48 protein-coding genes and 1 tRNA gene (2 of these 49 only partly in view) are annotated in these 57119 nt (G+C 64.9%); 31 read left to right on the top strand and 18 right to left on the bottom strand.

Features of this window, described 5'->3' with window-relative positions; genetic code table 11:
• From ACYQ2U_RS09865 to ACYQ2U_RS09820, 10 genes are all read left to right on the top strand, one after another.
• Positions 1-1139, top strand: the 3' portion of a protein-coding gene (locus ACYQ2U_RS09865; RefSeq protein ID WP_459950193.1) for a urate hydroxylase PuuD. It extends 46 nt beyond the left edge of the window; the window shows 1139 of its 1185 coding nt (coding positions 47-1185); its start codon lies off the left edge, out of view; the stop codon is at positions 1137-1139.
• Between the two features lie 30 nt (positions 1140-1169).
• A complete protein-coding gene (gene alc, locus ACYQ2U_RS09860; protein ID WP_459950192.1) occupies positions 1170-2183 on the top strand; it encodes an allantoicase in 1014 nt (337 codons plus the stop codon).
• Positions 2180-2698 carry an ureidoglycolate lyase gene (locus ACYQ2U_RS09855; protein ID WP_459950191.1) on the top strand — a complete coding sequence of 173 codons (519 nt, stop codon included), beginning with the start codon at positions 2180-2182 and terminating at the stop codon, positions 2696-2698. Before alc ends, ACYQ2U_RS09855 begins: the two co-directional genes overlap by 4 nt.
• 68 nt (positions 2699-2766) lie before the next feature.
• Positions 2767-3324 carry a hypoxanthine-guanine phosphoribosyltransferase gene (locus tag ACYQ2U_RS09850; protein ID WP_459950190.1) on the top strand — a complete coding sequence of 186 codons (558 nt, stop codon included), beginning with the start codon at positions 2767-2769 and terminating at the stop codon, positions 3322-3324.
• A gap of 571 nt (positions 3325-3895) precedes the next feature.
• On the top strand, positions 3896-4903 hold the full coding sequence (locus tag ACYQ2U_RS09845) for an ABC transporter substrate-binding protein (protein ID WP_459950189.1): 1008 nt from the start codon (positions 3896-3898) through the stop codon (positions 4901-4903).
• Between the two features lie 53 nt (positions 4904-4956).
• Positions 4957-5931 carry an isopenicillin N synthase family dioxygenase gene (locus tag ACYQ2U_RS09840; RefSeq protein WP_459950188.1) on the top strand — a complete coding sequence of 325 codons (975 nt, stop codon included), beginning with the start codon at positions 4957-4959 and terminating at the stop codon, positions 5929-5931.
• A 19-nt stretch (positions 5932-5950) separates the two neighbouring features.
• On the top strand, positions 5951-6973 hold the full coding sequence (locus ACYQ2U_RS09835; protein ID WP_459950187.1) for a Rieske 2Fe-2S domain-containing protein: 1023 nt from the start codon (positions 5951-5953) through the stop codon (positions 6971-6973).
• Positions 6974-6997: 24 nt separating this feature from the next.
• Positions 6998-7837, top strand: a complete 840-nt coding sequence (locus tag ACYQ2U_RS09830; protein ID WP_459950186.1) for an ABC transporter ATP-binding protein — start codon at positions 6998-7000, stop codon at positions 7835-7837.
• Entirely contained in the window at positions 7834-8631 is a 798-nt protein-coding gene (locus tag ACYQ2U_RS09825; protein WP_459950185.1) for an ABC transporter permease, read from the top strand. The genes ACYQ2U_RS09830 and ACYQ2U_RS09825 overlap by 4 nt, the downstream gene beginning before the upstream one ends.
• A 9-nt stretch (positions 8632-8640) precedes the next feature.
• Positions 8641-10065 (top strand): amidohydrolase family protein, encoded by a 1425-nt coding sequence (locus ACYQ2U_RS09820; protein WP_459950184.1) that lies wholly within the window; start codon positions 8641-8643, stop codon positions 10063-10065.
• Positions 10066-10121: 56 nt separating this feature from the next.
• Here the strand turns inward: ACYQ2U_RS09820 and ACYQ2U_RS09815 are convergent, their stop codons facing one another.
• The 7 genes from ACYQ2U_RS09815 to ACYQ2U_RS09785 all read right to left on the bottom strand — a co-directional run bounded on the left by ACYQ2U_RS09815 (position 10122) and on the right by ACYQ2U_RS09785 (position 17303).
• Complete coding sequence (locus ACYQ2U_RS09815) at positions 10122-11018, bottom strand: hypothetical protein (protein WP_459950183.1); 897 nt, start codon at positions 11016-11018, stop codon at positions 10122-10124.
• A gap of 83 nt (positions 11019-11101) precedes the next feature.
• Positions 11102-11953 carry a hypothetical protein gene (locus tag ACYQ2U_RS09810; protein ID WP_459950182.1) on the bottom strand — a complete coding sequence of 284 codons (852 nt, stop codon included), beginning with the start codon at positions 11951-11953 and terminating at the stop codon, positions 11102-11104.
• A 386-nt stretch (positions 11954-12339) separates the two neighbouring features.
• Positions 12340-13032, bottom strand: coding sequence for an urea ABC transporter ATP-binding subunit UrtE (gene urtE, locus ACYQ2U_RS09805; protein WP_459950181.1), 693 nt, complete (start codon positions 13030-13032; stop codon positions 12340-12342).
• Between the two features lie 33 nt (positions 13033-13065).
• Positions 13066-13914, bottom strand: coding sequence for an urea ABC transporter ATP-binding protein UrtD (urtD, locus tag ACYQ2U_RS09800; RefSeq protein ID WP_459950180.1), 849 nt, complete (start codon positions 13912-13914; stop codon positions 13066-13068).
• The gene (gene urtC, locus ACYQ2U_RS09795; RefSeq protein WP_459950179.1) at positions 13911-15017 is read right to left on the bottom strand and encodes an urea ABC transporter permease subunit UrtC; all 1107 of its coding nucleotides are present in this window, start codon (positions 15015-15017) and stop codon (positions 13911-13913) included. The genes urtD and urtC overlap by 4 nt, the downstream gene beginning before the upstream one ends.
• A 9-nt stretch (positions 15018-15026) precedes the next feature.
• On the bottom strand, positions 15027-16610 hold the full coding sequence (urtB, locus tag ACYQ2U_RS09790) for an urea ABC transporter permease subunit UrtB (protein ID WP_459950178.1): 1584 nt from the start codon (positions 16608-16610) through the stop codon (positions 15027-15029).
• Positions 16611-16763: 153 nt separating this feature from the next.
• Positions 16764-17303, bottom strand: coding sequence for an Mpo1 family 2-hydroxy fatty acid dioxygenase (locus ACYQ2U_RS09785; RefSeq protein ID WP_459950177.1), 540 nt, complete (start codon positions 17301-17303; stop codon positions 16764-16766).
• Between the two features lie 107 nt (positions 17304-17410).
• On the opposite strand from ACYQ2U_RS09785, the gene ACYQ2U_RS09780 reads away from it, so the two are divergent.
• Positions 17411-18109 carry a Crp/Fnr family transcriptional regulator gene (locus ACYQ2U_RS09780; protein WP_459950176.1) on the top strand — a complete coding sequence of 233 codons (699 nt, stop codon included), beginning with the start codon at positions 17411-17413 and terminating at the stop codon, positions 18107-18109.
• A 42-nt stretch (positions 18110-18151) separates the two neighbouring features.
• Here ACYQ2U_RS09780 and urtA read toward each other — a convergent pair whose 3' ends face one another.
• From urtA to ACYQ2U_RS09765, 3 genes are all read right to left on the bottom strand, one after another.
• Complete coding sequence (gene urtA, locus ACYQ2U_RS09775) at positions 18152-19423, bottom strand: urea ABC transporter substrate-binding protein (protein ID WP_459950175.1); 1272 nt, start codon at positions 19421-19423, stop codon at positions 18152-18154.
• 250 nt (positions 19424-19673) lie between these two features.
• Positions 19674-20576, bottom strand: coding sequence for a response regulator (locus ACYQ2U_RS09770; RefSeq protein WP_459950174.1), 903 nt, complete (start codon positions 20574-20576; stop codon positions 19674-19676).
• Positions 20569-23976, bottom strand: coding sequence for an ATP-binding protein (locus tag ACYQ2U_RS09765; RefSeq protein ID WP_459950173.1), 3408 nt, complete (start codon positions 23974-23976; stop codon positions 20569-20571). The genes ACYQ2U_RS09770 and ACYQ2U_RS09765 overlap by 8 nt, the downstream gene beginning before the upstream one ends.
• Positions 23977-24212: 236 nt before the next feature.
• On the opposite strand from ACYQ2U_RS09765, the gene rimO reads away from it, so the two are divergent.
• From rimO to ACYQ2U_RS09695, 14 genes are all read left to right on the top strand, one after another.
• Positions 24213-25547 (top strand): 30S ribosomal protein S12 methylthiotransferase RimO, encoded by a 1335-nt coding sequence (rimO, locus tag ACYQ2U_RS09760; protein WP_459950172.1) that lies wholly within the window; start codon positions 24213-24215, stop codon positions 25545-25547.
• Between the two features lie 2 nt (positions 25548-25549).
• Positions 25550-26956 carry an FAD-binding oxidoreductase gene (locus tag ACYQ2U_RS09755; RefSeq protein WP_459950171.1) on the top strand — a complete coding sequence of 469 codons (1407 nt, stop codon included), beginning with the start codon at positions 25550-25552 and terminating at the stop codon, positions 26954-26956.
• A gap of 62 nt (positions 26957-27018) precedes the next feature.
• Positions 27019-27094: transfer RNA gene (locus ACYQ2U_RS09750), tRNA-Ala, on the top strand.
• A gap of 163 nt (positions 27095-27257) precedes the next feature.
• Positions 27258-31241 carry a phosphoribosylformylglycinamidine synthase gene (gene purL / locus ACYQ2U_RS09745; protein WP_459950170.1) on the top strand — a complete coding sequence of 1328 codons (3984 nt, stop codon included), beginning with the start codon at positions 27258-27260 and terminating at the stop codon, positions 31239-31241.
• 134 nt (positions 31242-31375) lie between these two features.
• A complete protein-coding gene (locus ACYQ2U_RS09740; RefSeq protein ID WP_459950169.1) occupies positions 31376-32401 on the top strand; it encodes a GSU2403 family nucleotidyltransferase fold protein in 1026 nt (341 codons plus the stop codon).
• A 6-nt stretch (positions 32402-32407) separates the two neighbouring features.
• Positions 32408-34615, top strand: coding sequence for a RelA/SpoT family protein (locus ACYQ2U_RS09735; protein WP_459950168.1), 2208 nt, complete (start codon positions 32408-32410; stop codon positions 34613-34615).
• A gap of 71 nt (positions 34616-34686) precedes the next feature.
• On the top strand, positions 34687-35256 hold the full coding sequence (locus tag ACYQ2U_RS09730; protein WP_459950167.1) for a sigma-70 family RNA polymerase sigma factor: 570 nt from the start codon (positions 34687-34689) through the stop codon (positions 35254-35256).
• The gene (locus ACYQ2U_RS09725) at positions 35253-35429 is read left to right on the top strand and encodes an anti-sigma factor family protein (RefSeq protein ID WP_459950166.1); all 177 of its coding nucleotides are present in this window, start codon (positions 35253-35255) and stop codon (positions 35427-35429) included. Before ACYQ2U_RS09730 ends, ACYQ2U_RS09725 begins: the two co-directional genes overlap by 4 nt.
• A gap of 94 nt (positions 35430-35523) precedes the next feature.
• Positions 35524-35808 carry a BufA1 family periplasmic bufferin-type metallophore gene (locus ACYQ2U_RS09720; RefSeq protein ID WP_459950165.1) on the top strand — a complete coding sequence of 95 codons (285 nt, stop codon included), beginning with the start codon at positions 35524-35526 and terminating at the stop codon, positions 35806-35808.
• 5 nt (positions 35809-35813) lie between these two features.
• On the top strand, positions 35814-36728 hold the full coding sequence (bufB, locus tag ACYQ2U_RS09715; protein ID WP_459950164.1) for an MNIO family bufferin maturase: 915 nt from the start codon (positions 35814-35816) through the stop codon (positions 36726-36728).
• The gene (locus ACYQ2U_RS09710) at positions 36712-37515 is read left to right on the top strand and encodes an HvfC/BufC family peptide modification chaperone (protein WP_459950163.1); all 804 of its coding nucleotides are present in this window, start codon (positions 36712-36714) and stop codon (positions 37513-37515) included. Before bufB ends, ACYQ2U_RS09710 begins: the two co-directional genes overlap by 17 nt.
• Positions 37497-37979, top strand: a complete 483-nt coding sequence (locus ACYQ2U_RS09705; RefSeq protein WP_459950162.1) for a DoxX family protein — start codon at positions 37497-37499, stop codon at positions 37977-37979. Before ACYQ2U_RS09710 ends, ACYQ2U_RS09705 begins: the two co-directional genes overlap by 19 nt.
• A gap of 55 nt (positions 37980-38034) precedes the next feature.
• Complete coding sequence (locus ACYQ2U_RS09700) at positions 38035-38937, top strand: HD-GYP domain-containing protein (RefSeq protein WP_459950161.1); 903 nt, start codon at positions 38035-38037, stop codon at positions 38935-38937.
• A 4-nt stretch (positions 38938-38941) separates the two neighbouring features.
• Complete coding sequence (locus ACYQ2U_RS09695) at positions 38942-40597, top strand: methyl-accepting chemotaxis protein (protein WP_459950160.1); 1656 nt, start codon at positions 38942-38944, stop codon at positions 40595-40597.
• Between the two features lie 63 nt (positions 40598-40660).
• Here ACYQ2U_RS09695 and ACYQ2U_RS09690 read toward each other — a convergent pair whose 3' ends face one another.
• From ACYQ2U_RS09690 to ppk1, 4 genes are all read right to left on the bottom strand, one after another.
• Positions 40661-42346 carry a cation acetate symporter gene (locus tag ACYQ2U_RS09690; RefSeq protein ID WP_459950159.1) on the bottom strand — a complete coding sequence of 562 codons (1686 nt, stop codon included), beginning with the start codon at positions 42344-42346 and terminating at the stop codon, positions 40661-40663.
• Entirely contained in the window at positions 42346-42666 is a 321-nt protein-coding gene (locus ACYQ2U_RS09685; RefSeq protein WP_459950158.1) for a DUF485 domain-containing protein, read from the bottom strand. The genes ACYQ2U_RS09690 and ACYQ2U_RS09685 overlap by 1 nt, the downstream gene beginning before the upstream one ends.
• 286 nt (positions 42667-42952) lie before the next feature.
• Positions 42953-44980, bottom strand: a complete 2028-nt coding sequence (locus ACYQ2U_RS09680; protein WP_459950157.1) for a methyl-accepting chemotaxis protein — start codon at positions 44978-44980, stop codon at positions 42953-42955.
• A gap of 234 nt (positions 44981-45214) precedes the next feature.
• Positions 45215-47305: a polyphosphate kinase 1 gene (gene ppk1 / locus ACYQ2U_RS09675; protein ID WP_459950156.1), complete on the bottom strand. Its 2091-nt coding sequence runs from the start codon at positions 47303-47305 to the stop codon at positions 45215-45217.
• 179 nt (positions 47306-47484) lie between these two features.
• On the opposite strand from ppk1, the gene ppx reads away from it, so the two are divergent.
• From ppx to ACYQ2U_RS09650, 5 genes are read left to right on the top strand one after another with little or no spacing between them, the layout of a single operon-like run.
• Positions 47485-48984 (top strand): exopolyphosphatase, encoded by a 1500-nt coding sequence (gene ppx, locus ACYQ2U_RS09670; protein ID WP_459950155.1) that lies wholly within the window; start codon positions 47485-47487, stop codon positions 48982-48984.
• On the top strand, positions 48981-50123 hold the full coding sequence (locus ACYQ2U_RS09665) for an MlaE family ABC transporter permease (RefSeq protein WP_459950154.1): 1143 nt from the start codon (positions 48981-48983) through the stop codon (positions 50121-50123). Before ppx ends, ACYQ2U_RS09665 begins: the two co-directional genes overlap by 4 nt.
• The gene (locus ACYQ2U_RS09660) at positions 50120-50911 is read left to right on the top strand and encodes an ABC transporter ATP-binding protein (RefSeq protein WP_459950153.1); all 792 of its coding nucleotides are present in this window, start codon (positions 50120-50122) and stop codon (positions 50909-50911) included. Before ACYQ2U_RS09665 ends, ACYQ2U_RS09660 begins: the two co-directional genes overlap by 4 nt.
• A 1-nt stretch (position 50912) precedes the next feature.
• Entirely contained in the window at positions 50913-51788 is an 876-nt protein-coding gene (locus tag ACYQ2U_RS09655; RefSeq protein WP_459950152.1) for an MlaD family protein, read from the top strand.
• A complete protein-coding gene (locus tag ACYQ2U_RS09650; RefSeq protein ID WP_459950151.1) occupies positions 51785-52420 on the top strand; it encodes an ABC-type transport auxiliary lipoprotein family protein in 636 nt (211 codons plus the stop codon). Before ACYQ2U_RS09655 ends, ACYQ2U_RS09650 begins: the two co-directional genes overlap by 4 nt.
• Before the next feature lie 13 nt (positions 52421-52433).
• Here the strand turns inward: ACYQ2U_RS09650 and ACYQ2U_RS09645 are convergent, their stop codons facing one another.
• Entirely contained in the window at positions 52434-53315 is an 882-nt protein-coding gene (locus tag ACYQ2U_RS09645; RefSeq protein WP_459950150.1) for an HDOD domain-containing protein, read from the bottom strand.
• 172 nt (positions 53316-53487) lie between these two features.
• Positions 53488-54432 (bottom strand): MBL fold metallo-hydrolase, encoded by a 945-nt coding sequence (locus ACYQ2U_RS09640; protein WP_459950149.1) that lies wholly within the window; start codon positions 54430-54432, stop codon positions 53488-53490.
• A gap of 97 nt (positions 54433-54529) precedes the next feature.
• On the opposite strand from ACYQ2U_RS09640, the gene ACYQ2U_RS09635 reads away from it, so the two are divergent.
• Positions 54530-55195: an energy-coupling factor ABC transporter permease gene (locus ACYQ2U_RS09635; protein WP_459950148.1), complete on the top strand. Its 666-nt coding sequence runs from the start codon at positions 54530-54532 to the stop codon at positions 55193-55195.
• An 11-nt stretch (positions 55196-55206) separates the two neighbouring features.
• On the opposite strand, the gene ACYQ2U_RS09630 is transcribed toward ACYQ2U_RS09635, so the two are convergent.
• Positions 55207-56145, bottom strand: a complete 939-nt coding sequence (locus tag ACYQ2U_RS09630) for a nucleoside recognition domain-containing protein (protein ID WP_459950147.1) — start codon at positions 56143-56145, stop codon at positions 55207-55209.
• An 84-nt stretch (positions 56146-56229) separates the two neighbouring features.
• On the bottom strand, positions 56230-57119 hold the 3' end of the coding sequence (locus ACYQ2U_RS09625; protein ID WP_459950146.1) for an EAL domain-containing protein. Its footprint extends 2440 nt past the window's final position; the window shows 890 of its 3330 coding nt (coding positions 2441-3330); its start codon lies off the right edge, out of view — the gene reads right to left on this strand; the stop codon is at positions 56230-56232.

Raw genomic sequence — 57119 nt, 5'->3', positions numbered from 1 at the left:
TGCACCTGATCGTGGGCATCGCCTGGATCGGTTCCTCCTTTTATTTCGTCTGGCTGGACAACAGCCTGCGTCCCCCCGAGGACGAGGAACTCAAGCGCAAGGGGGTGGCCGGTGAACTCTGGGCCGTCCATGGCGGCGGTTTCTACAACCCGCAGAAATATCTGGTGGCCCCAGCCTTCCTGCCCAAGGAGCTGCACTGGTTCAAGTGGGAAGCCTATTCCACCTGGATCACCGGTTTTCTGTTGATCTCCACCCTGTACTATTTTCAGGCCGGGAGCTGGATGGTGGACCCGGCCAAGGCGGCCCTGACGCCGGCCATGGCGGTGGGTATCGGCCTGCTGACCCTGGGCGGCGGCTGGCTGGTGTACGACCAGCTTTGCCGCATCCTGATCGACCGCAGCCAGTTGCTGTTCGGCGTCATCTACTACGGTTTTGTGGTGCTGGTGGCCTGGGGCTTGAGCCATCTGATTTCGGGTCGGGCCGCCTATCTTCACGTCGGCGCCATGATCGCCACCACCATGTCGGCCAACGTGTTCTTCTGGATCATTCCCGGTCAGAAGAAAACCATCGCCCAGATGCAGCGGGGCGAACAGCCCGACCCCATCCACGGCAAGCGGGCCAAGCAGCGCAGCCTGCACAACAACTACCTGACCCTGCCCGTGCTGTTCTGCATGATCAGCAACCACTACGCCTTTACCTACGGCCATGCCCACGCCTGGGCAGTGCTGGCCCTGGTCCTGTTGGCGGCGGTGTTGATCCGCCACTTCTTCAACCTGCGGCACAAGGAGATCGTGCAATGGCGCTATCCCCTGGCCGGGGGTGCCATCCTGCTGGCGGTGGCGTTCTGGTTGGCGCCGGCGGCGGCCAAGGGCGAGGCGCCGCTGACGGCGGACGAGCAGGTCCAGGTAGCCCAGGTCATCGCCCAGCGCTGCGCCGTTTGCCATGCCGAACATCCCACCCTGATGCCAGCCGCACCGGCCGGGGTGTTGCTGGACAGCCCGGCGCGGATCGAAGTGAATAAAGCCCGTATTCTGGTCCAGGCCGTGCAGCTCAAGGCCATGCCCCTGGGCAACGTCACCGCTATGCGCGACGATGAGCGCGCGTTGCTGGCCCGCTGGGGCGCTGCCGCAAAACCCTGATAAAAATTTTTCCCTGATCCGAACGACCCTATGGAAAACACCCTGATTGCTCCTGCCGCCGATCTGCCCGAATGGGCCAAGCGCGCGGTGAACCTGGCCGATCCCCGGATCGGCGCCGAGGCCCTGGCTTGTTCCGACGATTTCTTCGCCGCCAAGGAACGCCTGCTGCAACCCCAGGCCGCCGTCTTCATCACCGGTAAATACGACGACAACGGCAAATGGATGGACGGCTGGGAAAGCCGTCGCAAGCGCGGCCCCGGTCATGACTGGTGCGTGGTCAAGCTCGGGCGTCCCGGCACGCTGGTGGGCTTTGACATCGATACCAGCTTCTTCACCGGCAACTATCCCCCCGCCGCCAGTATCGACGGCTGCCCCGAAGGCGCGGACCCAGCGCGGGATGAGAGCTGGCAGCCCCTGCTGGCGCCCACGGCTCTGGCGGGCAACAGCCATCACCTGCTGGCGGTGGACGATGCGCGCATCTTTTCCCATGTGCGCCTGAACATCTTCCCCGATGGCGGCGTGGCCCGCTTGCGGGTCTTCGGTCAACCGGCCGCCACCACCGTGAGCGCCGGTGCCGACGGCTTGGTGGATCTGGTGGCCCTGGTCCATGGCGGTCGCGCCATCGCCTGGAACGACGCCCACTTCGGCGTGTGCACCAATCTGCTGTTGCCCGGGCGTGGCATCAACATGGGCGAAGGCTGGGAAACCCGCCGCCGTCGCGAACCCGGCCACGACTGGTGCATCCTGGCCCTGGGCGTGCCCGGTCGGGTGCGTCGGGTGGAGGTGGACACGGCCCACTTCAAGGGCAACTTCCCTGACCGTTGTTCGATCCAGGGCGCCTGGCTACCCGGCGTGGCGGAAGCCTCCCTGGTGACCCAGTCCCAGTTCTGGGCGCCCCTGTTGCCGGAATCCAAACTCAGCGCCGACGCCATTCAACACTTCGATGCACTGACCGAACTGGGCCCCATCACCCACGTGCGCTTCAACCTGCACCCCGACGGTGGCGTGTCCCGTCTGCGCCTGTGGGGCGAGCCTGGGCAATGACGTCGCCCGAGCTGCCCCTGCTGCTGCCGCAAGCCCTTACGGCCGAGGCCTTCGCGCCCTATGGCGACGTGATCCAATGCGAAGGTGCCCGCCACTTTCCCATCAACGGCGGCACCACCGAACGCTTCCACGACCTGGCGCGGATCGCGCCGGGTGCGGATGGTCGGGCCATCGTCAGCATTTTTCGCGGACAAGCCCGCGACTTGCCGCTGACCCTGACCATGGTGGAACGCCATCCCCTGGGCAGCCAGGCCTTCATGCCCCTCGCTGGCCGCCCCTATCTGGTGGTGGTGGCGGACGCGGGCGAAGTGCCCGACCGGCCCGGAGCGCTCCATGCCTTCCTGGCCCGGGGCGACCAGGGCGTGAACTACGCGCCGGGGGTCTGGCACCATCCCTTGCTCGCCTTGCAAGAGGAGAGTGACTTCCTGGTGATCGACCGCCAGGGCGAAGGCAACAACTGCGACGAAGCAACCCTGGACGTTCCCGTCCGCCTGATCCTGCCCGACCATTCTTGACAGCGACTGCCGCCGCCACGGGCTGTGTTGAAGTACCGGCCCGGCGGCGATTATTTGAAGGAAGCACCATGCAAATCGATTTGAAGGAAATCAAGCAAGCCCTGGCCGAGGCCGACTGCCTGGCCACCCCTGCCCAGGTGGAGCAGGCCCTGGACACCATGGCCGCCGCCATTACCGCGCGTCTAAAAGACCGCAACCCCCTGATCTTCTGCGTCATGAACGGCGGACTGGTGGTGTCCGGTCGACTGCTGTGCAAGCTCGACTTCCCGGTGGAAGTGGCTTATCTGCACGCCACGCGCTATGGCCACCACCTCAATGGTTCATTGCTGGACTGGCGGGTACGCCCGACCCAGGACTTGAAGGGCCGCACCGTCCTCGTCCTGGACGACATTCTGGACGAGGGCAACACCCTGGCCGCCATCGTCGAACACTTGCAGGAGGAGGGCGCCGCCGAGGTGCTCACCGCCGTGCTGGTGCACAAGCTGCACGAACGCAAGGCCCATCCCGGCATGCGCGCCGACTTCACCGGCCTCGACATCGCCGATCGCTACCTGTTCGGCTGCGGCATGGACTACAAGGGATACTGGCGCAACGCGCCGGGGATCTACGCCCTCAAGGGACATTGATCGCCGCGAGACGGTCCTTCGTTCCCTGCTGCGCCGTCCTTGGCGCGATGGCAATCTCCCTCATCACGGCCCGGTTTTCCGGGCCGTTTTGCTTGGCACCAAATCAGTGTTTGTCATGACGCCCATGTGCGCTGGCGGTGCGTTTTACCGTCGCGAAAAATGGATCGTATCCAGTAACAAATGGCATCGTATACATTGTTGTGTCGTGAAGATCCGCTCCCGGCGCGGCATGGCGAGAGCTGCGGAAAAATTCCCACGGCTTTGGCACGGCTGTTGCTGAAAGGAAAAGTGAGTAGAAGCGGTTAGCGGTTCTCTTGAATCGCGGGACATTGCTCCGGCCGACGCCTGGCGTCGGTTCGATTGAAAACCTTCAATCGTGCGCCGTCATCGTGACGTCGCAAGGAGATCGCCATGAGCCAAAGTCCAGTAGTCGCCGGCCTTCCGTCATCACGGTCGATCCTCCATGGCGCGTCGGCGTCGCTCGCTCATTCCTCTCTTTTGTTTCTTTCGATCCGCCCCGGCACGTATCGCGGCGGACGCATCCCCTTTTCCCAACCCCGGAGAAATCACCATGAAACGTCCTCTACGTAGCAATGCCGTATCGCGCCTGCTCAGCGGCTTGGCCGCCGCCTTGGGCCTGACGCTCTGTTCCTGGTCCGCCCTGGCGGCGGACAAGCTGGTGCTGGGCACCAACTGGTTCGCCGAGGCTGAACACGGCGGTTTCTATCAGGCGCTCGCCGCCGGTATCTACAAGAAGTACGACTTGGACGTCACCATCAAGATGGGCGGCCCCCAGGTTAACGGCATGCAGTTGTTGGCCGCCGGCGCCATCGACCTCTGGATGGGTTACGACTTCCAGACCCTGAAGGCGGTGGAGCAGGGCGTTCCCGCGGTCACCATCGCCGCCTTTTTCCAGAAGGATCCCCAGGCCATCCTGGCCCATCCCGACGTGAAGGGTTTCGAGGACCTGAAGGGGCGCAGCATCTATCTGGCCAGCATGGCGGACACCACCTTCTGGCCCTGGCTCAAGTCCAAGTACGGCTTCAATGACGGCCAGAAGAAACCCTACGCCTTCAGCGTGGCACCCTTCCTGGCGGACAAGACCGTGGCCCAGCAGGGTTACATCACCTCCGAGCCCTACGCCATGGAACAGGGCGGGGTGAAGCCCACCTCCTTGCTGATGGCCGACTTTGGCTACCCTCCGTACTCCACCACCGTGGTGGTGCTGCAAAAGACCCTGGATGGCAAGAGCGACGCCCTGGCGCGTTTCGTCAAGGCCACGGCGGAAGGCTGGAACGCCTACTTCGCCGACCCCACCCTGGGTAACGCCGCGATCAAGAAGGACGATCCGAAGATGAGCGACGAGCAACTGGCCTTCAGCATTGCCCAGATGAAGAAGTTCGGCATCGTCACCGGTGGCGACGCGGCCAAGCTGGGCATCGGGGTCATGACCGACGCCCGCTGGAAGCAGAGCTACGACACCATGGTCAAGACCGGCTTGCTGCCCGCCTCGGTGGACTACAAGAAGGCCTACACCCTGAAGTTCGTCCAGGGCCTGCCCCTGCCTGCCGCCAAATAACGTCCCCAAGTGCCGCCCCGGCCGGGGCGGCATTCCAAGCAAAGGAGAACTCCATGGTTGACTACGTGGCACCCCGTCGCGCCCTGACCCCGGTGCTCGACATCGCGCCCTGGCGCGACGGCAGCGACAAGGCCGGCGTGGCCCAAGCCTTCGATCGCATTTGTCGCGAGATCGGTTTCTTCTACCTGGTCGGCCATGGCATACCGCCGGCACGCATGGCGCAGATGCTCCACCAGGCCAAGCGTTTCTTCGATCTGGACGAGGCGGTCAAGCGTCGCTACACCATCGGCGACCAGCGCCGCGGCTACGAGCCCTTCGGCCTGCAAAGCCTGGACTTCGACGCCCCGCCCGACATCAAGGAATCCCTGCTGGTGGGCATCGGCCAGGACGAAAGCCATCCCTACGTCCAGCGTGGGCTGGCCAACTACGGTCCCAACAAGATGCCGGAAGAAGCCCTGCTGCCGGGCTTCGCCGACTTCTGCCTGGCCTATCTGCACGACATGCTGGACCTGGGCAAGACCCTGATGGCGATTTTCGCCACGGTGGCCGACCTGCCCGAGGATTACTTCGATCCCATGCTGGTGGACCCCATGGTCACCCTGCGCCTGATCCACTATCCGCCCCAGCCCGGTCCCGTGGTGGACAACCAGATCGGCTGCGGCACCCACACCGACTGGGGGGCGGTGACCCTGCTGCTCCAGGATGATGCCGGCGGTCTCGAAGTGCAGGCCGCCAGCGGCGAATGGTTGTACGCCGAACCCTTGCCCGGCGCCTACGTGGTGAACGTGGGCGACATGATGCCGGTGTGGACCAACGGCGCCTACCACTCCAATCCCCACCGGGTGCGCAACCGCAACCCGAAGCGGGACCGCTATTCCGTGCCCTTTTTCATCGACCCAAACTATTTCGCCCGGGTGTCCTGCCTCGACGCCTTCCGCGTCCCCGGCCAGGAACCCCGTCTGGCACCGAGAACGGTGGGCGAACACATCGACCTGATGTACGCCACCTCCTACGGCAAGGCCGCCTGAAACCCCAAGGAAGATTCCCATGCTCGTCACCCAACAACCCGTATTGCGCAAGTTCTGGTACGCCTTGATGCCCATGCACCATCTGGATGCCGGCCCCCAACCCTTCACCCTGCTCGGCGAGGAGCTGGTGGTCTGGAAGCAGCCCGACGGCGCCCCCGCCGCCCTGCGCGACCGCTGCTGTCACCGCACCGCCAAGTTGTCCAAGGGCTTCGTCACCGAGGCCGGTCGCATCGCCTGCGGCTACCACGGCTGGGAATACGACTGCTCGGGCCGCTGCGTGCGCATCCCGCAAAACGAGGACGGCGCCATTCCGCCCGGCGCTGGGGTCGAGTCCTTCCGCTGCGTGGAAAAGTACGGCTATGTCTGGGTTGCCCTGGAAGAACCTCTGGCGCCCATTCCCGACTTTCCCGAGGACGGTGCCCCGGGCTATCGCCGCATCCTCCAGTTCTACGAGCACTGGCACACCAGCCCGCTGCGGGTGATGGAGAACTCCTTCGACAATTCCCACTTCAGCTTTGTGCACAAGGCCAACTTCGGCCTGTTCGACCAGCCCCAGCCAGCCAAGTACCGCATCGACGAAACCGACTACGGCTTCGAGGCGGAAACCCTGGTGCCGATCAACAATCCGCCGGAAAGCCACCGGGTCACCGGCACCACCGACCCCATCACCGACCGCCACCTGCTCAACCGCTGGTACATGCCCTTCAGTCGCCGCTTCGGCTGCACCTATCCGGCCAGTGGCCGGGCCCACATCATCTACAACTGCGCCACCCCCATCGACGACGAACGGCTGGTGCTGGCCCAGTGGCTCTACCGCAACGACAGCGAGGAGGAGTGTTCGACCCAGGAACTGATCGACTGGGACCGGGCCATCACCACCGAGGACAAGGAAATCCTCGAAGCCACCGACCCCGATGCCTGCATCGACGTCTCGCGGCGGGCCGAGTTCCACATGCCCTCGGACCGGCCCGGCCTGCTGATGCGGCGGCTGCTGATGAAGCTGCTGGAGGAACACGGCGAGAAAGAAGTGTTCCGTTCCTGACCGACCGAGCCGAAGGAGTCCGTCATGCTGATGAGCACGAAGGAAGTGAAAACCGCGTCCGTGGCAACCCCCGATGCCCGCACCGTGCTGTACGCCAATCGGGTGGAAAAGACCTACGGCAACGGCACCCATGCCCTGGACGAAGTCAGGCTGCGCATCCAGCAGGGGGAGTTCGTTTCCCTGCTGGGGCCGTCGGGCTGCGGCAAGAGCACCCTGCTGCGCATGTTCGCCGGCCTGGAACAGCCCTCCGGCGGCCATGTGCGCTGGTGGAACGAGGCCACCATGCCCGCCGCCACGGCGGGGCGCGGTTTTTCCATGGTGTTCCAGGAGGCCACCCTGATGCCCTGGGCCACGGTGGCGGCCAACGTGCGCCTGCCCCTGGACCTGGCCGGCGTCGCCAAGGCCGACAGCACGTCCCGGGTGGCGCGGGTGCTGGATCTGGTGGGCCTGGGCCGCTTTGCCAAGGCCTACCCCCGCGAGTTGTCCGGCGGCATGCAGATGCGCGCCGCCATCGCCCGTGCCCTGGTGACCGAGCCTAACCTGCTGCTGATGGACGAACCCTTCGGCGCCCTGGATGAATTCAGCCGCAACCGGCTCGATGGCGAACTGCGCAGCCTCTGGTGCCAGCGCGACCTGACGGCGGTGTTCGTCACCCACAGCATCTACGAGGCGGTGTTCCTGTCCACCCGCGTGGTGGTGATGGGGGCGCGGCCGGGGCGGGTCATCGCCGAGGTGGACATCGACGGTCCGGCGGAGCGGGACGAAGCCTTCCGCGTCTCCCCCCTGTTCATGGAAACCTGCCACCACCTGTCGGCCTTGCTGGCCCAGGCCAACGCCATGGGCGACGAAGGAGTGCCGACATGAAGCGCCAACCCCTGTTCCAGCATCCTTCGGCCTTGCGGCTGATGGCGCCGCTGCTGTTGGGCTTGGCCCTGCTCACGGCGTGGCAGGCGGCCTGCCTGTATTGGGAGGTGCCGGTCTACCTGGTGCCTGCGCCCACCGACATCGCCCACACCCTGTGGCTGGAGGCGGGCGGCCTGTTCCATGCCCTGCTGATGACCCTCAAGATCACCCTGCTGGCCTTTTTGCTGTCGGTGGTGCTGGGTGTGCTGTTCGCCTTCCTCATGGTCCAGAGCCGCATCCTGGAAGCCAGTCTGCTGCCCTATGCCATCCTGATGCAGGTGACGCCGGTGGTGGCCATCGCCCCGCTGATCATCCTCTGGGTCAAGGATCCCACCTGGGCCCTGGTGCTCTGCGCGGTGATGGTGGCGATCTTTCCCATCATCTCCAACACCGTGCTGGGCCTGCGCAGCGTGCCGGCGGGCCTGCGCAACCTGTTCGCCATCCAGCGCGCCAGCCGCTGGCAGACCCTGGTCCGGCTGCGCATCCCCGCCGCCTTGCCCTATTTCTTCGGCGGCCTGCGCATTTCCAGCGGCCTTTCCCTGATCGGCGCCGTGGTGGCCGAGTTCGTCGCCGGCACCGGCGGCAGCGGGGCAGGGCTGGCCTATCAAATCCTCCAGGCCGGCTTGCAACTCAACATCCCCCTGATGTTCGCCGCCCTGTTCCTGATCGCCCTGTTCGGGGTGTTGTTGTACCTGTGCATGATCCTGATCACCCGCTGGGCCCTCGGTGCCTGGCAAGACCCTGAAACCATCTGACCCATTGCCATGACCGATTTGCTGATCCGCAACGCCTCCGCCATCCTTACCGGCCTGCCCGGCGACCTGGCCCGCCATTCCGGCCCCGACATCCGCATCCGCCAGGGGCGCATTGAAGCCCTCGGCCACCTCAGTCCCGCGCTCGGCGAAGCCTGCCTCGACGCCAGCGACTGCGTGGTCTACCCGGCCTGGGTCAACACCCACCACCACCTGTTCCAATCCCTGTTGAAGGGCGATCCCCTGGGCATCAACGCCACCCTCACGCCCTGGCTCGGCGCCGTGCCCTATCGCTTCCGCGCCGCCTTCGACGAAGACCTGTTTCGTCTTGCCGCCCGCATCGGCCTGGTGGAATTGGCCCTGTCCGGCTGCGCCACGGTGGCCGACCACAACTACCTCTACGCGCCGGGCCTGGGCTACGACACCTCCGCCATCCTGTTCGACGAAGCCGAACAACTGGGCCTGCGTCTGGTGCTGTGCCGGGGCGGCCAGACCCGCACCCGCCAGCTGGAAGCGGACCTGCCCCAGGCCCTGCGGGCAGAGAGTTTCGACGACTACCTGGCCGACATCCAGCGCCTGGCGGCCACCTACCACGACCCCGCGGGTGACGCCCGCCGCCGCGTCGTGGTGGCGCCCACCACGCCTTTCTTTTCCATCCATCCCGAGGAACTGCGCACCTGCGCCGCCGAGGCCCGCCGCCTCGGCCTGCGCCTGCATTCCCACCTGTCCGAAACCGTCAGCTACCAGGAAACCGCCAAGCACCTGCACAACACCACCCCGGTGCGATTCTGTGCCGAGCACGATTGGGTCGGTGCCGACGTCTCCTTCGCCCACCTGGTAAAGCTGGACGCGGACGAGATTGCCCTGTTGGGCGGCACCGGCACGGGCATTGCCCATTGCCCCCAAAGCAACGGTCGCCTCGGCAGCGGCATCGCCCCGGTACGGGCCCTGGAAGCCGCCGGGGCCAAGGTGTCCATCGGCGTGGACGGCGCGGCCTCCAACGAAGCGGCGGACATGCTGGCGGAAACCCACGTGGCTTGGCTCATGCAGCGTGCCAAGGCCGGCGAGGTCACCTTGCCCGACTTTCGCGGCGGCCAGGGCGAGAACCACGCCGCCGCCGCAGCGACGGTGGAAGACGTGGTGCGCTGGGGCAGCGCCGGCGGCGCCGATATGTTCGGCCTCGATGGCCTGGGGCGGTTGGTGCCGGGCCAAGCGGCGGACATCGCCATCTACGCCCTCGACCAACCCCGCCACTTCGGCCTGCACGACCCCGCCATCGCCCCCGTCGCCTGCGGCGGCGCCCGACTCAAGGCCTTGCTAGTGGCTGGCGAAGTGAGAGTGAAGGACGGGGAAATCCCGGGGCTGGATCTGGCTGCCTTGGGTCAGGCGGCGAAGGAGGCGGTGGCGACTTTGAAGGCGCGGGCGGCTGGAGGGTGACGAGCAGCGAAACAAGTGTTGTCAAAAGTAAGAGATCTGTCGCGGGTACGGGCTATTTAGAATGGAATCCATTCAGTGCTTTGCACCACTTGATCGTCAACAGTGATATGGCACTGTACGAACTTGGGAGCATATGGATCGTCGTCGTCAGGCAGAGATAGTTCTGACCATGGTATCGAGAGCTGAATGGGGATGAGGTCAGGGCTGCGCTCAACTATCGTGCTATCGCCTACCGCAACTAGTCCATACGGGTCAGAATACTTGTCTGTATGGCTTTTTAGGTACTTCTTTTTCTCCGATGCAAAGAGGCACAAGATTCCCCCACGCCGATTAGTCATGAACGCGAAGTCAGCACGACCAACGATGCTTACCGTTGCTTTCCCGGTGTTGTCCTTGACGCGAGCCACTGCAATGGTGTGAAGGAAAGCTGAGGGCGCTGGCGGTGACGTAGGTGCCTTGCCAGGATTGCTGAAATCAAAACCCACCGATGCTTCCGGTGGCCCCCATGGGATCTCTTTCAGCTTGGCATCTTCAACTTTCATCGATCCTGCTCCAGCGTTAGTTGTGTTGCTCCCATCCGCAGTGCTAACCGTAGTGTCTGTGCCAGAAGCGATCTCAGTGAAAAGTTTTTTCGCCTCCCGGTCGATGACATCGGGTGCACAAGTCATCACATCCCCACCTGTTGCGTAGACGCAAGCGGCCTGAGCCAAGCGCTGACGAAGCTTTCCAGTTTGCAAAGTAACACCGCCGACCTTGATCATGGCCGAATCCTCTCCTAGCTTGATCTGAGTGGAACCGGATTTCACCGAGATATATGGCTTTATCTCAACTGGTCGCTGTCCCGTAATCGTAGGGAGCGCCTCCTTCTTAAACCACTTCAGCAAACTTGCTTGTGAGCCATCGCTCCACAGTGCAACGTAGAGTGTCATCAAATATAAAATTTTCTTTTTCATTGATCCCTCTTGCAAAAGTTTAGTTTGGCTTGCTGTGCTCGCCACTGAGTTGAGGTGCCTGTATGGTTTTATTGTGCAGTCTCTTATGGGGCAATGGGGTGGGCGGCATTGGGCATGAGTTTTTGAATGAAATTATCGATGGCTTGCTGTTGTTGAGCGTAGCTTTCCATCATGGCTTGACGGTAGGCGGACTCATTAAGAGGAAGTTCAAGTTCGCTACGTAGCTCAGTCAAAATTGGGATGATCATGACACCTAGTTCTTTAGTGCGCGACAAGCACTCGCGCATAAATTCGAGGTGTTTTGGTTGAAGCGAAGCAGCTAATTCACCACGATGTTCTAGGCCTTCTTTGATTCTCTTTTGTTCGAAATCGAAATTATCTTGGAGTACCTTCCACCGGCGTTGGTCAGCGATTCCCTCAATATTGTGCTGTTTGATCAGCTCAAGAATACGGTCGCGCTCTTTTTCAAATTGTGCGACTTGATCGTCGATTAGGGTGAGCGCATTTTTTTCGCGAAGTAGCTCGTACCGTCTCGCAAATAACTCCATATACATCACCCCAAGGCGACTGGTAAGTTGTGCTAGCGGTAGGATTGTTTCGGTTCGTGCAATTACATGAACCTTGGAGATGGCTGAGGCCTTTTCAACATATGGCTGCGTAACTTGGTCGTTGGGTATGTCGAAATTCGCAAATCGGCCAATGCAATTCATTCCGGCAGCTACAGCCTCGGCAGCAGAAAGAAAAACATCTTTCCGTAGTGCCATTTCTCGATCCTTGGTCTTCCATTTTCTCTCATGCTTAAACTGTGCGCGGAGGCGCTTATCGCTGGCTCGATTAGTAAGTGCTACGCCGAAAATTGAGAAGAATGAGCCAACCACAACCCCCCAAAAAGAAGCAGGGATTGCATCAAGAAATTGGATGATCGTATTCAACATGATGGTGCCGCCCAACGTTAAATGAACGTCCTTAAAGACGGAAAACTTTCCGTCAACGTGATGGGTGAGAAAACTTTTCGAAGCAGGTTTCCATAAGAATCCAATGGATTCCTTGCTTTTAGAGGTACCTAAAAGCAGTAGAAAAAAACTCTTTGGTGAAGCGAATTGCTTGGGATTAGATCATCGGCTTATCCCAATGGCAATCGGCTTGATGTCTAGTGGGAATTCGAGGCGAGCCTTGCCTGGTGTTCGGCTGTCTGCGAAGGAGGCAAGTGCTGGATATGGCCGCAGGGAGTGCGGCAAGATCTGTGGGGATGAGATAGGCGGCAGCAGGCCGCCTATTGTTGGATTTTTATTCACCCCATGCAGGCATAGGGCAGGCGCGCTCACACCGACAGCAGTTGCCGTACCCCGTCCTTTTCCATGTCGGCACCGGCGCCGCGTTGGATGATTTCTCCCCGTTCCATGACCAGGTATTGGTCGGCCAGGGCGCTGGCGAAGTCGTAGTACTGCTCCACCAGCAGGATGGCCATTTCGCCGGTGGCGGCGAGGGTGCGGATGGCTCGTTCGATGTCCTTGATGATGGAAGGCTGGATGCCTTCCGTCGGTTCGTCGAGGATCAACAGGCGGGGGCCGAAGGCTAGGGCGCGGCCGATGGCGAGTTGTTGTTGCTGGCCGCCGGAAAGGTCGCCGCCGCGCCGCTTCATCATTTGCCGCAGCACCGGGAACAGGTCGAAGATGCGTTCCGGCACGGGCGTGCCGCCGGGGCAGGAGGCGAGGCCCATGGCGAGGTTTTCCTCGACGGTGAGGCGGGGAAAGATTTCCCGGCCCTGGGGCACGTAGCCGATGCCGGCGCGCACCCGGGCATGGGCCGGGGCGTGGGTGATGTCCTGGCCGTTGAGCACGATGCTGCCTTCCCGGGCGGGCACCAGGCCCATCAGGCACTTGAGCAGGGTGGTCTTGCCCACGCCGTTGCGGCCGAGCAGGGTGGTGACCTTGCCCATGGGCACCTCGAAGCCGAGGTTGCGCAGGATGTGGCTGCCGCCGTAGAACTGGTTGAGGTTGGAAACGGTAAGCATGGTGTCGTCGGGGTGTCGGTTGGGGGCAGGGCGTCAACGGCCCAGGTAGACCTCGATCACGCGCGGGTCGTCCTGCACCTGGGCCAGGCTGCCTTCGGCCAGTACGCTGCCTTCGTGCAGCACGGTGACCTTGCCGCCCAGTTGGGCGATGAAGGCCATGTCGTGTTCCACCACGACGAGGCTGTGCTTGCCGGCCAGGGATTTGAACAGTTCGCCGGTGCGTTCGGTTTCGTCGTCGGTCATGCCGGCCACGGGTTCGTCCAGCAGCAGCAGCTTGGGTTCCTGCATCAGCAGCATGCCGATTTCCAGCCATTGCTTCTGGCCGTGGGAAAGCAGGCCGGCCTGGCGCTCGGCCTGGCTGTCGAGGCGGATCAGGCGTAGCACGTCAGCGATGCGGTCGCGGTCGTCGTCGTCGAGGGCGGAGAAAAGGCTGCGCCGCACCCGCTTGTCGGTCTTCATGGCCAGTTCCAGGTTCTCGAAGGCGCTGTGCTGTTCGAAGATGGTGGGCTTCTGGAACTTGCGGCCGATGCCGGCGTGGGCGATGTCCGCCTCGCTCATGGCGGTGAGGTCGATGGTCTGACCGAAGAAGACGCTGCCACTGTCGGGGCGGGTCTTGCCGGTGATGATGTCCATCATGGTGGTCTTGCCGGCGCCGTTGGGACCGATGATGCAGCGCAGTTCGCCGGCGTCGATGGACAGGTTGAGGTCGTTGATGGCCTTGAAGCCGTCGAAGGCCTTGTTCACGCCCTCCAGGTAGAGGATCACGCCGTGGCGGGTGTCCACCTCGCCGGGCACCACCCATTGGCTCGGGCCGCCGGGGGCGTGGCGTTGCCGGTAGTGTTCCGCCCGCTGGGTGCCGGCCCGCATCAAGTCCGGGGTCATGCGCGCTGCTCCTTTTTCAGGCGCCGGGCCAGGCCGACGATGCCCTCCGGCAGATAGAGGGTGACGAGGACGAAGAGCAGGCCGAGGAAGAACAGCCAGTACTCGGGGAAGGCCACGGTGAACAGGCTCTTGGAGAGGTTGACCACGGCGGCGCCGACGACGGGGCCGAGCAGGGTACCGCGTCCCCCCACGGCGACCCAGATGGCGATTTCGATGGAGTTGGCGACGGACATTTCGCCGGGGTTGATGATGCCCACCTGGGGCACGTAGAGGGCGCCCGCCACGGCGCACAGCACGGCCGACAGGGTCCAGATGAAGAGCTTGTAGTGGAGCGGGTTGTAGCCGATGAACATGACCCGCGACTCGGCGTCGCGGATGGCGGTGAGCACCCGGCCGAACTTGGACTGCATCAGGTAGCGGCCCAGCAGCAGGGAGAACATCAGCATCAGGGCCGAGAGGGCGAACAGCACCACCCGGGTCTGGGGCGAGGTGATGTCGTGGTCGAGGATGCGCTTGAAGTCGGTGAAGCCGTTGTTGCCGCCGAAGCCGGTTTCGTTGCGGAAGAACAGCAGCATGGCGGCGTAGGTGAGGGCCTGGGTGATGATGGAGAAATAGACGCCCTTGATGCGGGAACGGAAGGCGAAGTAGCCGAAGACGAAGGCGATCAGGGCGGGCACCACCAGCACCAGCACCAGGGCCCAGAGGAAATGGTCGGTGCCGGTCCAGTACCAGGGCAGTTCCTTCCAGTCGAGGAAGACCATGAAGTCGGGCAGGTCGGCGTGGTAGGAACCGTCGCGGCCGATTTGGCGCATCAGGTAGGTGCCGAAGGCGTAGCCGCCGAGGGCGAAGAACAGGCCGTGGCCGAGGGAGAGGATGCCGGCGTAGCCCCAGATCAGGTCCATGGCCACGGCGACGATGGCATAGCAGAGGATCTTGCCGCCCAGGGTGACCACGTAGGCGGAAACATGAAAGGGGCTGTCCTCGCCGACCGTCAGGTGCAGCAGGGGCACGACCACCAGGCTGAGCAGGGCGAAGGCGGCCAGGGCCAGCCAGCCGCCGCGGGGCGTGGCGTGGAGAAAGCGCAGGATGAAGGGGGTTCTCATGGTGCGGGCTCAGTTGTCCACGAAGCGGCCCTTGAGGGCAAAGAGGCCCTGGGGACGTTTCTGGATGAAGACGATGATGAAGACGAGGACGGCGATCTTGGCGATCACGGCGCCGGCCCAGCCTTCGAGGAACTTGGTGACGATGCCCAGGCCCAGGGCGGCCCAGACGGCGCCCGCCAACTGGCCGACGCCGCCCAGCACCACCACCATGAAGGAATCGACGATATAGCCCTGGCCCATGTCCGGGCCGACGTTGGCGATCTGGGACAGGGCCACCCCGCCGAGGCCGGCGATGCCGGCACCGAGGGCGAAGGCCAGGGTGTCGATGCGGGCCGTGGGCACGCCGACGCAACTGGCCATGGGCCGGTTCTGGGTCACGGCGCGGACGAACATGCCGAGACGGGTCTTGTTCATCAGCCCCCAGACCAGGGCCAGGACGAAAAGCGAGAAGCCGATGATGACCACCCGGTTGAGGGGCAGTTGCAGGCCGGGCCAGGGCTCGATGCCGCCGGACATCCAGCTCGGGTTGGCCAGTTCCACGTTCTGCGCGCCGAACAGCATGCGCGCCGCCTGGATCAGGATCAGGGACAGGCCCCAGGTGGCGAGCAGGGTTTCCAGGGGACGGCCGTAGAGGCGGCGGATCACCAGCCGTTCCAGCACCACGCCCACCAGGGCGGCGGCGAAGAAGGCCACGGGCACGGCGGCAACCACGTACCAGTCCAGGTGGTCCGGCAGATAGCGGCGGAACAGGTCCTGGATCAGGTAGGTGGCGTAGGCGCCCACCATCAACAGTTCGCCGTGGGCCATGTTGATCACGCCCATGACGCCGTAGGTGATGGCCAGGCCCAGGGCGGCCAGGAGCAGGATGCTGCCGAGGCTGATGCCGGTGAATACGCGCCCCAGGTTTTCCGCCAGGCTCAGGCGGGATTGCACGGTGCGCAGGGATTCGCCTGCGGCGCGGCGCACCTGCTCGCTGCTTTCGTTGGCGGCCTGGGTCAAGGGTTCCAGCAGGTTGCGGGTGTTGGCGTTGGGGCTGGCGGCCAGGGCGCGCACGGCGGCCAGCCGGGCGGCGGGATCGGGGTTGCCCAGGTCGGCCTGGGCGTGGGCGAGGGTGAGCAGGGCCTTGATCTTGGCATCGCTTTCCGCTGCCAGGGCCTTGGCCAGCAGGGGCGCCATGTCGGCCTCGACGCCGGCGCTTTGCAGTTCCTGGGCGGCGGCGAGGCGAACCTTGGCGTCGGCGTCGAAGAGCTTGAGGGCGGCCAGGGCATTGGCCAGTTCGGCCCGCACCCGGTTGTTGACGGTGACGGATTCGGGCTCGGCCGGCATCTTGACCGGCGTGCCGCTGGCGGCGTCGACCGCTGTCTCGCCACGGATGATCAGGGCCTTGCCGTTGGCGACGTAGAGCGCGTCGTCCGCCATGGCCGACAGCACGCGCTCGGCTTCCGGGTCGGCGGTCAGCAACAGGCTTCTGATGGCCGCCACCTTCTCGGTCGAATCCTCGGCGGTCAGTTGGCGAATCTTGGTCGGATCCAGGGCCCCGTGGGCGTTCAGCGCGATGGCAAAAAGCAAGGCAAAGAGTGTTTTTCCGATCATGAAACGTCCGTCCGCATTGGGGGCTGCATGGGACAAGCTTACGGACGTCGCCGACGATCAGGAATACGCCAAATTGCGTAGTGAGGGCTGCGGGGCTGGGAGCAGGACAGGCGCGGCGGCAGGCAGGACGCAGCGCCGCTCCTGGCGTGGCTTTCAGGTGGGCGGAAGGGCGGCGTTCGGCGCTTGACGCCCCTGCCGTTGCGGTCCCGCGCGCCGTTCGATTTCCCCATTGAGCGCCTTGGCCCAACCCATTTTCCCCAACACTTCCACCACCACGAAAAGCGGCCCGATGACGAGGCCGATCAGGTCGTCGACAAAGGCGGGCTTGCGTCCTTCATACATATGGCCGACCAATTGGAAAACCCAGCCGACGACAAAGGCGCCGATGCCGATGCCCAGCCAGAGCGGGGCGGGCAGGGCGGCGACGGACTGGCCCAGGGTCACCGCCAGGCCTAACAGCAGGCACATCAACGCGCCGAGGGCCGGGTGCAGGCGCAGATAGTAAAGGCCGACCACCCCGGCCAGCCCCATGGCGGGGGTGACGGTCAGGCCGGCGATGCCGACAGCCGGACGGGAGAGCAGGATGGCGACGGCGGCCACGATCAGCGGGATGCCGACGAAATGGGTGGCGATGTTGCGGCGGTCGCGGTGGTAGGCCGCATAGTTGGCCAGATGGTCCTCGATGGTTTTCATGGTCGTCTCCTTGGGGTTGTGATTGTTTTGCGTATGATGGCAAAGCCCCGACCATCCTTCAGTCGGGTAGCCGACACAAGGTTTTTCGGTTCGTCCCTACCTTCACCATGTCCTTACCCAGCGCGGAACAGCTTGCCATTGTTCGCAGCGGCCATTGGTTCGCTTCGCTGCCGCCTGCCTTGCAGGAAGCGCTGGCGTCCATGGCGGTCGTGCGTCGGATCGACGATGGGCAGCGGCTGTTTGCCCGGGGCGCGGCGGCCGATGGCCTGTACTCGGTGCTGGCCGGCGCGGTGCGTGTCAGCGTCGTCGCCGACAGCGGCAAGGAGGCCATCGTCAATCTGTTCGAGGCCCCCCACTGGTTCGGGGAAATCGCCCTGTTTGATGGCGAACGCCGTACCCACGACGCCCATGGCGTGGGCGACACCACCCTGCTGCATCTGCCCCAGGCGCCGCTGCTGGCCTTGCTGCAACGGGAGCCGGCCTATTGGCAGGACCTCGGCCGCTTGCTGACGCACAAAATCCGCCATTTGCTGACCCTGTTCGACGACGCCGTGCTGCAACCCGCCGAGGTCCGCCTTGCCCGGCGCCTGCTGGCTTTTTTCGATGGCTATGGCCATGCACCGGGTGCCGTCGCTTCCATCCGCCTCGGCCAGGAGTCCTTGGGTCAGATGATCGGCGCCACGCGGCAAACGGTGAATCTCATCCTGCGCCAGTTTGAGGCGGAAGGCATCGTCGATCTGGGGCGGGGCGATATCCGCTTGCTCGATGAGGACGCCCTGCGCCGCAAGGTTCCCAGCGTGCCATGAAAAACGGGGCCGCAGCCCCGTTTTTCATGGTGGATCTTCTGCTTACTTTCCTTCCGGTTCGTCCTTCTTCTTGTCGTTGCCGGCAATGAAGGGGGACCAGGGCTGGGCCTTGACCGGGCCGGGGGTCTTCCACACCACGTTGAACTGGCCGTCGGACTTTACTTCGCCGATGAACACGGGCTTGTGCAGATGGTGGTTCTTCTCGTCCATCTTCACCTCGAAGCCGGAGGGGGCCTTGAACTTCTGGCCGGCCATGGCGGCGATCACCTTGTCGGTGTCGGTGCTCTTGGCCTTTTCCACCGCCTGGGCCCACATGTGGATGCCGATGTAGGTGGCTTCCATGGGATCGTTGGTGACCACGGTGTCGGCCTTGGGCAGCTTGTTCTTTACCGCCCAGTCCTTGTACATCTTGATGAAGGCGGCATTCTGCGGGTTCTTCAGGGACTCGAAGTAGTTCCAGGCGGCCAGGTGGCCTACCAGGGGCTTGGTATCCACGCCGCGCAGTTCCTCCTCGCCCACGGAGAAGGCCACCACGGGCACGTCCGTGGCCTTCAGGCCGGCATTGCCCAGTTCCTTGTAGAAGGGCACGTTGGAGTCGCCGTTGATGGTGGACACCACGGCGGTCTTCTTGCCCTCGGAGGCGAACTTCTTGATCTTGGCGATGATGGTCTGGTAGTCGGAATGGCCGAAGGGGGTGTATTCCTCCATGATGTCGGCCTCGGCGACGCCCTTGCTCTTGAGGAAGGCGCGCAGGATCTTGTTGGTGGTGCGGGGATAGACGTAGTCGGTGCCCAGCAGGACGAAACGCTTGGCGCCGCCGCCGTCCTTGCTCATCAGGTATTCCACGGCGGGAATGGCTTGCTGGTTGGGGGCCGCGCCGGTGTAGAAGACGTTCTTTTCCAGCTCCTCGCCTTCGTATTGCACGGGGTAGAAGAGCAGGCCGTTGAGTTCCTTGTAGACCGGAAGCACGGACTTGCGCGACACCGAGGTCCAACAGCCGAAGGTGACGGCCACCTTGTCCTGGGTCAGCAGTTGGCGGGCCTTTTCGGCGAACAGGGGCCAGTTGGAGGCAGGGTCCACCACCACAGGTTCGAGTTTCTTGCCGAGCACGCCGCCCTTGGCGTTGATTTCGGCAATGGTCATCAGGGCGGTTTCTTTGAGGGCGGTCTCGGAAATGGCCATGGTGCCGGACAGGGAATGCAGGATGCCGACCTTGATGGTGTCGGCGGCCAGGACGGGGGCGGAAGCGAAACCGGCAGCGGCCAGGGCGGCGGCGAGGGTGGTGGCTTTGATGAAGTGACGGCGTGTGGTCATGGAGGCTCCTTCGATGGGGGAAATCCGCTGGGGACGACAATGCTGCAATGCCGTTCCAGATTAAGGAGCCTGCGCCGAGGGCGGAATACGTCAGATTGCGTAGTGGTTGCGTAGGCGGCCAAGGAAGGTCCGATCAAGTCACCTCCGTTCGGGCCGAGCCTGCCGCAGCCCAGTATCCAGGCACAATGGGGCTCGATAAGCCTGTCCCGCGCCTAAGGGCTCAAGGCGAACGGTAGGGGGCTGCGTTTTCTTAAGGCGACTTGCCCCGCAGCTTGCTCTGGGCCAGGTTGGCGGCAGCGGTGCGGGTTTCCACGCCGAGTTTTTCGAAGACGTGTTCCAGGTGCTTGTTCACCGTACGCGGGCTGCTGCCGAGGATGTCGCCGATGTCCCGGCTGGTCTTGCCCTGCACCACCCAATAGAGCACTTCGGCTTCTTTCTGGGTGAGGGCGAAGGCCTGGATCAGGGCGGCGATGGTGGCGGCGTTGTCCTCTTCCTGTAGGGCGAGCAGCCATTCCTGTTCCGGGGTGATGCGGTGCAGACTGAGGGTCAGGCGCTTGCCGTCCTGGGCCAGGGTGTAGGGCAGGCCGCGGCTGTCGCCCCGCAGCCAGTCGAGCAGGGGCGTGGGGGCCATGTCCTGGTCCTGGCCGAAATAGTCGGTGAGCAGGCGCCGCGCCAGGGGGGTGCGCCAGACGATGCGGCCTTCGGCATTGACCGCCATGACGGCCTGGCCGAAGGCATCCAGGGCGCTGGCGGCCTGGCGCATGAGGCGGGTGCTGTGGACGTGAGCCTCGATGCGGGCGATCACCTCCGGCGGCCGGATCGGCTTGGTGACGTAGTCCACGCCACCGGCCTGGAAACCGGCCACGACGTGCTCGGTGTCGGTGAGGCCAGTCATGAAGACAATGGGGATGGGCTGGGTTTCCACCTGGGCCTTGAGCCGGCGGGCGGTCTCGAAACCGTCCAGGCCCGGCATCAGGGCGTCCAGCAGGATGACGTCGGGCAGGCTTTGGCGCGCCCGGTCCAGGGCGTCTTCGCCGTTGGTGGCCACCAGCACGGTGTAGCCCGCCTCATCCAGGGCGTCGTGGAGCACGGCGAGGTTTTCCGGCACGTCGTCCACGATCAGGACGATGCGGCTCAAACTGCGGTCAAACATGGGGTGGTTCTCCTTGGCGGAGGATTTCCTTCATGGCATTGAATTGGAAGCCCCGCACCAGTCTTTCCATCAGGTGGGCGAATTCCCGGTACTCGTCGTCCAGGTCAGCCAAGGCTTCCAGCACGCCGCGCACATAGCCCCGGTCCACCAGGGCCGCCAATTGTTGGCGCTGGGCCGGGGGTGGCAGGGGCGGCAGCGGCGCGTGGCTGTCGAGGCGGCGGGGTTCCACAGGCGTGGTCGCGGGGCGCGGCGCGGTGATCCATTCCAGTTGCAGGCGGCGGCCGATCCAGTCGAGCAGGGCGGCCACCTGGACCGGTTTGGTGATGAAGTCGCTGGCGGGCAGGGCCACGTCGTTATCCAGACCCTTGTCGAAGGCGTTGGCGGAAATGATGGCGATGTGGGGATCCCCCAGTCCGCCCGCGCGGATGCGGCGGATGGTTTCCCAGCCGTCGATGCCCGGCATGGCCAGATCGAGGAAGACCAGGTCGGGGCGGAAGGGCGGCAGCAGGGCTAGGCACTCCTCCCCCGAGGCGGCTTCGGCCAGGATGAAACCGAGGGGGGCGAGCACGTTTTGCAGCAGCTCCCGGTCCACCTTTTCGTTGTCCACGATGAGGATGCGCCTGCGCGCGCCCAGGTAGCCGATGGGGGCCAGATCGGGCAGTTCCCGGGCCAACTGGTGTTCGGGCACCTGGGGCAGGAACAGCCGGACGCGGAACAGGCTGCCCTGGCCCGGCGTGCTTTCCACCTGGAGTTCGCCCCCCATCAGGCCGGTGAGCATGTGACTGATGGTCAGCCCCATGCCGGTGCCGCTGGTGCCGCTGTTATGCACCGCGCTGCCCCGGGTGAAGGGTTCGAAGATGCGCTCGATTTCGGCAGCGTCAATGCCGGGGCCGCTGTCTTGCACCTCGAACAGGGCGATTTCGCGCTGGTAACGCAGGCGCAGCACCACGGCGCCGCGCAGGGTGAATTTGACGGCGTTGCCGAGGATGTTGATGAGGATCTGGCGCAGCCGCCGCTGGTCGGCCCGCACCGCCTTGGGCAGTTCGCCCAGGGGTTCGAAATGGAAGGCGATGCCCTTGTTGCGGGCTTGCAGTTCGAACATGGAGACGATCTGGTCGATGAAGGCGGGGAAGGCCAGGGGGCGGATGTCCAGGGTCAGCTTGCCGCTTTCGATGCGGGCTACGTCCAGGGTGTCTTCGATCAGGGAGAGCAGGTGGTCGCCGCTGCGACGGATCACCCCCACGGCTTGGCGGCGATGGGGCGGAATGCTGTCGTCGCCGTCGAGAATCTGGGCGTAGCCGAGAATGCTGTTCAAGGGGGTGCGCAATTCGTGGCTGATGGCGGTGATGTAGCGGCTCTTGGCCTGGTTGGCGAGGTCGGCGGCATGCTTGGCTTTTTGCAGTTGCTCGTCGGTGCGCTTGTGGGATTCGATTTCCGCCATCAACAGCGCGGTCTGGCGGTTGGATTCCTCCTGGGCCACCTGTCGGCTCTTGTGGGTGAGCACCAGCCACCAGGCCGCCACGCCGCCCACCAGCAGCAGGGTGAAGAAAATTTTCAGGTAGATGCCGTTTAGGGCCGCGCGGGCGGCCGTGTCCACGGTCAGCGTGTCCTGGTAATAGAGCAGGCCCAGTAGCAGGGCCAGACCGGGGATCAGGACGATCATCAACAGCAGGTAGTGGGGCAGGCCGGTGTCGGCCAGATGGCGGGCGGTGTCCGGCAGCCAACGGGCCAAGAGGCGGCGGCCCTGGGCGGAGAGGCTGGCCTGGGGCTTGCACAGGTCGTGACAGCGGGCGTCCAGGGAGCAGCAGAGGGAGCAGATGGGGCCCTGGTAGGCCGGGCAGTGGGCCATGTCGTCGGCTTCGTAGGGCCGTTCGCAGATGCAGCAGACCTGGGGGCCGCTGGCGGCGGTGGGCGGTCGCGCCAGGTAATAGCGGCCCCCCGTGGCCCAGGCCAGCAGGGGGGCGGCGGTGAAGGCGGTGGCCAGGGCGATGAAGGAGGCGAAGGGCTGCACACCTGCGCCGAGCAGACCCAGATAGGCACTGACGGACAGCAGGGAGGCAATGCCCATGGCGCCCACGCCGACGGGATTGACGTCGTAGAGATGGGCCCGCTTGAATTCAATGCCCTTGGGGGAGAGACCCAGGGGTTTGTTGATGACCAGATCGGCCACCACCGCCGCCATCCATGAAATGGCAATGTTCGAGTAGAGCCCGAGCACCCGGCCCAGGGCCTGGAACACGTCGAGTTCCATGAGCATCAGGGCGATCAGGGTGTTGAACACCATCCACACCACCCGGCCGGGATGGCTGTGGGTGAGGCGGGAAAAGAAATTGGACCAGGCCAGGGAGCCGGCATAGGCATTGGTGACGTTGATCTTGAGCTGGGAAATGACCACGAACAGGGCCGTCACCCAGAGCGCCAGATCGGCATGGCCGAACACCCCGGTAAACCCGAGCAGGTACATCTGATTGGGGTCCACGGCCTTGTCCCCGGCCAGCCCGCTGCGCAGTACCAGCCAGGCCAGGAAGGCGCCGCCGAGCATTTTGGCGATACCCAGCAAGACCCAGCCGGGGCCGCCCACCACCACGCCCAGCCACCAGCGGCGGCGGTTGGCGGCGGTCTGTTCCGGCATGAAACGCAGGTAGTCGGCCTGTTCCCCCATTTGCGTCACCAGGGCGATGCCCACGGTCAGGGCGGCGCCGAACAGGGCCATGTCGAAGCCCGGCCCGTACTGGCGCAAACCGCTCAGGGCGTCGGGCTCCTTGATCAGCAGGAAAACGTAGGGCAGCACCAGCAGCACCAGCCAGAGGGGCTGGGTGAGGGTTTGCAGGCGGCTGATGGCGGTGACGCCGTGGGTGACGAGGGGAATCACCACCAGGGCGCAGAGCAGATAGCCCAGGGCCGGGGGAATATGGAAGGCCAGTTCCAGGGCGTAGGCCATGATGGCCGCTTCCAGGGCAAAGAAGATGAAGGTGAAGCTGGCGTAGATCAGGGAAGTGAGGGTGGAACCCAGGTAGCCGAAGCCCGCGCCCCGGGTCAGCAGATCCATGTCCACCCCATAGCGGGCCGCGTAGACGCTGATGGGCAGGCCGAGCAGGAAGATCAGCAGGCCGGTGGCGAGGATGGCCCAGAAGGCATTGGCGAAACCGTATTGCACCAGCAGGGTAGCGCCCACCGCTTCCAGCACCAGGAAGGAGGCGGCGCCAAAGGCGGTGTTGGCCACCTGGCCCTCGGTCCATTTGCGAAAACCGTGGGGGGTGAAGCGCAGGGCGTAGTCCTCCAGGGTTTCCCGGGCCACCCAGTTGTTGTAGTCGCGGCGGATTTTCACCACCCGTTGCCGGGCCTCGCCGCCGTTGGCGGTGGAAGGGCTGGGGACGGACGGGGACTCGGCGCTGGCCATGGCTGCAAGGGGAAAGGAGGACGGGCAATCATACTGTGATTGCCCCCGCTTCCATGATTGCCCCCGGTCCCACCGCGCCGGCTGGGTTGGGTGAGGGCCTTGCCTGGGAATATCCCTGGTGGGCAAAGGGCCGCCAGGACTGCTTGTGCTGGCGGGGATTGCCTTGGCCGGATCAACTGAAGCAAATGTTGGCATCGGGTAAACTCCCGACCCTTTCCCTTCCAGGTTGTCCCGCCATGACTGTTGTTCGCCAGAATGCCTCGGTGCCCACCGTGGGTTTCGTTTCCCTGGGCTGTCCCAAGGCTTCGTCGGATGCCGAGCAGATCCTGACCCGGCTGCGGGCCGAGGGCTACGAGATCAGCGGCAGTTATGAAGGGGCGGATCTGGTGGTGGTGAATACCTGCGGCTTCATCGACGCCGCGGTGGAGGAATCCCTGGAGGCCATCGGCGAGGCCCTGGCCGAGAACGGCAAGGTGATCGTCACCGGCTGTCTGGGCGCCAAGGGCGACATCGTCAAGCAGACCCACCCCAGCGTGCTGGCGGTGACCGGCCCCCACGCCGCCCAGGAAGTAATGGAGGCGGTGCATGCCCATCTGCCGCCGGAGCACGACCCCTACGTGGATCTGGTGCCGCCCCAGGGCATCCGCCTGACGCCGGACCATTTTGCCTATTTGAAGATTTCTGAGGGCTGCAACCACCGCTGCACCTTCTGCATCATTCCCTCCCTGCGCGGTGATCTGGTCAGTCGGCCCATCGGCGACGTGATGAAGGAAGCCGAAGCCCTGCGCGACGCCGGGGTCAAGGAGTTGCTGGTGATCTCCCAGGACACCAGCGCCTATGGGGTGGACGTCAAGTACCGCACCGGTTTCTGGGGCGGCAAGCCGGTCAAGACCAAGCTCTACGACCTCTGCAATGCCTTGGGCGATCTGGGCATGTGGGTGCGGCTGCACTACGTCTATCCCTATCCCAACGTGGATGACCTGATCCCTCTGATGAAGGAAGGCAAGATCCTGCCTTACCTGGACATCCCCTTCCAGCATGCATCCGAGCGCATCCTCAAGCTGATGAAGCGTCCCGCCAGCGCAGAGAAAGTGCTGGACCGCATCCAGGCCTGGCGCCGGGAAGTGCCGGACCTGACCATCCGTTCCACCTTCATCACCGGCTTCCCCGGCGAGACCGAGCGGGAATTCAACGAGCTGCTCGACTTCCTCGACGAGGCGCAGATCGACCGGGTCGGTGCCTTCGCCTATTCCGACGTGGAAGGCGCCGCCGCCAACGAGCTGCCCAGCCAATTGCCCTTCGAGTTGCGGGAAGAGCGCCGCATGCGCCTGATGCAGCACCAGGAGGACATCAGCACCCAGCGCTTGGAGCGCAAGATCGGCCGTCGCATCCAGGTCTTGGTGGACGACATCGACGAGGAGGGCGCCATCGCCCGCAGCGAAGGCGATGCGCCGGAGATCGACGGCGTGGTCTATGTCACCGACGGTCACGACCTGGAGGTCGGCGAGTTCGCCGAAGTGACCGTCACCGATTGCGACGTGCACGACCTTTACGCCACGGTGGCGGAATAAGCATGGACGCCCTGATCGCCGCGTTGCGGGACGTAGTCGGGGCGGGCCATGTATTGCGCGACGGGCCGGAGACGGCCCCCTATTGCAGCGACTGGCGCGGTCGCTACCGGGGCGATGCCCTGTGCGTGGTGCGCCCGGCCAGTGCCGAGGAAGCGGCCGCCGTGGTGCGGCTGTGCGCCGAGGCCGGCGTCGCCATGGTGCCCCAGGGCGGCAATACCGGCTTGTGCGGCGGTGCCACGCCTACCGGGCAGCGTCCCGAGGTGGTGGTCCATCTTGGTCGGCTGAACAAAATCCGCGCCGTGGATGCCGACAACAATACCGTCACGGTGGAGGCCGGTTGCACCCTCCATGACGTGCAGCAGGCCGCCGCCGCCGTGGACCGCCTGTTCCCCCTTTCCCTCGCCTCCGAAGGCAGCGCCACCATCGGCGGCAATCTGTCCACCAACGCCGGCGGCGTGCAGGTGCTGCGCTACGGCAATGCCCGCGACCTGGTGCTGGGCATCGAGGCGGTGTTGCCCGACGGACGGCTGTGGAACGGCCTGCGCGGCCTGCGCAAGGACAACACCGGCTACGACCTGAAGCACTTGTTCATCGGCGCCGAAGGCACCCTGGGCCTGATCACCGCCGCCGTGCTCAAGCTGTTTCCCCAGCCCCGGGTCAAAGCCACCGGCTGGGCGGCGGTGGCCGATCCGGCGGCGGCGGTGGCCCTGCTGTCCCGTCTGCGGGCGGCGATGGGCGATCGGGTCACGGCCTTCGAAATCGTCGGCCGGCCCGCGCTGGACCTAGTGCTCAAACACATTCCCGGCAGCCGCGAACCTTTTGCCGGCGCCGGCCATGAGTGGCAGGTGCTGGTGGAACTGTCCGACACCCTGGCCGGCGATCTGACGACCGCCCTGGAAGAGGCCCTGGCCTCGGCCTGCGAGGCGGGCCTGGTACGGGATGCCACGGTGGCCCGCAACGAGACCCAGGTCCGCGCCCTGTGGGCCTTGCGCGAAAACGTCTCCGAGGCCCAGCGCATCGAGGGTGTTTCCATCAAACACGACATCGCCGTGCCGGTGTCGCGCATCGCCGAGTTCATCCGCCGGGCCGACGCCTGTCTGGCCGAGGCCTTTCCCGGATTGCGCATCGTCTGCTTCGGTCACATTGGCGACGGCAACCTGCATTACAACCAGTCCAAGCCGGTCGCCCAGGACAACGCCGCGTTCATCGCCCAATCCGACGCCGTCAATCGGCTGGTGCATGACCTGGTGCACGAACTGGGCGGTTCCATTTCCGCTGAGCATGGCCTGGGGCAGCTCAAGCGGGAAGAGGTGGTGCGCTACAAGAGCACGGTGGAAATGGACATGATGCGGGCCGTGAAAAGCGCCTTCGATCCCAAGGGCTTAATGAATCCGGGCAAGGTGCTCTGAAAAATTTTGCGCAAAAGTCTTTACAAAAAGAAATCCATCTCTATAATGCGCGTCTCTGTTTCGGGGGTATAGCTCAGCTGGGAGAGCGCTTGCATGGCATGCAAGAGGTCCGCGGTTCGATCCCGCGTACCTCCACCAAAACAAAAAAAGGCCCGTCATTGCGACGGGCCTTTTTGCTTTTCCGGGCCCGGATTTTCATGGTCCTGGCCGACGGGGCGGAACGGGTGGGCAGGTATAATTCGGCCCCGGCGCTTGCCGCCACTTGCCTGCTTTTTTCAGCTTCCGCTCCGGCGCTCCTACCATGCCCCAAATCCTCAAGCTGCGCGGCACCGCCGCCTTTTCCGCTTCCCGTCTTTCCCGTCTCCTTGAACAGGCCCGCAGCGCGGCATCCGCCCTGGCCGGTCTGCATGCCGAGCACTGGTATTTCATCGAGACGGAAGGCGCTCTGGCCGACGGCGAGGTGGCGCGGCTGAAGGATCTGCTGGGCATTCCCGCCACGCTGCCGGCCGAGGCCGACGGCGAGCTGTTGTTGGTGACGCCGCGCATCGGCACCATTTCGCCCTGGGCTTCCAAGGCCACCGACATCGCCAACAATTGCGGCTTCGTCGGCATCAAGCGCATCGAGCGCGGCATCGCCTACCGCCTGGCCGGCAAGGGCGTGGACAAGGCAGTCGTGGCTGCCAAGCTCCATGACCGCATGACCGAATCGGTGCTCGCCACCATCGACGAAGCCGAGCAACTCTTCCGCCATTTCGCTCCCCAGCCTTTGACGACGGTGGACGTGGTGGGTGGTGGCCGCGCGGCCCTGGAACAGGCCAACGGCGAACTGGGCCTGGCCCTGTCCGAGGACGAAATCGATTACCTGGTGAGCAACTTCACCAAGCTGGGCCGTAACCCCACCGACGTGGAGTTGATGATGTTCGCCCAGGCCAACTCCGAACATTGCCGCCACAAGATTTTCAACGCCAGCTGGACCGTGGATGGTCAGGACCAGTCCCACTCTCTCTTCGGCATGATCCGCGAGACCCACAAGGCCCATCCCGAGGGCACGGTGGTGGCTTACTCCGACAACGCCGCCGTGGTGGAAGGGGCCGAGATCCAGCGCTTCTTCCCCCGTGCGGATGGCAGCTACGCCTACTCCACGGAAAAGACCCACATCCTGGCCAAGGTGGAAACCCACAACCACCCCACCGCCATCGCTCCCTTCGCCGGTGCCGCCACTGGTTCCGGCGGTGAAATTCGCGATGAAGGTGCCACCGGCCGGGGCTCCAAGCCCAAGGCCGGCCTTTGCGGTTTCTCCGTGTCCGATCTGAAGATTCCCGGCTATGTGCAGCCCTGGGAGTCTGGCTACGGCAAGCCCGAACGCATCGCCTCGGCGCTGGACATCATGATCGACGGCCCTCTGGGGGCCGCTGCCTTCAACAACGAATTCGGCCGTCCCAACCTGACCGGCTACTTCCGTACCTTCGAGCAGGAATTCAACGGCGAGATGCGGGGCTATCACAAGCCCATCATGATCGCCGGCGGCGTGGGCAACATCGCCGACCGGGATTCCTTCAAGATCAAGTTCGGCCCCGGCTCCCTGCTGATCCAACTCGGTGGCCCCGGCATGCTGATCGGCCTCGGCGGTGGTGCCGCTTCCTCCATGGCCACCGGCACCAACACCGCCGACCTGGACTTCGCTTCCGTGCAACGGGGCAACCCGGAAATCCAGCGCCGCGCCCAGGAAGTGATCGACCGCTGCTGGCAGATGGGTGAGAACAATCCCATCCTCGCCATCCACGACGTGGGCGCCGGCGGTATCTCCAACGCCATGCCCGAACTGGCCCACGATGCCGGTTGCGGTGCCAAGTTCGACCTGCGGGCGCTGCCCTCCGAAGAACCCGGCATGTCCCCCCGGGAAATCTGGAGCAATGAATCCCAGGAGCGTTACGTCCTCGCCATCGCGCCGGAGCGCCTCGACGAATTCCGCGCCCTGTGCGAGCGGGAACGCTGCCCCTTCGCCGTGCTCGGCGTCGCCACCGACGACGACCATCTGGAAGTGAAGGACGATGTCTTCGGCAACAAGCCCGTCGATATGCCCATGGAAGTGCTGCTGGGCAAACCGCCCAAAATGCACCGCAACGCCAGCCACGGTACCGTGACTCCCGCCGGTTTCGACACCACCGGCCTTGATCTCAAGGAAGCCGCCGAGCGCGTGCTGCGCCTGCCGTCCGTGGCTTCCAAGAGCTTCCTCATCACCATTGGTGACCGTACCGTGGGCGGCTTTACCGCCCGCGACCAGTTCGTTGGTCCCTGGCAGGTGCCCGTGGCCGATGTGGCCGTCACCGCCATGGGTTATGACACCACGCTGGGCGAATGTTTCGCCATGGGTGAGCGCACCCCCATCGCCCTGGTGGACGCCGCTGCCTCCGGCCGCATGGCCGTGGGCGAGGCCATCACCAATCTGGCCGCCGCCTCCGTCAAGGACCTGGGCGACATCAAGCTCTCCGCCAACTGGATGGCCGCCGCCGGCCACGGCTGTGAAGATGCCGCCTTGTTCGACACGGTGAAAGCCGTGGGCCTGGAATTCTGTCCCCAACTGGGCGTCTCCATTCCTGTGGGCAAGGACTCCCTGTCCATGCGCACCCGCTGGGAAGACCAGGGCGAGGCCAAGCAAGTAGCTGCGCCCCTGTCCCTGATCGTGACCTCCTTTGCCCCCTGCACCGACGTGCGCAAGACCCTGACGCCCCAACTGCGGGCCGATGCCGAGGTGGGTGAAACTGAACTGCTGTTGATCGACCTGGGGCAGGGCAAGAACCGCCTGGGTGGCTCCGCCCTGGCGCAAGTCTTCGGCGAAGGCGGCAAGATGATCGGCGCCGCGGTGCCCGATGCCGAAGTGGAAAGCCTCAAGGCCTTCTTCAATGTCATCCAGAAACTCAACAACGAAGGCAAGCTGCTGGCCTATCACGACCGTTCCGACGGCGGCCTGTTCGCCACGGTCTGCGAAATGGCCTTCGCCTCGCGCGTCGGCGTTTCCCTGAACATGGACGCCCTTTGCTACGACGACCTGATGAACGACGTGGACGGCATCGAGCGCGGTCCTCGCGTCATTGAAGGTCGCTTCAACGACAAGCTGATTTCCGCCCTGTTCAACGAAGAACTGGGCGCCGTGGTACAAATCCGTCACGCTGACCGCAGTGCCGTCATGCAGGCCCTGCGCGATGCGGGCTTGGGCAAGTGCAGCCACCTGATCGGCAACACCAATACCGCCGATGAAGTGCGTGTCTGGCGTAACGCCAAGCAGGCCTTCAAGGCCACTCGTGCTGAACTTCAAAAGATCTGGAGCGAAGTCAGCTTCCAGATCGCCAGCCTGCGGGATGACCCCGCCTGCGCCAAGGAGGAGTTCGACGCCATCGCCGACGTGAATCCCGGCCTCACTGTGCAACTGACCTTTGATCCCACCCGTTTGGCGGGTGGCCAGCTAGAAGCCCCCGCCCGGGCGGGGGATGGGGGGCGGGGGGCTAATGGGCCTGCAATTTTGGGCCAGCGGCCCAAGATTGCGATTCTGCGGGAGCAGGGTGTGAACGGTCAGGTGGAAATGGCAGCTGCCTTCGACCGCGCCGGCTTCGCCAGCGTGGATGTGCACATGTCTGATCTGCAATCTGGCCGCGTCAAGCTGGCCGATTTCGCGGGCCTCGCCGCCTGCGGCGGCTTCTCTTACGGTGACGTGCTGGGGGCCGGTCAGGGTTGGGCCAAGTCCATCCTCTTCAATAGCCGCCTCAAGGACGAGTTCGCCGCCTTCTTCAACCGCGCTGACACCTTCGCGCTGGGCGTCTGCAACGGCTGCCAGATGATGAGCAACCTGGCGTCCATCATCCCCGGCGCCGAAGCCTGGCCTACTTTCCACCGCAACCGCAGCGAGCAGTTCGAGGCCCGCTTCGTCATGGTGGAAATCCCCGAGTCGCCCTCCGTCTTTTTCAAGGGCATGGGCGGCAGCAAGGTGCCTGTGGTGGTGTCCCACGGCGAAGGCCGTGCCGTGTTCGCCGGCGATCCCGCCAAGGCGATCACCGCCCTGCGCTATGTGGACAACAAGGGTGCGGTGGCCACCAGCTACCCCTACAACCCCAATGGCTCCCCCGACGGCATCACCGGTGTCACCACGGCCGACGGTCGTTTCACCATCATGATGCCCCACCCCGAGCGGGTCTTCCGCAGCGTGCAGATGTCCTGGCACCCCGAGGGCCTGGGCGAGGACAGCCCCTGGATGACCATGTTCCGCAACGCGCGGCACTGGGTGGGCTGAGGCGGGTTTTAAGCCCTGCGGGTCGGGTGGCGGTGAGGCATACCCCATGATTTTCAAATTTATGGGGTATGCCTGGGTTTGGTGTTAGAGTCGTATCCCCTCAACCGTGGGGGAACCTCCAGGGGGCGAATGTCGTGAGTTCACCGCTCTACCACTTGCATGAATTGGCTTTTCGTACCCAGTACGGCGAGTTGAAGGAGCGCACCCTGGCAGCCGGGGAGTTGCTGCCGGGAACGCCGGGCTCCTTGGCCCTGCGCAGTGGCAGTGGGCGGGGTTATTGGTACCGCGTGTTCTACAGCGTACCCCGCAAGGTCAGCGAAACCCTGGTGGCCAAAGAGGGAGACGAAGTCGCCTTGGGCGAGATGCGAGACCGTATCGCCTTCGCCGAATGGGCGGCCGATCAGGTTTCGGCCCTGCGCAAGCTGGGCTTCCAGGTGGCGGACAAAGCCACCGCAAGGGTGCTGGTGGAGTTGCATAACCGGGGCGCATTCGACGCGGGCTTGGTGTTGGTCGGTACCCTGGGTTACATGGCGTGGCTGAACGAACTGGGCGTCATGGCCGTTTCCGCGCGTACCCTTGACGTGGATTTGGCCCGGCGCCAAGCCTTGAAGCTGGCGACGCCCTTGTCTTTTCTTGACACCATGAAAGCGACAGGTCTGCCCTTTGTTGCCGTACCGGGTCTGCCTTCCACGGCGCCGTCCACTTCGGTCAAGTTGCCGGGGGTGGAAGGCTTGCGGGTAGACGTGCTGGCACCGGGGCCGCAACTGGGGGCGGCCATCGCCGTGCCCGAACTGGAATGGACCGCCCAAGCCATTCCTCATTACGACTATCTGCTGGCCGATGCCGAGTCCGGCCACCTGTTGGCCGGGGGGCATTGCATCCCCGTGCGCCTGCCTCAGGCGGCCCGGCTGGTATGGCACAAGCTCTATGCCGCCAGCCAGCGGCAAGGGGCGGCGGAAAAGGCGGCCAAGGACCAACATCAAGCCCTGGTGCTGGGGGCTGTGCTGGCTGACGAAGAGCCCCATCTTTTGGCCAGGGCCTTTGCCGAGGCCCCGGCTGCCATGACCCACCCGATTCATGCCTTGAAGGCACGCCTCTGCACCAAGGCGGCTGCCCATCCCGCCTTGGTGGACATCCTGGGCCAATATTTGAAAGATTGATTCGCCATGGTTTCCGTCGTTCACGCCGTTTCAGGAAGCGCCCAGGCCGCCGATGCCTTGTATCTGGCCGAGGTGGGCCTCGATGCCGCCGAGCAGGCACGGCTGCGGGCGGCCTTTGCCTTTGCCCGCGACACCTACGGCGAGCGCACCCTGGGCACCGGCGAGCCGGTATTGCTCCATGCCCTGGCGACCGCCGTGATCCTGGCCGGCCAGGGGCATGACCTGGACACCCGCATCGCGGCCTTGCTGTTCGATGTTTACGTCGACCTGCCGGACGGCGACGAGCGGATTGGCGCCGAGTTCGGCGCCGCCGTGGCCCATATGCTCAAGGGCCTGCAACGGCTCGCCCCCCTGCGCCTGCTGACCCGCGCCGACGACAGCAACCCGGTCAAGGAACAGACTGAGGTGTTGCGCAAGATGCTGTTGGCCATGGTGGAGGACATCCGCGTGGTCATGCTGCGTCTGGCCTCCCGCACCCAGACCCTGCGCTGGCTGTCGGAGCAGAAGGACGAACGCTACGAATCCGTCCGCCGCGAATTCGCCCGGGAAAGTCTCGACATCTACGCCCCCCTGGCCAACCGGCTCGGGGTGTGGAACTTCAAGTGGGAACTGGAGGATCTGTCCTTCCGCTTCCTCGAACCCGAGACCTATAAGCGCATCGCCAAGATGCTGGACGAGAAGCGCCTGGAGCGCGAGGCCTTCATCAACAACGCGGTCAAGCGCATCCGCGACGAGCTGGCGGCCCTTGGCATCAAGGCCGAGGTCTATGGCCGGCCCAAGCATATCTACAGCATCTGGAACAAGATGCGGGCCAAGCACCTGGACTTTTCCCAGGTGTATGACATTCGCGCCCTGCGGGTGATCGTGGACGAGGTCAAGGACTGCTACGCCGCCCTGGGCCTGGTGCACCAGCTGTGGCAGCCGGTGCACGGCGAGTTCGACGACTACATCGTGCAGCCCAAGGGCAACAACTACCGCTCCCTGCACACCGCCGTCATGGCCGAGGATGGCCGTTCCCTGGAGGTGCAGATCCGAACCCGGGAAATGCACCAGCACGCCGAGCTGGGTGTGGCCGCCCACTGGCGCTACAAGGAGTCCGGCGCGCCGACGGTGGCCGATTCCGACTACGACGAAAAGATCGCCCTGCTGCGCAGTCTGCTGTCGTGGCGCGATGAAGTGACCGATTCCAGCCAATGGCTGGAACGCTTCAAGCAAGCCTCCCTCGACGACACCATCTACGTGCTGACGCCCCAGGGCCAGGTGATCGACCTGCCCCGGGGCGCCACGCCCCTGGACTTCGCCTATCGTCTGCACACCGACCTGGGCCACCGCTGCCGGGGCGCCAAGGTGGACGGCCAACTGGTGTCCCTCAACCGGCCCCTGCTCAACGGCCAGCGGGTCGAGGTGGTGGCCGCCAAGAGCGGCGGGCCTTCCCGTGACTGGCTCAACCCCACCCAGGGCTACCTCGCCACCCCGGGCGCCAAGCGCAAGGTGAAGCAATGGTTCACCGCCCAGGACGAGGCGGAAGCCCTGGCCCAGGGGCGAACCTTTGTGCAGAAGGAGTTGCAACGGGAGGGGGTAGGTGGCAAATCCAGCCAGATCAATCTGGAAGAGTTGGCCCACAAGCTGGGGTTCAAGGATGCGGAGACCATGTTCCGCGTCGCCGGCCACGGCGAACTGGGGCAACGGGCCCTGCAAGTGGCCCTGCGCGGCGAATCCGCCGAGAGTCAGGAACTGCCCGAAATCGTCACCCGCCGCAGCAAGGCCGGCGACTCCAAGGTGCTCATCGTCGGCGTGGACAAGCTGCTCACCCAGTTGGGCCGCTGCTGCAAGCCGGCGCCGCCGGACGTGATCTCGGGCTTCGTCACCCGGGGCAAGGGTGTTTCCATCCATCGCCCGACCTGCGCCAACTTCCTCAACATGGCCAAGCAGAACCCCGAACGGGTGATCACCGCCGAATGGGGCCAGGGCCAGTTGGACGCCCTCTACGCGGTGGACATCATCGTCGAGTCCGGCGACCGCCAGGGCCTGCTGCGGGACATCTCGGAAGTCTTCTCGAAAGAGAAGCTCAACGTCACCGCCGTGAACACCCTGTCCAAGGGAAACACCGCCCGCATGTGCTTCACCGTGGAAATGCCGGGCACGGCCTCGCTCCAGCGGATTTTCGCCCTGCTCGGCGAAGTGCCGGGCGTGCTGGGCGTGACGCGGGGCTAGGCGATGAGGGGGAGCGCAAGGAAGGCTTCCTCTACAATCCGCCCGCACCCCTTCATTGCGTCAAGGCAACCATGACCGCTGCCGCTGATCTCCACGCCATCATCGCTGCGCTGCGCCCCCGCTTGCTCGGCTTTGCCCGCTTGCAACTGCGTTCGGCTGCGGCGGCCGAGGACGTGGTGCAGGATGCCCTGTTGGCGGCGATGGAGGGGGCTGCTCAGTTCAAGGGCGAGGCGGCTTTTTCCACCTGGGTGTTCGCCATCCTCAAGAACAAGATCATTGATGAATTACGCCGGGCCAGCCGCAACCGGGACGACGTGGATGCGGAGGCGGCCCTGGACGACGCCCTGGCGGGATTGTTCGATGAGCGCAACCATTGGATCGAGATGCCCTTCGCCTGGGGCGATCCGGAAGCCAGCCTGGAGCAGAAGCGGTTTTGGGAAACCATGGACGCCTGCCTGACCCAGCTCCCTGCATCGCCGGCCCGGGTATTCACCATGCGGGAATTCCTCGGCCTGGAGACGGACGAAATCTGTAAGGAATTGGCCATCAGTTCGTCCAACTGCTGGGTGCTGTTGCATCGGGCGCGCCTGGCGCTGCGGGAATGCCTGAGCCTGCGCTGGTTTGGAGAAATCGCATCGTGATCAGTTGCAAACACGCCACCGAACTCATTTCCCAGGGGCTGGATCGCCGCCTGACCCTGGCGGAACGCCTTCACCTGCGCCTGCACCTGCTGATTTGCAGCGGTTGCCGCAATACCCGCAAGCATTTCCGCTTTTTGCGCAAGGCCTTGTCGCAGCATCCCTGGCGGCTGTAAAAAAAATTCCATCCGGGTGTAAGGAATCCGGCAGGTCTCCGACTGAAGGGCAGAAGGTCAATCCGGCCTTCCCATTCCTTCAAGGAGAAATGCCATGCAAAACACCCGTACCCTGATCCAGACCACCGCTGCCGCCCTGCTGGCCGCCGGCTTCCTTTCCACCGCCGTGACCGCCCAGGCCGCCGACGAAGCCAAGGAAAAGTGCTTCGGCATCGCCAAGGCCGGGCAGAACGACTGCGGCAGCAAGACCAGCAAGCATTCCTGCGCCGGTCAGTCCAAGATGGACAACGACCCCAACGACTTCAAGCTGGTGCCCAAGGGCAGCTGCCTCAAGATGGGCGGCAAGATGACGCCCGCCGACGACGGCATGAAGAAGTAATCGTCATGGTCGCCGATTTGGTTCCTGCTCCGACGGATATTCCAGCCCCGGCGTCACGGGGCAAGGCGGCCCAGTCCCTGGCCGCCTTGCCCCTGGCGGCGGGGATCGGGCTGCGCTCTCCCCATCTGGCGCTGGTCCGGGAGCAAGGCCCCGCCTGTACCTGGTTTGAGGTGCACAGTGAAAACTGGTTTTCCGCTGGTGGGCCAGCCTTGGCGGTGCTGGACCGGATTCGCCGCGACTATCCCCTCAGCCTGCACGGCGTCGGCCTCTCCCTGGGCGGGGCCGACGACCCTTGCCCGCGCCACCTGGGCCAACTCAAGGCCCTGGTGGATCGGGTCCAACCGGCGGCGGTGTCGGAACACCTGTGCTGGTCGGCCATCGGCGGGCGCTGGCTCAACGATCTGCTGCCCTTGCCCTATAGCCGCGAAGCCCTGGACCGTGTCTGCGACCACGTGGACCAGGTGCAGGAAACCCTGGGCCGGCCGATCCTGGTGGAAAACGTCTCCAGCTATTTGCGGCTGCTGCCCGAGGACATGCCGGAATGGGTGTTCGTGGCTGAAGTGGCCCGCCGTACCGGCTGCGGTTTGCTGCTGGATGTGAACAACATTTACGTCAGCGCCTGCAACCACGGCTTCAGCGCCGATGAGTTCCTGGCCGGCATTCCCTTGGCGGCGGTGGCGGAAATCCACCTGGCCGGCTACGAGGAGACGGATGGCCTGCTGGTGGATACCCACTCGCGCCCGGTCTGGCCTGCGGTCTGGGACCTCTACGCCAGGGCCTTGGACCGGTTCGGCCCCGTGCCGACCTTGATCGAATGGGACCAGGACATTCCCGTGTTTTCCGTGCTGCAAGCCGAGGCGGCCGAAGCCCAGCGCCTGTTGAACCTGGCCGGGGAGGTGCGTCATGCCTACGCTGCGTGACATGCAGGCCGCCTTTGCCGCGGCGACGTTTGGTGACGGGGCCGACCATCGGTATTTTCTTGGCCGTTTTGTGCATCCGGCGTGCCAGCGCGCAGCACAGGGGCTGGCGGCGTATCGGACCAGCATTCTGGCCAATCTGTCGGCAGCCCTGACGGCCACCTATCCCTTGGTACAGGCCATCGTCGGGCCGGATTTCTTCGCGGCGGCGGCCCGCGCCTACGCCATGCAAGTGCCCAGCCGCAGCGGCGACTTGAATGACTATGGCGACGATTTCGACCGCCTCCTCGCGGCTTACGCGCCGGCAGCTTCCTTGGCCTATTTGCCCGACGTGGCGCGACTGGAATGGTGCATCCAACAAGTGCACACGGCCCCTGCTGCGCCCAAGCAGGACCTGGCGGCCCTCGCCACCATGGATGGCACCGACTGGGGCGGCGTGTGTTTTCGCCTGGACCCCGGCCACCGTTTGCTCGCATCCGCTTGGCCCTTGGCCCGCATCTGGGCAGTGAACCAGCCGGGCTATGCGGGTGACTTCACCGTGGACTTCACCCAGGGGCAGCCGGTGCTGCTCCAACGCCACGCCGAGGGCGTGCGGGTCGCTGCCCTGACCAGGAGCGAATACCGTTTCCTTGAGGTGCTGGGCCAGGGCAGGGTACTGGCCGATGCCGTCGCGGCCGCGCTCGAACACGACCCCGGTTTCGACCTGGGCGAAGTGCTGCACCGGCATCTGCGCAGCGGTCTCATCCTCGGCATCGCCGGCTTGCCACCCTTATGCGAGGTGTCACCATAAACCGTTCCCTGTCTCTTTTCTGCCGCCACAGCTACGCCCTGGCCTGCCGCTTGGTGGATCGGCTCCAGCACTACCTGACGCCCCTGTTCGACCTGGCCCTGCGACTCTACGTGGCGGAAGTATTTTTCCGTTCCGGCGTGCTCAAGATCAGCGATTGGTCGGGCACCCTGAATCTGTTCGACTACGTTTACGCAGTGCCCGTGCTGCCACCCCACCTGGCTGCAGTCATGGGCACAGCGGGCGAGTTGTGCCTGCCCGTGCTGCTCGTATTGGGCCTGGCCGGACGCTTCGCCGCCGCTGGCCTGTTCGTCACCAACCTGATGGCGGCCATTTCCTTTCCCGACATTTCCGACCTCGGCCTGCAAGACCATGTGCTGTGGGGCGCCTTGCTCTTGGTCACCCTATTCCACGGCCCAGGTCGCTGGTCCTTGGATGCCTGGTGCCGCCGTCGTTGGCCGGTGTAAGGAATGGACCACAGCCACGACTCAAGGTCATGCCCTGTCCTTTCCGGAGTCCGTCATGAGCTTCTTTGATTTCTTTCGCCACCGTCCCGCCGCCCGGGGCTCGCTAGATAGTCAGGACGAAAAGGTATTGGCCAGCTTGCTGGTCATGGCCTGGGTGGTGGAGGCTCGGGACCCCTACACCGGCGGCCACCTCTGGCGCGTTTCTCGTTTTTCCCGCCTGCTGGCGGACAAGGCTGGCCTGCCGGAGGAAGAGGCAGCCCGCATTGCCGTGGGGGGCTTTCTCCATGACCTGGGCAAGGTGGGCATTCCCGATGCCATCCTGAACAAGAAAGACAAACTCAGTGATGAGGAATACGCCGTGATCAAGACCCATCCCGACGTGGGGCGACGCATGCTGGCGGGCCATCCTTTTTCTGCGCTGGTCATGGATGCCGTCTTCGCCCACCATGAAACGCCCGACGGGCAGGGTTATCCCAGGGGGCTGCAGGGTGGGGCAATTCCTCCCGTGGCCCGCATCGTGGGCATTTGCGATGCTTTCGACGCCATGACCAGCAGCCGTCCCTACCGGCGCGGCATGACGGTGGAAAAGGCCCTGGGTATCCTGCGTGACAATCTGGGCCGTCAGTTCGATGGCGACTTCGGCGAATGCTTCATCGCGCTGGGCGAGGCTGGTGCCCTCGATCACATCGTCGGCCATAGTGACGAGGGAATTCCCCTGCGCGAGTGCCTTATGTGCGGCCCTACCGTGGTGGTACAGCGGGGCGCCCGGCCCGGCGACACCGTGCACTGCCCGGCCTGCTGCGGCGAGTACCGGCTCGAAGGGATCTCCCTGGCGCCGGTGGCCACCGGGGCCAAGGCTGGTCCCGGCACCCTGGCACCGCGCCCGGATGAAAACCTGATTCGCGGTCTGATCCAGGAATCGGCCCGGCTGCTGTCTCCCGCACTGATGGGGGGCTGAAACCATGGACGTCCTCATTGCTTTGTTCCGTCGTCTGCCGATTGGCCCCCGCCTGACTCTGGCGTTCTCCCTGCTGTTGGCCCTGCTCCTGGCTTTGGCGGGTTTCGCCCTGCTGCACATGCAGCGTCAGGCTGCAGTAGCCCGGCGCATCGTGGACGAACAATCTCTCAAGGTTGTCTTGGCGGAAACCCTGCAGCGCCAGGCCCAGGGGGCAGCACTGCCATTATTGCAACTGCTCGTCACGCCCGAGCGGGAGCAACGTGTACCCCTCTATGGCCAGATGGATGCCGCCAATGCCGCAGCCGACGAAGCCCTGGCCAAACTGCAGTCCGCCAGTAGCGGCGAAGACAAAGCGCAGTTGGAACAACTGGCGTCCCAACGGGACCGGTACGGTGATCTGTTTCGGGAAACCGTGGAGCAGATTGAAATAGGTGGTCCCCAGAGTGCTCGCCAGCATTTCGCCGGCAAGACACGGCCTGCCCTGGAGGCCCTGCTGCTAACCGGCGGGGATCTGGTGGCTCGTCAGCATGCCTCCATGCAGCAGGCCTTGGTGGAACAGGATGCCGCAGCCGGGCGCACACGGCAGTTCATGGCCTTGCTCACGGCTTCAGCGGTGATTCTTGGTCTGGTGCTGGCCTGGGTTGTGACCCGCAGCATCAGCGGCCCTCTGCTACGGGCAGTCGCTTTTGCCGATGGGGTGGCCCAGGGCGATTTGCGCGCATGGGGCAGTGGCGCCGGTGATGCGGCGGCAGGCAGCGACGAAACCGCCCGATTGGCCCGGGCGCTGGTGCTCATGCAGCAATCCCTGGCGAGTTTGATCGGTGCTGTGCAGGACTCGGCTCAGGATGTGCAGGGGGCTGCCCATTCCCTAAACGCACCGGTGGACAAGGTTCGTTCCGGTAGCACCGCCCAGCACGAGGCTGTGGCCCAGGTGGCTCAAGCCGTGGCCGGGCTGGTGCAGGATAGTCGCCAGATTTCCGCCAGTGCCGACACAAGCCGGTGTCAGGCTCAGACTGCACGAGACCTGGCACAGCAAGGCAACCGCCTGATTGGTGATGCTTCACGGGAGGTGGTGACCATTGCTGCCACCGTCAGCCAATCAGCCTCTGCGGTGGAGGCCCTGCGCAGTCGTGCCTTGGCAGTACGTACCCTGTTGGCTACGGTGAAGGAAATTGCTGAGCAGACCAATCTGCTGGCACTCAATGCATCCATCGAAGCAGCCCGCGCCGGCGAGTCTGGCCGGGGCTTCGCCGTGGTGGCCGATGAGGTGCGCAAGCTGGCGGATCGCACCGCCCAGGCCACTACCGAGATCAACACGGTGATGGATGCCATTGACCGGGAAACCGGCATTGCAGTGGACCGCATTGGCCATGGCAAGGCGGAAATGCAGCGGGGCGTGGCCTTGATCGAAGCTATCGTGCCGCCCCTCGACCAATTGGCTCAGGGAGCCCAACAATCCCTGGAAACTCTGGACGCTTTGAGCGCTAATCTGGACCGACAGGTCCGGCAGAGCGATGCCATTGCCGCGACGTTGGCGGATATCGGCACCATGGCTTCGGACAATCTGCGTGCCACCCAGCCGGTCGTGGGCACCACGGAAAGACTTACTCGTCTATCGGCGGATTTGGCCCAGCAATTGGGGCGCTTCCGTCTCGCTTGATGCAACAAAAAGAAAAGCCCCCGCAGCTTGTGGCTGCGGGGGCTTTTGCATACGCCGGTCTGCTTAGTGGTTGCTGGCAGCGGCGGCGCCGTAGCCGGTTTGGGCGCGGACGTATTGATCTTCGAAGGCGTCGATTTCTTCCTTGGCGCGGGCACTGGCGTCGCTCTTGGAGAAGATGACGGCCATCAAGAAGGCGATGGGCATGGCGAACAGGGCGGGCTGGGTGTAGGGGAAGAGGGCGGCCTTGTTGCCGAACACATCGACCCAGACGGACTTGGACAGCAGCACGAACATCACGGCGGACACCAGGCCGCTGTAGCCGCCGGCTAGGGCGCCCCGGGTGGTGAGGCCCTTCCAGTACATGGAAAGGATCAGCACGGGGAAGTTGGCGGCAGCGGCGATGCCGAAGGCCAGGCCCACCATGAAGGCGACGTTCTGCTTTTCGAACAGGATGCCGAGGCCGATGGCGATGAAGCCGAGGCAGATGGTGGCAATCTTGGAGACGCGGATTTCGTCGGCGGCGGAGGCTTGGCCCTTCTTGATCACCCGGGCGTAGAGGTCGTGGGACACGGCAGAGGCCCCCGCCAACGCCAGGCCGGAGACCACGGCGAGGATGGTGGCGAAGGCCACGGCGGCGAGGAAGCCGAGCAGCATGTTGCCGCCGACGGCCTTGGACAGGTGCATGGCGACCATGTTGCCGCCACCGATGAGCTTGGCACCGAGGGTGTTGCCTTCAAAGAACTCGGGGTTTTGGCCGACGATGATGATGGCAGCCAGGCCCATGATGAAGATCACGTTAAAGAAGTAGGCCACGAAGCCGGAGGCGTAGAGCACGGACTTGCGGGCTTCCTTGGCGTCGGTGACGGTGAAGAAGCGCATCAGGATGTGGGGCAGGCCGGCGGTGCCGAACATCAGGCCCATGGACAGGGAGATGGCGGTGACCGGGTCGGCCAGCAGGCCGCCGGGGGTCATGAGCTTGGCGCCCAGCTTGTGCACGGCGGTGGCCTTGCTCATCAGCTCCTCGAAGGAGAAACCGAACTGGCTGAAAGCCAGGATCATCACCAGGGTGCCGCCGCAGAGCAGCATGCAAGCCTTGATGATCTGCACCCAGGTGGTGGCGACCATGCCGCCGAAGGTCACATAGACCATCATCAGGATGCCCACGGCGAAGATGGCGATGTTGTAGTCCAGGCCGAACAGCAGCTTGATCAACTGACCCGCACCCACCATCTGGGCGATCAGGTAGAAGCAGACCACGGTCAGGGACGAAATCGCCGCCATGGTGCGCACCTTGCCCTGGTCCAGCCGGTAGGCGGTGATGTCGGAAAAGGTGAACTTGCCCAGATTGCGCAGGCGTTCGGCCATGAGGAAGAGGATCAGCGGCCAGCCGGCGAAGAAGGCCATCATGTACAGATAGCCGTCGAAGCCCTGGCCGTACACCATGGCGGTGAGGCCCAGCAGGGTGGCGGCAGACATGTAGTCGCCGGCAATGGCGAGGCCGTTCTGGAAGCCGGTGATGCCGCCGCCGGCGGTGTAGAAGTCGGCGGTGGACTTGGTGCGGCCGGACGCCCAGTAGGTGATGCCCATGGTCAGGGCCACGAACAGGCAGAACATGGAAATGGCGTACCAGTTGGTGGCCTGCTTTTCAGCAGTGCCTTCCATGGCGGGGCCGGCCCAGGCAATGGCGTTACAGGCGAAAAGGCCCAGGCCGAGGTTGAGGCGGGCGAAGAGGGTGGTCAGGCGACGCATTATTTCTGCTCCTTCCAGGCTTCTTGGACGATTTCCTGGGTCAGGGCATCGAATTCGGTGTTGGCGCGCTTGACGTAATAGGCGGTGAGTCCCCAGAAGAGGATGAACATGGCCAGTTCGGCCACGACGCCCAGGGTGAGCTGGGAGCCTTCGCTGATGGCGCTGCCAAGGGTGGCGGGGGCAAAGGCCACGGCCAGGACGAAACCGTAGAAGAGGGTGAGGACGATGGCGGCCAGGGTCCAGGCAAAACGCCCGCGTTTGGCCACCAGGGCTTGGAATTTGGGATTGACCCGCATCCGTTGATACATCGCGCTGCTCATGGTTGCTTTTCCTAATTAATAATTACAAAAGTTTCCGAATTCATTATCTCTTATATAAGACATTAATTACCTTACAAGCGAAGGGGAAATGTTCCAGGGTTGAAGAAATGGGGCGCGACGCGGCCCGGTCCGGCGCTGATGGGCCGATGGGGACGGTGGTAAGGCGGAGGGAGAAAGACGAGGCGGGCCGCCGTGGGCGGCCCGGAGAAGAAGAAAGCAGCGGGGAGGAACTGTAGGGAGAGGCTAAGTGTGGGGCCGGGCTGGGAGCGCCCGGCGCCTGCCGGGGTTAGCCGACCTGGTAGCGGCGGACTTCCTGTTGCAGGTGGATGGCCAGTTCTTCCAGTTCCCGGGCGGTGGCGGTGGAGCGGGCCACGTCGTTGCTGTTTTCGTCTGCCATGCGGGCGATCTGCTCGATGTTGGCAGCGATGGCGTTGCTGGCGGCGCTCTGTTCCTTGAGGGAAGCGGAAATATCGTTCACGAAGCGGACCATGCGGGCCGTGCCTTCCTTGATCTTGCCCATGGAGGCGCCGGCGTGGCTGGCCAGATCCACCCCCTGATCCACGCTGCCGACCCCTTGCTGCATGCTGCCGACGGCTTGTTGGATGCCCTGTTGGATGGCTTCGATCATGGCGGAAATGTCCTGGGTCGAATGGGTGGTGCGCTCCGCCAGCTTGCGCACTTCATCGGCCACCACGGCGAAACCCCGGCCCTGCTCGCCGGCCCGGGCCGCCTCGATGGCGGCGTTGAGGGCCAGCAGGTTGGTCTGCTCGGCGATTTCCTTGATCACGTCGATGATGGCTGAAATCTCGCTGGAGCGCTGACCCAGGGTTTCGATCAAGTTGGCGGCGTCGCGCACGGTGGCGGCGATTTGCTGCATTTCGCGCACGGTTTGCTGCACCTTGTCGCTGCCTTCATCGAGCAGGGCGCCGGACTCGTGGCAGATGGCCTGGGCCTGGCTGGCGAATTCGGCGACCTGGCCAATGCCGGCGGTGGTCTGCTCGATGCTAGCCGCCATGGCGGTGGCCGCTTCACTCTGCTGGCTGGAACTGGCCTGGATCTGGGTGGAGGAGCGGGTGAGCTGGATGGCGGCCTGGGTCACGTTGTCGGCGCTGCGCTGGATTTTGCCGATGAGGGCGCCCAGTTCCTGGGCCATGGTGTTGAAACCGGCGCCGACCTGGGCCAGCTCGTCCTTGGCGGCCAGGGGGACGCGGGCCGTCAGGTCGCCCTCGGCGATGCGGCGGGCACTGTTGGACAGGTTGCGCACGTCGCTGACGATGGCCCGGTAGAAGCCGATGGAGAGATAGCCGAAGCCCAGCAACAGGAGGACGGCGATGCCCAGGTTCACCGCCAGCAGCAGGCGTTGGCGGGCGATCCGGTCGCCGATCAGTTTGTCCACCGTGGGCAGCAGGGTATTGCCCAGTTCGGCGTAGCCGCTGTCGATGGCTTCCGCTGCCTGGGCGGTGAACTGGGCCGGAGTCGAGTCCAGCCGGCCGGAGGCAATTTCGTATTCGATGACGTGGGTGAGGGTGCTGATGCGGGCGGTGAACTTCTGTACGAACTCGTCCAGCTTGGGCTTGATCTCGGCGTTGTACTGGGCCGAGCGTTCCAGGCCGGCCAGCAGGTCGGCGCCGAGGGTGTTGAGGCTGCCCAGGTCGCGGGTGAAGGCGAAGCGCTGGTCGTCGGTGATCATGCGTCGGGCCAGCACGCTCATGCCGGCGGCGCTGATCTTGCCCAGGCGCTCGGCAAAGTCGGGCAGGGTGATGAAGGCAGTGTTCGCCAAGTAGTAGGAATCCAGGGCCGGATCCACCACCAGGCCGCTGGCGTCGTGCACCTTGTTGTTGATTTTCAGGGCGCGCTCGATCAAGTCGTCATGGGCGGCCAGGTTGGCCGACACGGTGAGTTCGCTCCATTCGGTGGCAAGGCTGTTCCATTCCTGCTTGATGCCCTCCCAGTCCTGGTCCACCTCCAGGGCCGCGCCGTGATTGGGCATCACCAAATCCGCCTCGCCGAAGGCGGCGGCCACGTCCTTTTCCACATCGGCAATCCGGTTTTTGGCGCCCTCGATATTGGTGAGGGCTTCGGCGCTGAGCATGCGGTGCTGCTGAAGGGCCTGGACGACGTGGAGTACCGGCTTGATGACGGCGACGCCATCCAGTTCCCGCTGGCCCTGCTTGATGGAGCCCATCAGGCTGACCGTCATGCTGGCGAGGGGAAAGCCCACGGCAATGGCCGAGAGCAGGCCGATCAGGGCAAATTTCTTGGGGTAGCTGAAACTGCGCATCAGCGCCACGGCGGGGGCGAGGAGCATGGTCATGGGGTTTCCTGGGGGGCGCGAAGGCCCGGTTGGGTTCTCGATGGGGAGGTGCCTCGGCTATCCAGATGCCATGGCTGCATGGCTATATAGGGTGGATGCTTTAGAAAAGAAATATCGGAAAACCGCAACAAGCCCCTGCGCCCGCGCCGTTACTGGGCGGGCGCAGGGGCGATGGCCCGTCCACCAGGGGTGCCGGGTAAGGCCGTGGGCAGCGCTTGGCGCCGCGACCGGGATTTATTCGGCGGGAACGGCCAGTTCCCGCAGCAGGAACTCCTGGGCGCAAATGCGAGCGCGGCGGGTGGCCTTGAGCTTGTATTCGCCCTGGCTGTCCATTTCCCAGGCCTGGCAGTTGTCCGCCAGATAGGGCCGCAGGCCTTCCTTGAACACCCGGCGCTTGAGCTTGGGGTCGAGGATGGGGAAGGCGGTTTCAATGCGGCGGAAGCAGTTGCGTTCCATCCAGTCGGCGCTGGAGAGGTAAAGGGTTTCCTTGCCGCCGGCAAGGAAATAGAAGATCCGGTGGTGTTCCAGGAAGCGGCCGATCACCGAGCGCACCCGGATGTTGTCCGACAGGCCCTTGACTCCGGGACGCAGGGCGCAGACGCCACGCACGATGAGGTCCACGGAAACGCCGGCCTGGGAAGCCCGGTACAGGGCCTCGATGATTTCCTGCTCGAGCAGGGAGTTCATTTTGGCGATGATGTGGCCCTTGCCGCCGGCCCGGGCGATTTCCGTTTCCTGTTCGATGGATTTGAGGATGTTGGGATGCAGGGTCAGGGGCGCCTGCCACAGGTGCTTGAGGGGGGCGGCCTTGCCCATGCCGGTGAGCTGCTTGAAGAGTTCGTTCACGTCCTCGCCGATCTCGGGATGGCAGGTCATCAGGCCGAAGTCGGTGTAGAAGCGGGTGGTGCGGGGGTGGTAGTTGCCGGTGCCCAGGTGCACGTAGCGGCGGTAGCCGATCTTCTTGCCCGAGTCTTCCTTGCGCAGCACCATCAGCATCTTGGCGTGGGTCTTGTAGCCGAAGATGCCATACACCACGTGGGCGCCCACTTCCTCCAGGCGACCGGCGATGTTGAGGTTGGCCTCCTCGTCGAAGCGGGCCATCAGTTCCACCACCACGGTCACTTCCTTGCCCTTGCGGGCGGCGCGGAGCAATTGCTCCAGCACCACGGATTCGGTGCCGGTGCGGTACAGGGTCATCTTGATGGCCACCACCGCCGGGTCGTCCGCCGCCTGTTGCAGCAGCTGGATCACCGGGGTGAAGGACTGGAAGGGGTGGTGCATCAGGATGTCCTGCTTGCGGATGCTGGCGAAGACGTCGTAGCGCTTGGTCAATACCTTGGGCAGGCCGGGCTGGAAGGGGGCGTACTTGAGGTGGGGCAGGTCCACCTGGTCGGGGATGGACATCAGCCGCACCAGGTTGACGATGCCGGGCACGCGGTAGAGGTCGGTGGCCCCCAGGCCGATCTGGTTGAGCAGGAAGTCGGTCATCACCTGGGGACAGTCGGCGGCCACTTCCAGCCGCACCGCGTCGCCCAGGTGGCGTTGCGGCAGTTCGCCCTGGAGGGCGGTGCGCAGGTTTTTGACCTCTTCGTCATCCACGAACAGGTCGGAGTTGCGGGTGACGCGGAACTGGTGGCAGCCCAGCACCGTCATGCCGGGGAACAGCTCGTCCACGTGCTCGTGCATGATGGAGGAGAGGAAGACGAAGCCGTGGTCCACACCTGACAATTCCTTGGGCAGGTGGATCACCCGGGGCAGGGCGCGGGGCGCCTGGACGATGGCGGCGCCGCCGCTGCGGCCGAAGTCGTCCATGCCTTGTAGTTCGATGGCGAAGTTGAGGCTCTTGTTCAACACCCGGGGGAAGGGGTGGGCCGGGTCGAGGCCGATGGGGGTCAATACCGGCATCACCTCGGTGAGGAAGTAGTCGCGGATCCAGCTGCGCTGTTCCGGCGTCCATTCGGCGCGGCGGAAGAACATGATGCCTTCCGAGCGCAGCTCGGGCAGGATGTCGTCGTTGAGCAGGGTGTATTGGTCGGCCACCAGGGCCTGGGCCTGGGCGCTGAGGCGGCGCATCAGGTCGGCGGGCAGCAGCCCGTCGGGGCCGGTGACCGTGCTGCCCAGCTTGATCTGTTCCTTGATGCCGGCCACCCGCACCTCGAAGAACTCGTCCAAGTTGCTGGAGACGATGCAGAGGAACTTGAGCCGTTCCAGCAGGGGAACGTTCTCGTCTTCCGCCTGGGCCAGGACGCGGCGGTTGAAGGCCAGCAGGGATAGTTCCCGGTTGATGAAGTGGTCGCTGGAAAGATGGACGACGGGATGATTCATGGGGTGCTTGCCCTTGCCCGGGCGTGAGTCTGAGGAGCGTGCCATGTTCTTTCAGTTAGGTTTCAGTTTGATGACCAGCGGCCGGGCTCACAGTTCAATCCTTCGCCGCCCAGCTGTCAAGGCCGCGGCGCGGGCGGCAGCGGCTGCTAGAATCGGCCATCCCTCCATGACACGCTTTTATGGCTTACGAACTCATCGCCGCGGTGGACCTGGGGTCCAATAGTTTCCGTCTCCAAGTGGGACGGGTGGTGGGCAACCAAATTTACCCCCTGGACGGGCTCAAGGAGTCGGTACGGCTCGCCGCCGGCCTCAAGGCCGACAAGACCCTGGATGGTGCCTCCCAGCTGCGCGGTCTGGCCGCCCTGTCCCGCTTCGGCGAGCGTTTGCGGGGGTTCGATCCCGGCGCGGTGCGGGCGGTGGCCACCAATACCCTGCGGGTGGCGAAGAACGCCGCCGAATTCCTGGCGGCCGCCGAGGCCGCCCTGGGCTTTCCCATCGAAGTCATTGCCGGGCGGGAAGAGGCCCGGCTGATCTATCTGGGGGTGGCCCACACCCTGCCTAATCCCCGCACCCAGCAACTGGTGGTGGACATCGGCGGCGGTTCCACGGAATTCATCATCGGTCGCAGCATCCAGCCCCTGCGTCTGGAATCCCTCTACATGGGCTGCGTCAGCTTCAGCCTGCGCTTTTTCCCCGGCGGCCGCATCGACAAGGCGCGCCTCAAGGAGGCCATGACGGCGGCACGCACCGAGCTGGCCACCATCGGCCAGCCCTACCGGGAAACCGGTTGGGAAGAGGCGGTGGGGTCCTCCGGCACGGCCAAGGCCATCACCGACCTGCTGGAATTGAACGGCCTCAATCCCGGCGGCGCCACCGGCATCACCCGGGAGGGCCTGGCCCGGCTGAGAGATCTGATGGCCAAGGCCGGCACCGTGGATAAGCTGAACCTGGATGGCCTGCGGCCTGATCGCATCCCCGTGATGCCTGGCGGCGTCGCCATCATGTCCGCCGTGTTCGAGGAATTCGGCCTGACGCGCATGGTGTTCTCCGACGGCGCCCTGCGCCTGGGAGTGCTCTACGATCTGCTCGGCCGCTACCACCACGACGACCTGCGCGAGGCCACCGTCAGCCAGTTCATGAACCGCTACGAGGTGGACCGCCGCCAGGCGGCCCGGGTCGGCCAGACCGCCCATACCCTGTTGTGCCAGCTCGATCCCGACTGTGCCGCCGCCGATCACCCCGACGCCCAGTACCTGGCCTGGGCGGCCCGCCTGCATGAGGTCGGCATCTCCGTGGCCCATGCCAGCTACCACAAGCACAGCGCCTACATCCTGGCCAACGCCGACATGCCGGGCTTTTCCAAGCGCGACCAGAAACGCCTGTCCCATCTGGTGCTGGCCCACCGGGGTAAGCTGGAACGCCTGCTGGAGGTGATCGACGACGCCCGGGAGTGGATGCTGATTTTCTGCCTGCGTACCGCCGCCGTGCTGCACCGGGCCCGACGCGACAGCGCCTTTCCCGAGGTGCGTGTCGGTGTCAGCGGCAACGGCTACCGCCTGGTGTTCGACAGCGCCTGGCTGGAGGAAGCGCCCCTGACCGCCGCCGCCCTGGGTGACGAGAAGGAGCAGTGGGCGGCCTTGGGCATGACCCTGCGGGTGCAGGAAAAACGCCGTCCATGAAACGGGTCCGCCCCCAGGCCAGGCTTGTCGTCAGCGACGGCCCGCCGCCGGGGGAGGGCAGCGTCCGCCTGAGTGGCCCCTGGACCCTGGTCGGCCTGCGCAACGGCGGTCCGCGCCTGGAACAGGCCCTGCTGGCCTTGGCAACGGCGCCACCCGCCGCCTGGGACGGTAGCGATATCGACACCCTGGACAGCGCCGGTGCCCTGCGGTTGTGGCACGCCTGGGGCCGCCGTCGCCCGGCCCGCCTGATCTTGCGTCCCGAGCACGAGCGCATCCTCGCCCGCGTTGCCGCCGTTCCCCACGAACCCTTGCCGCCGCCGCCCCGGACCGGTGGCCTTGACCGCATCGCCGCCCTGGGCCGGCCCCTGCTGGCCCTGCGCGGATTGCTGGCCGACGGCGTGGCCCTGCTCGGGCAGTTGGGCCTGGACCTGCTCCACGTCCTGCGCCATCCCGCCGACATGCCCTGGCGGGAGGTCTCGGCCCACCTCTACAAGAGCGGCGTGCGGGCCATGCCGGTGACTGCCCTGGTGGGCTTCCTCATCGGCGTGGTGCTGTCCTATCTGTCGGCCCTGCAATTGCGCCAGTTCGGCGCCGATGTGTTCATCATCAATATCCTCGGCATGGGCATCGTCCGCGAGTTGGGGCCGGTGCTTACCGCCGTGCTGGTGGCGGGCCGCTCCGGTTCGGCCATGACCGCCCAATTGGGGGTGATGCGGGTCACCGAGGAAATCGACGCCCTGGCCGCCCTGGGGGTTTCCCGCAGCCTGCGCCTGGTGTTCCCCAAAGTGATCGCCCTGGCCCTGGCGACGCCCTTGCTGGTGCTATGGACCAGCGCCCTGGCCATTGCCGGCGGCATGCTGTCGGCCTGGGCCCAACTGGACATGAGCCAGAGCTTCTTCCTCCAGATCCTGCCCCGGGTGGTGCCCCTGCAAAACCTCTGGATCGCCCAGGTCAAGGGCCTCGTCTTCGGCATCGCGGTGGCCCTGGTGGCCTGCTACTTCGGCCTCCGGGTGCGGCCCAACACGGAAAGCCTGTCGGCCAACACCACGGCCTCGGTGGTGACCGCGATTACCCTGGTCATTCTGCTCGACGCGGTGATCGCCATCGCCACCCGAGGTATCGGGGTGCCCAAGCTATGACGACGGTGGCCGCCGGGGAGCCGGTGATCGCCATTCGCGATCTGTCCACCCGCTTCGGCGATGCCTGGGTGCATCGCCATCTGAACCTGACGGTGGCCCGGGGCGAGGTGGTGGCCTTGGTGGGTGGTTCCGGCAGCGGCAAGACCACCTTGCTGCGCCAGGTGATCGGCCTGATGCGGCCCGCCGCCGGTGACATCCGCCTGTTCGGCGAGCCTTTGTTCGGCGGCGGCCAGGAAAGGGAACGGGCCCTGCGCCAGCGCTTTGGCGTGTTGTTCCAGCAGGGGGCGTTGTTTTCCGCCTTCAACGTGTTCGACAACATCGCCTTTCCCCTGCGGGAATTGAAGTGTCTCGACGAGGCGCTGATCCACGATCTGGTCATGCTCAAGCTGGCCATGGTGGAGTTGCTGCCGCGCCATGCCCGGCTGATGCCGGCCGAATTGTCCGGCGGCATGGTCAAGCGCGTCGCCCTGGCCCGGGCCCTGGCCCTGGAGCCGGAATTGCTGCTGCTCGACGAGCCCACCGCCGGCCTCGACCCGGACCGGGCGGACCGTTTCGTGCGCCTGTTGCGGCAACTGGACAAGGAGCTTGGGCTGACGGTGTTGCTGGTGACCCACGACCTGGAGACCCTCACCGCCCTGGAAAGCAAGGTGGCCGTGCTGGCGGAGCAACATATCGTGGCCTTGGGGGACATCGACGAGGTGGCGGCGATGGACCATCCCTTCATCCGCAATTTTTTCCACAGTGAACGCCGACGCGGCATCGTGACCGCGTCCGACGGAGTGTTTTGACATGGAGAACCGCGCCCACGCCTTGATGGCGGGCTTTTTCGTCTTGCTACTGGGCCTGGCCGTGGCCTTGGCGGCCTGGTGGCTGAGCGGTCGCGGCGAGGAAACCCGCGACTACTTGATCGTCAGCCGCAGCGCGGTGAGCGGGCTCAACCCCCAGGCCCAGGTGCGCTACCGGGGCATCCGCGCCGGCAAAGTGGCCGACGTCAGCCTCGATCCCCAGGACCCGCGCAACATCCTGATCCTGATCCGCATCGACGACGACATTCCCATCACCCGCGCCACCCAGGCCCAACTCCAGGCCCAGGGCCTGACCGGCCTGGCCTACGTGATGCTGGACGACGACGGTAGCGATCCCACCCCCCTGGCGGGGCGCAACGGCGAGCCGCCGCGCATCCTGCTCAAGGCGTCCACCATGGATGCCGTGGCCGAGGCGGCGCGGCGGGTGGCGGCGGTGTTCGACGAGCAGGGCGTGGCGCGGATCAAGCGCACTCTGGACAACGTGGCCGAAGCCAGCGAGGGCCTCAAGGAAATGCCGGCCATCCTGGCCTCGGTACGGCAGATCCTCAACGCCGACACGGTGCGTCGGGCCCAGGCCCTGCTGGGCCACCTGGAAAAAACCGCCGGCGAGGCGGCGCCCCTGACGGCGGAACTGCGCCAGCTAGTGGTTTCCCTCAACCAACTGAGCCAGCGTTTCGACCAGATCGGCCGCGAGGCCGGCGCCACCACCGTGCCCCGGCTCAATCGCCTGCTGGGGGAATTGGAACAGAACTCCCGCCAGCTCAACCGGGTGCTGGAGGAAGTGGAAGAGTCGCCCCAAGCCCTGCTGTTCGGCCGCAACCCGCCGCCGCCGGGACCCGGGGAAGGAGGTAGCAAGTGATCCCAGCGAAGAAAACCGTGGCCAACAAAACCGTTGCCGCCCTGTCCGTTGTGCTGCTCCTGGCCGCCTGTGCCGGCAGCGCACCGCGCAGCAATCCGGCGGTGTATGACCTGGGCAGCGTCGAGCCCGTGGCAAACACCGGCTTGGCGGCGGTGGATGTGGCGGCACCGAGCTGGCTCGACGGCCGTGCCATGCAATATCGCCAGGCGGACCAGCCGGCCCGGCGCCAGATCTTTAGCGAAAGCCGTTGGGCCGCGCCACCGGCGGAACTGCTGGCGGCGGCCTTGCGCCGCCAGTTGGCAGCGGACGGCGGCCAGGGCTGCCGCCTGCGCCTGGAGCTGGACGAGTGGATACAGCATTTCGATGCCCAGGGCGGCAGCCGCCTGCAACTGGCCTTGCGCGCCAGCCTGTTGGGCGCGAAGGGCGATGTGTTGGAACATCGCGGGTTCAACCTGGAGCAGCCCGCCGGTGGCAATGCCCGTCAGGGCGTCGAGGCGGCCGTGGTGCTGGAGCGGCAATTGGCCCAAGGTCTGGCCGAATGGTCGGCGCGCCTGGGTGCCGGGCCGCAGGGCGTCAATGCACGCTGCCGCGGAGGTGCGGCAGCGCAGGGGATGGGGGCGTCGGTCCGATAGACCCTGGTGGGCCTCAGCCCCGGGTCTTGTGGATTTCCACCAGATCCTCGCAGACGTCCTCGTAGAGGTTGGCCACGTCGTCCTCTTCCAGGTTGAGGAAATCCGTCGCCAGTTCGCCGTAGCGGTTCCATTCGGCTTCGTCGGCCACGCCGAGGAAACCGGCGATGTAGTGGTCCGCCAAGAGGGAAACGGCGGCGAGGTTTTGCACCGGGGAGGCTTTTTCCTCCTGGCCCGGATGCAGGGCTTCCAGGTCGTGGTGGGTGCGGATGGCTTCCACCACGGTCGGCGGCAATTGCCAGTTGCGGGCCAGCATGGCGCCCACGGCGGCATGGTCGGTGCCGTGGATTTCGTTTTCCAAGGCCAGCATGGAACGGTCGGAACTGTTGGCCAGGGCCAGGGTGTCCTTGTAATCGGGGAAACGCTGCATCAGGATGGGGATGCCGCAGTCGTGGAACAGGCCGAAGGCGTAGGCGTCATCCATGCTGACACCCAGCCGACGCTGGCGGACGATGCGGGAAGAGGCGGCGGCGTGGTAGTTGGAGCGGTCCCAGAAGCGGTCCATGCTGATGCCCTTGGGTGACAGGGCCTGTTGCAGGCAAAGACCGGTGACGATGTTGATGATGTTCTTCAGGCCGAGGACGGAAACCGCCTGTTGGACCGTGCTGGCTTTCTTTTGCAGGGCAAAGAAGGGGGAGTTGGCGGTTTTCATCATGGCCGCCGCCAGGCTCACGTCGCCGCTGATGAGGCGGTTGATGCGCATGAAGTCCACCTCTTCGCGGCGGGCTTCCTCCATCAACGCCGCCGCCACGGTGGGGCAGGGCGGGATGGAGACGCTTTTCAGGATATCGGCGGCGGTGTCGGCGGCGATCTCGGTGCGCACGGTTTCTCTTTGCATGGCAAATCCCCTGTCATTGCTGAAACGAGACAGGGTCGCCGGTGGCAACCACACTGCGGGCGCTGCTGTCCGGCGGCCCCAGAAAAATTATCCGGCGATGCTATCACGGCGAAACAAGGGTGTTGTTGCTGTGGATAAATTCTCGGTGGCTCGCCATCCGTGTTTGACAGCCTTACTGGGTTTCCACCCAGAGATCGAGGCCTTGGGCGTTGAGTTCGGTGTCCAGTCCCATCAATTCCATGAGGGCTTGCCCTTGCAGCCCCCACTGCTGGCGGGCGGCCTCCTCCTGGTAGAGGGCCTGCAAGCCCTGTTTGATCCGCGCCTGGCGGTCCGGGCCGCTGTCGCGCTCGCGGCGGGCGATGTCGGCGTAGGCGTCGATCAGGCGGTGCATGTCCGCCGCCAGCCGGGGTACGTCGGTGACCTGGGCGAAATGGGTGAGGTAAAGGGCTTCCGGCTTGAGTTCGGCGATCATGGTGACGGTTTGGTGCAGGGCCTCGGCGTCGAACTGGGAGGGGGAACTGGTGGGGAAGATGAACTGGCGGCCGTCCCGGTCCAGGTGCCGATAGGAAATGCCGAAGGTGTCGCCGGTGAAGACGTGGCCGGTCTTGCCATCGCGGATGGCGACGTGGTGCTTGGCATGTCCCGGCGTGTCATAGAAGTCCAGGGTACGTCCGCCCAGTTTCAGGGACAGGCCGTGCTGGGCCTCGATGACCCGGTCCGCCGGGGTGGGGACCAGCCGGCCGTAGATGCGCAGGGCCTCCTCCTTGCCGTACACCTCGTGCACCGCCGCTTCCAGCTTGGAGGGATCCACCATGTGGCGGGCGCCACGGGGATGGACGACCAGTTGCGCGTTGGGGAAGCGCTGCATGAAGGCCCCGGCGGCCCCGGCGTGGTCCAGGTGGACGTGGGTGAGAATCACGTAGTCCACGTTCTCGGCCCGCAGCCCGAGTTCGGCCATCTGCGCCAGGACGCGGGGCACGGCGTCGTTGTGGGCGGTGTCCACCAGGGCGACCCGGCCATCCTCTTCGATCAGGTGGATGGCGGCGATGCGGGGGGCGTAGTAGTCGGCGTCGATGGCGTGGATGCCGTTGCCGTAGGAGGTGAGGACGGGGGTCATGGGGCGGGTCTTGTCAGTTATTTTGCGGGGATCGGGTGCAGAATAAGGGAACGGTGATTTTGTTCCGTTTTCCATCCGGACCTGTTTCATTTTAACCATGAACTTTCCCGACCAGCTTTTCTCCTCCCCCTGGACCCTGCTCGGCAATAGCCTGTTCCTGGCCGCCCTGGTGGCGGCGGTCTGGCTGGCGCCCTGGCGGCGGTTGGCGGATTCGGCGCAGTTCAATGCCTGGCTCGGCAGCGTGGTGACCCTGTGTTTGGTGTGGAGCATGAAGGCCGGCATGCAGCCGGGGCTTAATCTGCATTTGCTGGGCGCCACGGTGCTGACCCTGATGTTCGGCCGCAGTCTGGCCATGCTGGCCCTGGCCTTGGTGCTGGCGGCGGTAACCTTCAACAGCGGCGGCAGTTGGCAGCATGTCGGCCTGGCCGGCCTGGTGACCATCGTTTTTCCGGTGTTGGTGAGCGAATTCCTGCGGCGGGCGACGGATCGCTACCTGCCGGCCAATTTTTTCGTCTACGTCTTCGTCGCCGCCTTTTTCGGCGCGGCGCTGACGGTGGTGGCCACCGGCGGCTTGTCGACCTTGCTGCTGTGGGGGGCGGGTATTTACTCCCTGGACAAGCTGCTGAACGACTATCTGCCCTATTTCCTGTTGCTGGGCTTCGCCGAGGCCTGGCTCAGCGGGGCGGTGATCACCGTGATGGTGGTGTACCTGCCGCACTGGGTGGGCAGTTTCGACGACCGCCATTACCTCTGGAAAAAATAAGCGCCCCCGCCTCAGCCGAAGTAAAGGTGGCACAGACAGCGTAGGGCGATGCCGGCCGCGGCCCCCAGGGCGGCGGGACGCCAAACGGTGGCCACCCGGGCACCGGCGGAAATCAGCACCGCGATGCCCGGCACGTCCAGCGGGTTGATCAGGAAGCCGGCGCTGGCGTTGAGCAGGCTGGCGGAAAAATGCCCTTCCTTGAGCATTTCCCCCACCACGCCCATCATGGCCGTGCCCCCCGCCAGGTATTTGCTGAAGGCCGGCAGCACCAGGGCCGGATCGACCGACAAGGCCGCCAGCAGCGGCGTCAGCAGCCGGGTCAGGGCGTCGATGGCGCCGGCCTGGCGCAGGGCGGTGACCACCACCAGGGACAGCACCAGCATGGGAATGGCGCCGATGGCGATCTTGAAGGCCTCGGCGCCGGCCCGGTTGATCACGTCCAGCACGCCCTTGGGGCTGTCGGCCAGGGGATGGCGCAGGGTTTCGTCGGCCAGGTGTTCTTCCGATGAGAGCTGGCGCCCGAGCAGGTAGTAGGTGATGGCCGCCGCCGCCAGTCCGCCGACCAGGGAGAACAGCAGCACGCGGCCCATGTGCAGGCCCATGGCTCCCATGGGGAAAAGGGCGTTGGCCTGGGACATGGCCATGACCATGGCCAGGGTGGCGGCCAGGTGGCGATTGGAGGTGCCGCGCTGTTCCATCATGGTCAGGGTGGCCACCGGGGCGGCGAAGCTGACGAAGTTGATTTGCAGGGCGGCGAACACACCCAGGCCGGTGAGGCCAATGGGGTGCAGTATCGGTGCCAGGCGGGCCACCAGCCAGTCGAGGATGCCACGGGCTTCCAACAGCCGCATCAGGGCCAGCATGACCACCATGATGGGCAGCAGGACGAACAGGGAAAGCTCGATGGCCGAGCGGCCGGCGCGCAGGATGATGTCGATCAGGATGTCCATGTCGGGGGAAGCGTCGTTTTTTTATTCGCCATCATAGGCCATGTGCGGCTGGGCAACGGCCCTGCCGCAAGGGCGGCGGCGTTGTTATACGTCGGGGAAGGCCGCCAGGTCGTGGCCGCCGAGCCAGGTTTCCAGGCCGCCGTGGAGCCGCAGGAATTGCTCGAACTCCGCCACGGGCAGCGGTTTGGAGAAGTAGAAACCCTGCATGTTGCTGCATCCCCGTTCGAGCAGGAACTCCATCTGGTCCTGGGTTTCCACGCCCTCCGCCACCACGTCCAGGCCCAGGTCGCGGGCCATGGACAGGGTGGCCACGGCGATGGCGGTGTCTTCCTGGTCGCCGGGCAGGTCGCGGATGAAGGAACGGTCCACCTTGAGCCGGGTGATGGGCAGACGCTTCAGGTAGCTGAGGGAGGAATAGCCGGTGCCGAAATCGTCCAGGGCCAGGGTGAAGCCCATGTGGCGCAGTTCGATCAGGCGGTTGATCAGGGCCTCGTCGGGCTCGAGCAGGGTGCTTTCGGTCAGTTCCAGTTCCAGCAGGCGGGGGTCGGCGCCGCTGGCGGCGAGGGCCCGTTGCACCAGGTCCACGAAGTCGGTCTTGAGGAATTGCAGGCCGGAGATGTTCACCGCCAGGCGCACCGGCGGCAGGCCGGCCTTGAGCCAGCGCTGCTGTTGCTTGCAGGTTTCCTGTAGCACCCATTCGCCGATGGGCATGATCATGCCGGTGTCCTCGGCCACGGTGATGAAGCTGCTGGGCAGCAGCAGGCCCTTTTCCGGGTGTTGCCAACGGATCAGGGCCTCGGCGCCGCTGACGTGGCCGCTGCGGGGCTCGATCTGGGGCTGGAAGTGGAGGATGAATTCGCCCCGCTCCAGGGCGCGGCGCAGGGCGGCTTCCAGGGTCAGCCGTTCCGAGGCGCGGGCGGTCATGTCCGGCACGAAGAACTGGTAGTTGTTGCGTCCCTTGGCCTTGGCCCCGT

It is taken from the genome of Denitratisoma sp. agr-D3 (assembly GCF_054658675.1).
This window is presented reverse-complemented; position numbering and strand designations above follow the sequence as displayed.

What these genes read in the sequence shown, in the direction of transcription:
- alc (WP_459950192.1), top strand. Translation starts at nt 1,170, where the DNA reads ATGGAAAACACCCTGATTGCTCCTGCCGCCGATCTGCCCGAATGGGCC.
- ACYQ2U_RS09855 (WP_459950191.1), top strand. Translation starts at nt 2,180, where the DNA reads ATGACGTCGCCCGAGCTGCCCCTGCTGCTGCCGCAAGCCCTTACGGCC.
- ACYQ2U_RS09850 (WP_459950190.1), top strand. Translation starts at nt 2,767, where the DNA reads ATGCAAATCGATTTGAAGGAAATCAAGCAAGCCCTGGCCGAGGCCGAC.
- ACYQ2U_RS09845 (WP_459950189.1), top strand. Translation starts at nt 3,896, where the DNA reads ATGAAACGTCCTCTACGTAGCAATGCCGTATCGCGCCTGCTCAGCGGC.
- ACYQ2U_RS09840 (WP_459950188.1), top strand. Translation starts at nt 4,957, where the DNA reads ATGGTTGACTACGTGGCACCCCGTCGCGCCCTGACCCCGGTGCTCGAC.
- ACYQ2U_RS09835 (WP_459950187.1), top strand. Translation starts at nt 5,951, where the DNA reads ATGCTCGTCACCCAACAACCCGTATTGCGCAAGTTCTGGTACGCCTTG.
- ACYQ2U_RS09830 (WP_459950186.1), top strand. Translation starts at nt 6,998, where the DNA reads ATGCTGATGAGCACGAAGGAAGTGAAAACCGCGTCCGTGGCAACCCCC.
- ACYQ2U_RS09825 (WP_459950185.1), top strand. Translation starts at nt 7,834, where the DNA reads ATGAAGCGCCAACCCCTGTTCCAGCATCCTTCGGCCTTGCGGCTGATG.
- ACYQ2U_RS09820 (WP_459950184.1), top strand. Translation starts at nt 8,641, where the DNA reads ATGACCGATTTGCTGATCCGCAACGCCTCCGCCATCCTTACCGGCCTG.
- ACYQ2U_RS09815 (WP_459950183.1), bottom strand. Translation starts at nt 11,018, where the DNA reads ATGAAAAAGAAAATTTTATATTTGATGACACTCTACGTTGCACTGTGG.
- ACYQ2U_RS09810 (WP_459950182.1), bottom strand. Translation starts at nt 11,953, where the DNA reads ATGTTGAATACGATCATCCAATTTCTTGATGCAATCCCTGCTTCTTTT.
- urtE (WP_459950181.1), bottom strand. Translation starts at nt 13,032, where the DNA reads ATGCTTACCGTTTCCAACCTCAACCAGTTCTACGGCGGCAGCCACATC.
- urtD (WP_459950180.1), bottom strand. Translation starts at nt 13,914, where the DNA reads ATGACCCCGGACTTGATGCGGGCCGGCACCCAGCGGGCGGAACACTAC.
- urtC (WP_459950179.1), bottom strand. Translation starts at nt 15,017, where the DNA reads ATGAGAACCCCCTTCATCCTGCGCTTTCTCCACGCCACGCCCCGCGGC.
- urtB (WP_459950178.1), bottom strand. Translation starts at nt 16,610, where the DNA reads ATGATCGGAAAAACACTCTTTGCCTTGCTTTTTGCCATCGCGCTGAAC.
- ACYQ2U_RS09785 (WP_459950177.1), bottom strand. Translation starts at nt 17,303, where the DNA reads ATGAAAACCATCGAGGACCATCTGGCCAACTATGCGGCCTACCACCGC.
- ACYQ2U_RS09780 (WP_459950176.1), top strand. Translation starts at nt 17,411, where the DNA reads ATGTCCTTACCCAGCGCGGAACAGCTTGCCATTGTTCGCAGCGGCCAT.
- urtA (WP_459950175.1), bottom strand. Translation starts at nt 19,423, where the DNA reads ATGACCACACGCCGTCACTTCATCAAAGCCACCACCCTCGCCGCCGCC.
- ACYQ2U_RS09770 (WP_459950174.1), bottom strand. Translation starts at nt 20,576, where the DNA reads ATGTTTGACCGCAGTTTGAGCCGCATCGTCCTGATCGTGGACGACGTG.
- ACYQ2U_RS09765 (WP_459950173.1), bottom strand. Translation starts at nt 23,976, where the DNA reads ATGGCCAGCGCCGAGTCCCCGTCCGTCCCCAGCCCTTCCACCGCCAAC.
- rimO (WP_459950172.1), top strand. Translation starts at nt 24,213, where the DNA reads ATGACTGTTGTTCGCCAGAATGCCTCGGTGCCCACCGTGGGTTTCGTT.
- ACYQ2U_RS09755 (WP_459950171.1), top strand. Translation starts at nt 25,550, where the DNA reads ATGGACGCCCTGATCGCCGCGTTGCGGGACGTAGTCGGGGCGGGCCAT.
- purL (WP_459950170.1), top strand. Translation starts at nt 27,258, where the DNA reads ATGCCCCAAATCCTCAAGCTGCGCGGCACCGCCGCCTTTTCCGCTTCC.
- ACYQ2U_RS09735 (WP_459950168.1), top strand. Translation starts at nt 32,408, where the DNA reads ATGGTTTCCGTCGTTCACGCCGTTTCAGGAAGCGCCCAGGCCGCCGAT.
- ACYQ2U_RS09730 (WP_459950167.1), top strand. Translation starts at nt 34,687, where the DNA reads ATGACCGCTGCCGCTGATCTCCACGCCATCATCGCTGCGCTGCGCCCC.
- ACYQ2U_RS09720 (WP_459950165.1), top strand. Translation starts at nt 35,524, where the DNA reads ATGCAAAACACCCGTACCCTGATCCAGACCACCGCTGCCGCCCTGCTG.
- bufB (WP_459950164.1), top strand. Translation starts at nt 35,814, where the DNA reads ATGGTCGCCGATTTGGTTCCTGCTCCGACGGATATTCCAGCCCCGGCG.
- ACYQ2U_RS09710 (WP_459950163.1), top strand. Translation starts at nt 36,712, where the DNA reads ATGCCTACGCTGCGTGACATGCAGGCCGCCTTTGCCGCGGCGACGTTT.
- ACYQ2U_RS09705 (WP_459950162.1), top strand. Translation starts at nt 37,497, where the DNA reads ATGCGAGGTGTCACCATAAACCGTTCCCTGTCTCTTTTCTGCCGCCAC.
- ACYQ2U_RS09700 (WP_459950161.1), top strand. Translation starts at nt 38,035, where the DNA reads ATGAGCTTCTTTGATTTCTTTCGCCACCGTCCCGCCGCCCGGGGCTCG.
- ACYQ2U_RS09695 (WP_459950160.1), top strand. Translation starts at nt 38,942, where the DNA reads ATGGACGTCCTCATTGCTTTGTTCCGTCGTCTGCCGATTGGCCCCCGC.
- ACYQ2U_RS09690 (WP_459950159.1), bottom strand. Translation starts at nt 42,346, where the DNA reads ATGCGTCGCCTGACCACCCTCTTCGCCCGCCTCAACCTCGGCCTGGGC.
- ACYQ2U_RS09685 (WP_459950158.1), bottom strand. Translation starts at nt 42,666, where the DNA reads ATGAGCAGCGCGATGTATCAACGGATGCGGGTCAATCCCAAATTCCAA.
- ACYQ2U_RS09680 (WP_459950157.1), bottom strand. Translation starts at nt 44,980, where the DNA reads ATGACCATGCTCCTCGCCCCCGCCGTGGCGCTGATGCGCAGTTTCAGC.
- ppk1 (WP_459950156.1), bottom strand. Translation starts at nt 47,305, where the DNA reads ATGAATCATCCCGTCGTCCATCTTTCCAGCGACCACTTCATCAACCGG.
- ppx (WP_459950155.1), top strand. Translation starts at nt 47,485, where the DNA reads ATGGCTTACGAACTCATCGCCGCGGTGGACCTGGGGTCCAATAGTTTC.
- ACYQ2U_RS09665 (WP_459950154.1), top strand. Translation starts at nt 48,981, where the DNA reads ATGAAACGGGTCCGCCCCCAGGCCAGGCTTGTCGTCAGCGACGGCCCG.
- ACYQ2U_RS09660 (WP_459950153.1), top strand. Translation starts at nt 50,120, where the DNA reads ATGACGACGGTGGCCGCCGGGGAGCCGGTGATCGCCATTCGCGATCTG.
- ACYQ2U_RS09655 (WP_459950152.1), top strand. Translation starts at nt 50,913, where the DNA reads ATGGAGAACCGCGCCCACGCCTTGATGGCGGGCTTTTTCGTCTTGCTA.
- ACYQ2U_RS09645 (WP_459950150.1), bottom strand. Translation starts at nt 53,315, where the DNA reads ATGCAAAGAGAAACCGTGCGCACCGAGATCGCCGCCGACACCGCCGCC.
- ACYQ2U_RS09640 (WP_459950149.1), bottom strand. Translation starts at nt 54,432, where the DNA reads ATGACCCCCGTCCTCACCTCCTACGGCAACGGCATCCACGCCATCGAC.
- ACYQ2U_RS09635 (WP_459950148.1), top strand. Translation starts at nt 54,530, where the DNA reads ATGAACTTTCCCGACCAGCTTTTCTCCTCCCCCTGGACCCTGCTCGGC.
- ACYQ2U_RS09630 (WP_459950147.1), bottom strand. Translation starts at nt 56,145, where the DNA reads ATGGACATCCTGATCGACATCATCCTGCGCGCCGGCCGCTCGGCCATC.